Source organism: Methylobacterium sp. NPDC097929 (assembly GCF_049543375.1).
Classification (GTDB): Bacteria; Pseudomonadota; Alphaproteobacteria; order Rhizobiales; family Beijerinckiaceae; genus Methylobacterium.
Map to the genome: position 1 here is coordinate 55,784 of NZ_JBMVEP010000013.1, position 46,871 is coordinate 102,654.

42 protein-coding genes and 3 pseudogenes (1 of these 45 cut by a window edge) are annotated in these 46,871 nt (G+C 69.1%); 37 read left to right on the top strand and 8 right to left on the bottom strand.

All coding sequences use genetic code 11. The annotated features are described in order from the left end of the window. From ACPCJR_RS22285 to ACPCJR_RS22340, 12 genes and pseudogenes are all read left to right on the top strand, one after another. Window positions 1-606 carry the 3' portion of a sensor histidine kinase gene (locus ACPCJR_RS22285; RefSeq protein WP_391515171.1) on the top strand. 777 nt of this gene lie to the left of the window's left edge, so 606 of the gene's 1,383 nt are visible here — the last part of the coding sequence; its start codon lies beyond the left edge, outside the window; the stop codon is at window positions 604-606. 503 nt (window positions 607-1,109) lie between these two features. Continuing rightward, window positions 1,110-1,867: pseudogene (locus ACPCJR_RS22290) on the top strand (peroxidase family protein); the annotation flags it as partial. 203 nt (window positions 1,868-2,070) lie between these two features. Beyond that, entirely contained in the window at window positions 2,071-2,874 is an 804-nt protein-coding gene (locus tag ACPCJR_RS22295; protein WP_182553614.1) for a Dps family protein, read from the top strand. A 64-nt stretch (window positions 2,875-2,938) separates the two neighbouring features. Beyond that, window positions 2,939-3,493, top strand: coding sequence for a cytochrome b (locus tag ACPCJR_RS22300; RefSeq protein WP_182553615.1), 555 nt, complete (start codon window positions 2,939-2,941; stop codon window positions 3,491-3,493). 5 nt (window positions 3,494-3,498) lie between these two features. Next, the gene (locus ACPCJR_RS22305) at window positions 3,499-4,194 is read left to right on the top strand and encodes a VIT1/CCC1 transporter family protein (RefSeq protein ID WP_182553616.1); all 696 of its coding nucleotides are present in this window, start codon (window positions 3,499-3,501) and stop codon (window positions 4,192-4,194) included. Window positions 4,195-4,546: 352 nt separating this feature from the next. Then, window positions 4,547-5,575 carry an IS110-like element ISMmg2 family transposase gene (locus ACPCJR_RS22310; RefSeq protein ID WP_009867220.1) on the top strand — a complete coding sequence of 343 codons (1,029 nt, stop codon included), beginning with the start codon at window positions 4,547-4,549 and terminating at the stop codon, window positions 5,573-5,575. A 409-nt stretch (window positions 5,576-5,984) separates the two neighbouring features. Then, entirely contained in the window at window positions 5,985-6,794 is an 810-nt protein-coding gene (gene phnC, locus ACPCJR_RS22315) for a phosphonate ABC transporter ATP-binding protein (RefSeq protein WP_026105332.1), read from the top strand. Window positions 6,795-6,806: 12 nt separating this feature from the next. Continuing rightward, complete coding sequence (gene phnD, locus ACPCJR_RS22320; RefSeq protein WP_017483140.1) at window positions 6,807-7,679, top strand: phosphate/phosphite/phosphonate ABC transporter substrate-binding protein; 873 nt, start codon at window positions 6,807-6,809, stop codon at window positions 7,677-7,679. Between the two features lie 99 nt (window positions 7,680-7,778). Continuing rightward, window positions 7,779-8,516, top strand: a complete 738-nt coding sequence (gene phnE, locus ACPCJR_RS22325) for a phosphonate ABC transporter, permease protein PhnE (protein WP_345972402.1) — start codon at window positions 7,779-7,781, stop codon at window positions 8,514-8,516. An 8-nt stretch (window positions 8,517-8,524) separates the two neighbouring features. Continuing rightward, on the top strand, window positions 8,525-9,544 hold the full coding sequence (locus tag ACPCJR_RS22330; protein WP_183669216.1) for a phosphonate dehydrogenase: 1,020 nt from the start codon (window positions 8,525-8,527) through the stop codon (window positions 9,542-9,544). A 25-nt stretch (window positions 9,545-9,569) separates the two neighbouring features. Beyond that, window positions 9,570-10,421 carry a LysR family transcriptional regulator gene (locus tag ACPCJR_RS22335; protein ID WP_391515168.1) on the top strand — a complete coding sequence of 284 codons (852 nt, stop codon included), beginning with the start codon at window positions 9,570-9,572 and terminating at the stop codon, window positions 10,419-10,421. Between the two features lie 436 nt (window positions 10,422-10,857). Next, the gene (locus ACPCJR_RS22340) at window positions 10,858-11,331 is read left to right on the top strand and encodes a YidB family protein (RefSeq protein ID WP_238231203.1); all 474 of its coding nucleotides are present in this window, start codon (window positions 10,858-10,860) and stop codon (window positions 11,329-11,331) included. Between the two features lie 575 nt (window positions 11,332-11,906). Here ACPCJR_RS22340 and ACPCJR_RS22345 read toward each other — a convergent pair. Next, a complete protein-coding gene (locus tag ACPCJR_RS22345) occupies window positions 11,907-13,820 on the bottom strand; it encodes a potassium transporter Kup (RefSeq protein ID WP_012452132.1) in 1,914 nt (637 codons plus the stop codon). A 263-nt stretch (window positions 13,821-14,083) separates the two neighbouring features. Here ACPCJR_RS22345 and ACPCJR_RS22350 point away from each other — a divergent pair, with 263 nt between their 5' ends. Further along, entirely contained in the window at window positions 14,084-14,326 is a 243-nt protein-coding gene (locus tag ACPCJR_RS22350) for a DUF6894 family protein (protein ID WP_012452131.1), read from the top strand. Here the strand turns inward: ACPCJR_RS22350 and ACPCJR_RS22355 are convergent. Continuing rightward, complete coding sequence (locus tag ACPCJR_RS22355; RefSeq protein ID WP_012452130.1) at window positions 14,323-14,574, bottom strand: hypothetical protein; 252 nt, start codon at window positions 14,572-14,574, stop codon at window positions 14,323-14,325. The two genes, ACPCJR_RS22350 and ACPCJR_RS22355, sit on opposite strands and share 4 nt — an antisense overlap. Before the next feature lie 18 nt (window positions 14,575-14,592). Then, entirely contained in the window at window positions 14,593-14,838 is a 246-nt protein-coding gene (locus tag ACPCJR_RS22360) for a hypothetical protein (protein WP_012452129.1), read from the bottom strand. Between the two features lie 241 nt (window positions 14,839-15,079). Here ACPCJR_RS22360 and ACPCJR_RS22365 point away from each other — a divergent pair, with 241 nt between their 5' ends. Next, window positions 15,080-16,630 (top strand): sensor domain-containing diguanylate cyclase, encoded by a 1,551-nt coding sequence (locus ACPCJR_RS22365; RefSeq protein WP_012452128.1) that lies wholly within the window; start codon window positions 15,080-15,082, stop codon window positions 16,628-16,630. Window positions 16,631-16,834: 204 nt separating this feature from the next. Here ACPCJR_RS22365 and ACPCJR_RS22370 read toward each other — a convergent pair whose 3' ends face one another. Then, on the bottom strand, window positions 16,835-17,092 hold the full coding sequence (locus ACPCJR_RS22370) for a DUF6894 family protein (RefSeq protein WP_012452127.1): 258 nt from the start codon (window positions 17,090-17,092) through the stop codon (window positions 16,835-16,837). Window positions 17,093-17,308: 216 nt separating this feature from the next. On the opposite strand from ACPCJR_RS22370, the gene ACPCJR_RS22375 reads away from it, so the two are divergent. The 6 genes from ACPCJR_RS22375 to ACPCJR_RS22400 all read left to right on the top strand — a co-directional run bounded on the left by ACPCJR_RS22375 (window position 17,309) and on the right by ACPCJR_RS22400 (window position 25,247). Further along, entirely contained in the window at window positions 17,309-18,100 is a 792-nt protein-coding gene (locus ACPCJR_RS22375) for a Crp/Fnr family transcriptional regulator (protein WP_238231201.1), read from the top strand. 51 nt (window positions 18,101-18,151) lie between these two features. After that, complete coding sequence (locus ACPCJR_RS22380) at window positions 18,152-20,809, top strand: PAS domain-containing protein (protein WP_238231199.1); 2,658 nt, start codon at window positions 18,152-18,154, stop codon at window positions 20,807-20,809. Window positions 20,810-20,945: 136 nt separating this feature from the next. Next, window positions 20,946-23,168 (top strand): CHASE3 domain-containing protein, encoded by a 2,223-nt coding sequence (locus tag ACPCJR_RS22385; RefSeq protein WP_012452124.1) that lies wholly within the window; start codon window positions 20,946-20,948, stop codon window positions 23,166-23,168. Between the two features lie 567 nt (window positions 23,169-23,735). Next, the gene (locus ACPCJR_RS22390) at window positions 23,736-24,230 is read left to right on the top strand and encodes a ferritin-like domain-containing protein (RefSeq protein WP_012452123.1); all 495 of its coding nucleotides are present in this window, start codon (window positions 23,736-23,738) and stop codon (window positions 24,228-24,230) included. A gap of 158 nt (window positions 24,231-24,388) precedes the next feature. Next, window positions 24,389-24,859 (top strand): DUF3597 domain-containing protein, encoded by a 471-nt coding sequence (locus ACPCJR_RS22395; protein ID WP_041370935.1) that lies wholly within the window; start codon window positions 24,389-24,391, stop codon window positions 24,857-24,859. A gap of 142 nt (window positions 24,860-25,001) precedes the next feature. Beyond that, complete coding sequence (locus ACPCJR_RS22400; RefSeq protein ID WP_391515165.1) at window positions 25,002-25,247, top strand: hypothetical protein; 246 nt, start codon at window positions 25,002-25,004, stop codon at window positions 25,245-25,247. Window positions 25,248-25,272: 25 nt separating this feature from the next. Here ACPCJR_RS22400 and ACPCJR_RS22405 read toward each other — a convergent pair whose 3' ends face one another. Continuing rightward, window positions 25,273-26,283: an HWE histidine kinase domain-containing protein gene (locus ACPCJR_RS22405; protein WP_238231198.1), complete on the bottom strand. Its 1,011-nt coding sequence runs from the start codon at window positions 26,281-26,283 to the stop codon at window positions 25,273-25,275. A 362-nt stretch (window positions 26,284-26,645) separates the two neighbouring features. Here ACPCJR_RS22405 and ACPCJR_RS22410 point away from each other — a divergent pair, with 362 nt between their 5' ends. The 9 genes from ACPCJR_RS22410 to ACPCJR_RS22450 all read left to right on the top strand — a co-directional run bounded on the left by ACPCJR_RS22410 (window position 26,646) and on the right by ACPCJR_RS22450 (window position 33,965). Continuing rightward, a complete protein-coding gene (locus ACPCJR_RS22410) occupies window positions 26,646-26,873 on the top strand; it encodes a hypothetical protein (protein WP_163190483.1) in 228 nt (75 codons plus the stop codon). Window positions 26,874-26,886: 13 nt separating this feature from the next. After that, window positions 26,887-27,336, top strand: coding sequence for a glutamine amidotransferase-related protein (locus ACPCJR_RS22415; RefSeq protein ID WP_238231196.1), 450 nt, complete (start codon window positions 26,887-26,889; stop codon window positions 27,334-27,336). A gap of 76 nt (window positions 27,337-27,412) precedes the next feature. Next, a complete protein-coding gene (locus ACPCJR_RS22420; protein WP_238231194.1) occupies window positions 27,413-27,763 on the top strand; it encodes a hypothetical protein in 351 nt (116 codons plus the stop codon). Between the two features lie 133 nt (window positions 27,764-27,896). After that, the gene (gntA, locus tag ACPCJR_RS22425) at window positions 27,897-28,601 is read left to right on the top strand and encodes a guanitoxin biosynthesis heme-dependent pre-guanitoxin N-hydroxylase GntA (protein ID WP_238231192.1); all 705 of its coding nucleotides are present in this window, start codon (window positions 27,897-27,899) and stop codon (window positions 28,599-28,601) included. Window positions 28,602-28,678: 77 nt separating this feature from the next. Beyond that, window positions 28,679-29,782 carry a cation:proton antiporter gene (locus ACPCJR_RS22430; protein WP_158022264.1) on the top strand — a complete coding sequence of 368 codons (1,104 nt, stop codon included), beginning with the start codon at window positions 28,679-28,681 and terminating at the stop codon, window positions 29,780-29,782. Window positions 29,783-29,793: 11 nt separating this feature from the next. Further along, window positions 29,794-30,501 (top strand): hypothetical protein, encoded by a 708-nt coding sequence (locus tag ACPCJR_RS22435; protein WP_238231190.1) that lies wholly within the window; start codon window positions 29,794-29,796, stop codon window positions 30,499-30,501. 97 nt (window positions 30,502-30,598) lie between these two features. Further along, window positions 30,599-31,600 carry an SDR family oxidoreductase gene (locus ACPCJR_RS22440; RefSeq protein ID WP_012452116.1) on the top strand — a complete coding sequence of 334 codons (1,002 nt, stop codon included), beginning with the start codon at window positions 30,599-30,601 and terminating at the stop codon, window positions 31,598-31,600. A 61-nt stretch (window positions 31,601-31,661) separates the two neighbouring features. Continuing rightward, the gene (locus ACPCJR_RS22445; RefSeq protein WP_012452115.1) at window positions 31,662-32,840 is read left to right on the top strand and encodes a zinc-dependent alcohol dehydrogenase; all 1,179 of its coding nucleotides are present in this window, start codon (window positions 31,662-31,664) and stop codon (window positions 32,838-32,840) included. Between the two features lie 48 nt (window positions 32,841-32,888). Further along, window positions 32,889-33,965, top strand: coding sequence for a patatin-like phospholipase family protein (locus ACPCJR_RS22450; protein WP_012452114.1), 1,077 nt, complete (start codon window positions 32,889-32,891; stop codon window positions 33,963-33,965). Here the strand turns inward: ACPCJR_RS22450 and ACPCJR_RS22455 are convergent. The 3 genes from ACPCJR_RS22455 to ACPCJR_RS22465 form a co-directional block, all read right to left on the bottom strand. After that, on the bottom strand, window positions 33,941-34,528 hold the full coding sequence (locus ACPCJR_RS22455; RefSeq protein WP_338101733.1) for a DUF2252 family protein: 588 nt from the start codon (window positions 34,526-34,528) through the stop codon (window positions 33,941-33,943). The two genes, ACPCJR_RS22450 and ACPCJR_RS22455, sit on opposite strands and share 25 nt — an antisense overlap. Before the next feature lie 70 nt (window positions 34,529-34,598). Beyond that, window positions 34,599-35,021, bottom strand: a complete 423-nt coding sequence (locus ACPCJR_RS22460) for a DUF2252 family protein (protein ID WP_338101734.1) — start codon at window positions 35,019-35,021, stop codon at window positions 34,599-34,601. Next, the gene (locus tag ACPCJR_RS22465) at window positions 34,910-35,143 is read right to left on the bottom strand and encodes a DUF2252 family protein (protein WP_338101732.1); all 234 of its coding nucleotides are present in this window, start codon (window positions 35,141-35,143) and stop codon (window positions 34,910-34,912) included. The genes ACPCJR_RS22460 and ACPCJR_RS22465 overlap by 112 nt, the downstream gene beginning before the upstream one ends. Before the next feature lie 196 nt (window positions 35,144-35,339). Between ACPCJR_RS22465 and ACPCJR_RS22470 the strand changes: the two genes are divergently transcribed. From ACPCJR_RS22470 to ACPCJR_RS22505, 8 genes and pseudogenes are all read left to right on the top strand, one after another. Further along, window positions 35,340-36,716 (top strand): deoxyribodipyrimidine photo-lyase, encoded by a 1,377-nt coding sequence (locus ACPCJR_RS22470; protein WP_041371810.1) that lies wholly within the window; start codon window positions 35,340-35,342, stop codon window positions 36,714-36,716. A 122-nt stretch (window positions 36,717-36,838) separates the two neighbouring features. Next, window positions 36,839-37,777 (top strand): alpha/beta hydrolase, encoded by a 939-nt coding sequence (locus ACPCJR_RS22475; RefSeq protein WP_012452111.1) that lies wholly within the window; start codon window positions 36,839-36,841, stop codon window positions 37,775-37,777. A 221-nt stretch (window positions 37,778-37,998) separates the two neighbouring features. Beyond that, window positions 37,999-38,235 (top strand): hypothetical protein, encoded by a 237-nt coding sequence (locus ACPCJR_RS22480; protein ID WP_012452110.1) that lies wholly within the window; start codon window positions 37,999-38,001, stop codon window positions 38,233-38,235. Window positions 38,236-38,288: 53 nt separating this feature from the next. Next, window positions 38,289-38,648 (top strand): hypothetical protein, encoded by a 360-nt coding sequence (locus tag ACPCJR_RS22485; protein ID WP_012452109.1) that lies wholly within the window; start codon window positions 38,289-38,291, stop codon window positions 38,646-38,648. A 313-nt stretch (window positions 38,649-38,961) separates the two neighbouring features. Beyond that, window positions 38,962-39,222: pseudogene (locus tag ACPCJR_RS22490) on the top strand (histidine kinase); the annotation flags it as partial. A gap of 124 nt (window positions 39,223-39,346) precedes the next feature. Further along, a complete protein-coding gene (locus ACPCJR_RS22495; protein WP_423452050.1) occupies window positions 39,347-41,212 on the top strand; it encodes a PAS domain-containing protein in 1,866 nt (621 codons plus the stop codon). 143 nt (window positions 41,213-41,355) lie between these two features. After that, window positions 41,356-44,151 (top strand): annotated as a pseudogene (locus ACPCJR_RS22500) (PAS domain-containing protein). A gap of 103 nt (window positions 44,152-44,254) precedes the next feature. Beyond that, window positions 44,255-46,789, top strand: a complete 2,535-nt coding sequence (locus ACPCJR_RS22505; protein WP_238231185.1) for an ATP-binding protein — start codon at window positions 44,255-44,257, stop codon at window positions 46,787-46,789. The last annotated feature ends 82 nt before the right edge of the window (window positions 46,790-46,871 follow it).

The following is a 46,871-nucleotide window of genomic DNA, read 5'->3' on the forward strand; positions in this document are numbered from 1 at the left end:
CGAGCCCGCGACATCGAGGAATTGCGCCAAGCGGTGGACCAAGGCCTCGTCTGGATCGACCAGACGCTGGAGATGGTGACCGCGGTCCTGCGCATCGGCGAGATCGAGCACGGACGGCGCTGCGCCGCCTTCGGCCCAGTCGACCTACGGCTCGTTGTGAGCGAGGCCGCGGAGTTGTTCGAACCCTTGGCCGACGAGAAGGGAATTGCCCTCGGCATCCGCATCGAGGGGGAAGCGTCTGCCGTTCGGGGCGACCGCAGCCTCATCTTCGAGGCGATCTCGAACCTCCTCGACAACGCGATCAAGTTCACCCCGACCGGAGGCCGCGTCGTGATCGGCCTGGCTCGGCGCGACGGCGTTCCCGTGGTGTCCGTGGAAGACACGGGGCCGGGCATTCCCGCCGACGAACGCAACCATGTCTTCAAGCGGTTCTATCGTGCGGAACGTGCCAGGCAGACGCAAGGCAACGGGCTCGGTCTCGGCCTCGTTGCGGCCATCGCCAAGCTGCACGGATTTCCGCTTAGCGTCGGTGATGGTCCTCACGGGGGATGCCGCTTCGAGATGGCATGCCCGGCGGTGGAACGTCATGCCTCGGTGACGGGCTGAACGTCAGGTCTGTCGTCGATTGGCGGGCATGGCGTCGGGGGAGGCGTATCACTGGGCGCCGCCCGTCAAGACGCGCGACGAAAAATGAATATAATTTTATGAATTGTTCTAATCTGCATTTATGTGCGAGATCGCCGGATGATGTCGAAGCATTCTTATGCGGCCCGGAAGTGGGCCTGCGCGATCCTTGCCTTCGCGGCGATGCAAACGTCAGTGACAGCGGGTTCCAGCCAAGTCCGAAACGACCCTCCATTGTCCTTCTCAGAGCCAGTCGGTGTTCCCCACAAGCACTGTGGGGGTTCCTGCATCAGTCGGGGGTCACTGCAATGGTATTGCAGGGCGGACCAGACTTGCAAGTTGAACTGCTCGACAGTCCCGCCGGCAATGGAATGCCATGGCGGCAAGGACTGAAGGCCTCCGGACGGGAATGGCCAAGGCTTGGGCGCCATGGGTGCTCCCGGGGCCAACGGCATGACCCGCTTCGCGTCGGGACCTCGATGACCAATAGCGGTCGGCTGGCGCTCGCGCCCCACAGGGACTGGGCGATCAACCGGCGCACCGTGCCGGTGGTGGCCGCGCTCCGGCAAATCGCCGACACGTTCAACCGACGGGGGGCGCCAGGAAGGTGTTCCTCGCCGATCTCATCGTGCTCGACGGCTGCGCCGCCATCGAGAAGGCGCTCGCCGACGGTGGCCATCCCGCGACGGTGCCCTTCACCCCGGGTCGCGTCGACACCCGGCAGGAGCTGATCAACATCGAGATGTTCACGTGGCTCAAGCCCGTCGTGGACGGCTTCCGGAACTACGTGGCCGACGGTTATGCGCCCATCACGTCGGGACGCGTCTCGCCGGAAGAGCTCTTCCTTGACAAGGCATATCTCCTGTCTCTCACCGCCCCCGAGTGAGTTGCCTTGGTCGGCGGCCAGCGGGCCCGCGGGGCCAACCACGACGGCTCGAAGCACGGCCTCTTCACCGACCGGGTCGGCGTGCTGTCGAACAACTTCTTCGTGAACCCGACCAGCGTTGACCTCGAATGACGCAAGACCGACGAGACGGGTATGGCCTTCGAGCTCGTCGACCGGGCCAGCGGCGCGGCGAAGTTCACCGCGACGCGCTGCGTTCTGGTGTTCGGGTCGAATGCCCAGCTCCGCTCTGTGGCCGAGGTCTATGCCGGCAGCGACGGTGTAACCCGGTTCGCAGAGAATTTCGCCAAGGTCTGGGACAAGGTCATGATGCCTGACCGCTACGACGTCCGATCCTGATCGATTTAGGCTAAAAAAGGCATCCCTTGAGGAGTGAATGGCGGGGCATTCAGGGTAGGATGCTCCGCCATTCTCATGTCCGCGGGGCATGCGGCGAAATCCTAAATTCGATGTCATTTTCGAACGCTTCCAAACTGCGTTCGTTTTCCAGGTCCTCATCGCCCACCAAGGCGGTGCACGCACCAGGATCAGATCGACACCCCATGAAGAATGCCCGTTTCCTCTCAGCCATGCTCCTTGTCGGGACGGCCCTGCCGCTTCCCGTCCTCGCCAACGGAACGCCAACCCTCGCGCCGCCGCCCCCGAGCGCGGTGAAGGTCCTGTCGCGGATCGACTTTGCCCAGGCGGATCAGCAGACCGCCAAAAGCACCGACGATGTCCGCGGCGCCTCGCAGACCAAGATGACCAGCCCGCAGCCGGTCGGCGCCTTCCCGACCAACGAGATGACGACGCTTCCGATTATCAGCCTCGACGGCGACGCCGATGCGATCAAGAAGGATGTCGCAGCCCTCCAGCAGACCCTGACCGAGCTGCAGCAGCTCCAACTCCAGACTAAGCAGGCGCACTGGAACGCCTCCGGCACGCTGTATTACCCGCTGCACCTGCTTCTGCAGGAGCACTACGAGGGCCTGTCCAAATACGCCGACACCATCGCCGAGCGCCTGCTCGCCGTCGGATCGTCGGCCGACGGCCGCGCCAACACCATCGTGAAGACCTCCGGCGTTCCAGAGATTCCCGGCGGCTTCCTCGATGACGCCCAGATCCTGTCGTGGTTCATGAACGCCTACAAAAGGGTCGGCGAGGAGGTGAACGCGGCCATCAAGGCCACGGAGAAGGTCGACCCGACGACGTCCAACCTGCTTCAGGAGGTCGAGCACGGCATCGCCAAGTACCAGTGGCAGATGCGCGCCCAGGTCCAGCGCACCAAGTCCGATCCGAACACGGGCTGGGACCTCAATGACAACAAGCCCATCGACCTTGCACCGCAGGCGCCTTCGAAGCCCTGATGCACCGGGCACACGTCCGTACCCTCCGAGGTAGGGGCGTGCGCCCTTCGAGATCGGATACGACATGACCTCACGAGAGACGTCCTACGACGGAACCACTATCGCCCTGCACTGGCTCACGGGCGGCCTGGTGCTGGTCCTATGGCTCATCGGCACCTTCCTGGAAGACCTCGTGCCCAAGGGCGCTCTCCGGTCCGGGATCTGGTCCGCCCACTTCGTCCTAGGATTTGCGTTCACCGGTGTCATCGCCATGTTGCTGATCTGGCGGCAAACGAAAGGGCGTAAGCTTCCGGTCGATAATTCAGGCCCCCTGCATGTTCTCGCCAAGGCGACCCATCTTGCGCTCTACCTGTTGCTCCTGGTCATCGCGGGCCTTGGGATCGCAAATGCCTTCGTGCGCGGTGTCACGTTAATCGGCCCGCTCGCTCTGCCGGCCCTCGGCGACCCGGAATGGCGCCGGCTGCTAACCCATTGGCACGGTCTCGCTGCCAACGTCCTGATGGTGGTCGCCGCCTTCCACACCGCGGCCGCCCTGATCCATCATTACCTCTGGCACGACACCGTTTTGCGCCGCATCCTCCCGGGACGCGCTTCTTCCGCCCCATACGAGAGATTCTAGGAACGATGCTTGCGTCCCATAAGGAAAACCACCTCATCGACCGTGTGGGCTGGCTGCGTGCCGCTGTCCTCGGCGCCAACGACGGCCTCGTCTCGACGGCGAGCCTCATCGTCGGCGTCGCCGCGTCCGCCGCAGCCTCCGGGGAGATCCTCATCGCCGGGACGGCCGGTCTAGTCGCCGGGGCGATGTCGATGGCGGCCGGCGAGTACGTCTCGGTGAGTTCGCAATCCGATACCGAACAAGCCGATCTCGCAAGGGAACGACGCGAGCTCGCTGAGGACCCTTCGGCAGAGCGTGAGGAACTTGCAGGAATCTACGTCGCCCGCGGTCTCGACCACGACCTTGCCCTCAGGGTTGCGGACCAACTCATGGCGAAGGACGCGCTCGGCGCCCATGCCCGGGACGAGCTCGGCATCTCCGAATTTACCACGGCGCGCCCGATCCAAGCGGCTCTGACGTCGGCGGCGACGTTCTCGGCCGGGGCGGCTCTGCCGCTGCTCGTGGCCGCGGTCTCACCGGCTAACATCGTCGTCTACTCGGTATCCGCCGCTTCGCTAGTGTTCCTGGCGGTGCTCGGCGCGCTTGGGGCCAAGGCTGGGGGCGCCGCCATCCCGCGGGCGACCGCACGGGTGGCCTTCTGGGGCGCCGCCGCGATGGCTGTCACGGCCGGCATCGGCCACCTCGTCGGCAAAGCCGTATAGGGAAGCGACGTTCCTATGCTGGGATGGCGCGATGCGCGCCGCCTCATTACGCTTCGGCTAGCATCTTCCGCAGTAGCGTCGGCGGGCCGGCGTACCCTGATGTGACGGCCGCCGCTTTTGATTTCAAAGCGGACATCCGCACACGCAAGGAGAAAGGTCTGCAACGGGTCACGAGTTCGCCCCCGCCTTGTTCGGCTGTGCGCCATAAACAGCCCCTTCACGAGCGCGATTCGAAGGCGCGGCGTAGCCCTGTAAGCAGATGGGGTGGATGGCTCCCGCTCCGACTGACGGCATCTGAGTGCCAGGATGTGGTTGCTGTCGAAGCAGCCACGCAGATGCAGGAGCCATCCCCATGGAGATCATCACCGTCGGCATCGATCTAGCCAAGAGCATCTTCCAGGTTCACGCCGTCGACGCAGCTGGGCACGTCGTCGTTCGCAAGGCTCTGAGGCGGGCGCAGGTCGTGCCGTTCTTCGCCAAGCTGCCGCGCTGCCTGGTCGGCATGGAGGCGTGCGGCACAGCGCACCATTGGGCCCGGGAACTCATGAGGCTCGGCCATGACGTGCGGCTGATGCCGCCAGCTTACGTGAAGCCGTACGTCAAGCGCGGCAAAACCGATGCGAATGATGCCGCTGCCATCTGCGAGGCGGTGACACGCCCGAGCATGCGCTTCGTGCCGGTGAAGTCGACCGAGCAGCAGGCGGCGCTGGCCCTGCACCGGACGCGCGACCTGCTGGTCAAGCAACGCACGCAGCTGGTGAACATGATCCGCGGCCTGCTCGCCGAGTTCGGGATCGAGATGGCGCGGGGCCTGCGCCATGCGCTCGAACTGGCAGCTCGGCTCTCAGCCGGAGACGCGGCCGAGGTGCCGCCCCTGGCCCAGCGCGTAGTGAATGGGCTGGCCGATCAGATCGGCGCCGTGCAGATCCAGCTCACCCGGCTGGAGAAGGAGTTGCTGGCCTGGCATCGGGACTGTGACCTGTCACAGCGCCTGGCGACGATCCCGGGTGTCGGCATCGTCTCGGCGACCGCGCTGGCCGCCTCGGTGAGCGAGCCCGAGCGCTTCCGCTCCGGTCGGCAGTTCGCGGCCTCGTTGGGTCTGACACCGCTGCAGAACTGCAGCGGCGGCAAGGAGCGCCTGGGTCGGATCTCGCGCATGGGCGACCGTTACCTGCGCCGCCTGCTCGTGGTCGGCATGACCTCTCTGATCCGGCGCGCGAAGGCGACGCCGACTTCGGTCGACCCGCGGCTGCCGGCGCTGCTGCAGCGCAAGCCGGTGCGCGTGGTGACTGTTGCGGCGGCCAATCGCACGGCGCGGGTCGCCTGGGCGATCATGACCCGCGGTGGCACCTACCGCGCACCAGCGGCCATGGCCGCCTGACAGCACGGCGAGGAGACTTTGCCAGGTTGCGAGGACGATGAGAGTTGATGGCGAACCGGTCAGACCGGGAGCCGGGACACCCCGCCGAATGTCCAGGGCGTCATAGCCCGCTAAGCAGAGTGGGACCCAGCTCGCGGATACCATCAGGGCCAGCAGTCAACATGCACGACTGCATCAACAGGCCGGACACAGGACTGCACCCGACCAACGCGCCAGAAGCTCGATTCGCCACTTGCAATGCGGGAGCCATCCACACAGGACACTCGGTGGCCGAGCAGCGCACAGAGTTTCGTTCGAGGCAGCACCGTAGCGTTGGGGGGCGCACAATGTCATCCGTTCTTCATGTCGCCCCGCTACTCACATTCGCAATCAATCGGGGGTTTCGATTGGATTTTCGAATGGGTGCGGAATGCTGGCCCTTGAAAGCTTGGAAGTCGCGTATCCTGGTGGCATCAAGGCGTTGCGACCGACAACTCTGACTTTTCGCGAAGGCGAGTTCGCGGTCCTGCTGGGACCGTCTGGTGCCGGCAAGTCGACGCTCCTGCGTTGCCTAAACGGCCTCGTCCGCCCAACGAACGGCCGAGTTTCCGCCCCTGGAGTAGGAGACATCGCCGCGAGCCGCGCCACGCTGCGCCGCCACCGGGCGGTGACCGGGATGGTCTTCCAGCACCACCATCTGATCGGCCGCCTGACCGCGCTCGCGAACGTCCTGATGGGCCGGCTCGGCCATCAGAGCACCCTGCGCTCGCTCTGGCCTCCGTCGCGGAGCGATCAACGTTTCGGATTGGAGGCGCTAGAGCGCGTAGATCTTCTCGATCGCGCCCTCACCCGCGTGGACCTGCTCTCCGGCGGGCAGCAGCAGCGGGTGGGCATCGCGCGCGCGGTTGCACAGCGGCCCCGGCTCATCCTCGCCGATGAACCGGTAGCCAGCCTCGACCCGGCGACGGCGACGCGGGTGCTCGATCTCCTCCGCAGCATCTGTCGGACGGACGGCATCTCAGCCGTGGTGAGCCTGCACCAAGTCGATCTGGCCCGGCACTTCGCTGACCGGGTCGTCGGGGTCCGTGGAGGCGAGGTGGTCTTCGACGGCCCGCCAGCCCGTCTCTGCGACGGCGTCCTGTCGCGAATCTACGGCGCACGGCCCGCCGAGGTCTCGGTCGACATCGTCGAAGCTCCTCGTGCGCGGCGGGCCGCGATCTACGCCTCCCGAACAGTCTGAAGGAAAGCCATCATGATTTCGAGACGTACCTTCGGCGCCGGCTTGGCGCTGAGCGCCGTCCTGCGTGCCGGACCGTCGCTGGCTCAGGGCGCGAATCCCGACACGCTCAAGGTCGCGCTGCTGCCCGACGAGAGCGCATCGACGATCATCCAGAACAACCAGGGCCTGAAGAGCTACCTTGAACAGGGGCTCAATAAGCGCATCGAACTCGTGGTCACGACCGACTATTCTTCCATGATCGAGGCCATGCGCTTCAAGCGTATCGACCTCGCCTATTTCGGGCCGCTCTCCTACGTCCTCGCGAAGAGCCGTTCGCCGGAAATCGAACCGTTCGCGGCACTCGTGTCGGGCGGGCAGCCGACCTACACCAGCTACCTGATCGCCAACGTGGCCGCAGGCATCGCGCGAGCGGACGACGTGAAGGGCAAGACGGTCGGCTTCGGTGACACGGCGTCCACATCAAGCCACCTCATCCCTCGGGCCCTGCTCAAGAACGCTGGCCTCGAAGCCGGTCAGGACTACGGCTTTCAGCATCTCGGCACCCATGATGCCGTCGCGCGGGCCGTACAGGCAGGCCATGTGCAGGCCGGCGGTCTCAGCCGGCCCATCTTCACCGCCCTCGTCGAGAAGAAGAGCATCGATCCGGCCAAGATCAAGGTCGTGGCGGAGAGCCGACCGATCCCGAACTATCCCTGGACGGTGCGTGGCGACCTCGCGCCGGACCTCAAGGAGAAGATCAAGGCCGCTTTCCTAGAGATCAGGGATCCAGTGATCCTCAAGCCGTTCAAGGCCGAGTCCTTCGCCCCCATCACGGACGCGGACTACGACGTGCTTCGGGAGACGGCCAAGCTCCTCAACATCGACTTGACGAAGGTGAAGGGCTGAGCGATGGCTCGAGCGCCCTCACTTGCGTCGGCGGTCGGTGCCGCCGACGGCTATGACGCCATTCTCGGACGGGCCCGTGGCGCGTCGGTCCGCCGGCTCATGGTTGCCCTGCCGGCTGCCGCCGCGATCCTCGCCTGCCTCTGGAAGGTGGGACTTCTCGATCCGGGGCGCCTCGCCGAAGGCGCGCCCGCGATGGCGCAGCTTCTCGGTGAGATGACCCCGCCCGACTTCACGCGATGGCGCTCGTGGGTGGGACCCATCGTCGACACGCTCGCGATGAGCGTGGCCGGCACGGTGCTCGCCGTGACCTTGTCCCTGCCGCTCGGGCTGCTGGCTGCCCCCAACACGAGTCCGCACCCGTTCGTCTACGGCGCGTTCCGGCTGCTGCTCAACGCGCTTCGGTCGGTCCCCGAACTGATCATGGGTATCTTCTTCGTCGCGGCCGTCGGATTCGGCGCGCTGCCGGGCGTTCTGGCGCTGGGCCTGCATTCCACCGGAATGGTCGGCAAGTTCTTCGCCGAAGCGATCGAGCACGTGGACCACAAGCCGATCGAGGCGGCACGAGCGGCCGGCGCTTCGCCCCTTCAGGTCGTCACGCATGCCGTGCTGCCCCAGGTCCTGCCGCAGCTCACCGACACGACACTCTATCGCTGGGAATACAACTTCCGGGCCTCCACGGTGCTCGGCGTCGTCGGCGCGGGCGGCATCGGCTTCGAACTCATCGCCTCCCTACGCCTGCTCCAATACGATCAGGTCGCAGCCATCATGCTTTGCATCCTGGCTGCCGTGACGCTCGTCGACGCCCTGGGCGGGGCTCTGCGCCGCCGGCTCAAGTGAGAAGCACCATGCGTTTCAAGGTCGTCGTCACGAACCCCGTTTTCCCTGAGACCCGCGAGATCCTGGAGGAACTCTGCGACGTCGACATCAACCCAGGCCCCGAGCCCTGGCCCGTGGCAGAGGTCCGCGCTCGCTGCTCGGACGCGGACGCCCTGCTGGCCTTCATGACCGACTGCGTGGATGCCGGCTTCCTGGAGGCCTGCCCGCGCCTGAAGGTGGTTGCGTGCGCGCTGAAGGGTTGGGACAACTTCGATGTAGAGGCCTGCACACGGTCCGGCATCTGGCTCACCGCCGTTCCCGACCTCCTGACCGAGCCGACGGCCGAGTTGGCGGTCGGCCTGGCCATCGGCCTGTGCCGCAACGTGGTGGCCGGCGACCGGGCGGTGCGGGCCAGCTTCGACGGCTGGCGACCGAGGCTGTACGGCAGCGGCCTGTACGGCAGTGTCGTCGGCGTTGCCGGAATGGGGAAGGTGGGCCGGGCGATCACGCGCAGGCTGAAGGGCTTCGGCGCACGCGAACTCCTCTACTTTGATGAGCAGGCGCTTCCGGCTTCCGCTGAGGCGGAACTCGGCGCTTGCCGCGTATCCTGGGACACGCTGGTGGGTCGAAGCGACTTGTTAATCCTGGCGCTTCCCCTGACACCGGACACGCGCCACATGCTCGATGCCGCCGCACTCGCCGCAGCCAGCCCCGGACTGCGGATCGTCAACGCCGGTCGTGGCTCGGTCGTGGACGAAGCAGCCGTGGCCGAGGCCCTCGCGGAAGGCCGCCTCGGGGGCTACGCGGCCGACGTCTTCGAGATGGAGGATTGGGCACTGGACGACCGTCCGCGGCGCATCGCACCCGGACTGCTCACGGACGAGGACCGAACGCTGTTCACGCCGCACCTCGGCTCGGGTGTCGTCGACACGCGCCGCCGGATCGAGGCGGCGGCGGCCCATAACCTTCTCGACGCCCTAAAGGGCTTGGTGCCCGCGGACGCGATCAACCACCCCGATAGCCTGCGCGGGTTCGATGGCGCGAACTGAGCGCGGAGGGGGTGGCAAGACGCCGGTGCTGAACCTCCAATACGTGGAGACGCTCCTAGCGGTCCTGGCGACGGGCAGCTTCCACGCGGCTGGCCGGTATCTCAACCTGTCCCAGCCGACGGTCTCTCAGCATGTGCGCAAGCTGGAGACGGCGCTGCGGGCGACACTCGTCGAGCGCGATCCAGCGGGGTGTCGCCCGACACCCCAGGGACGAGCCCTGCTCCCTCATGCAGAGGCGTTGGTCCGCGCCAGCCGACGCGCGGAGGAGGCGGTTGCGGGAAGCCGGCTCGCGATCGGCGCTTCAGGCAATATCGGCACCTTCCTCATGCCGGAGATCCTGCGACGCTACGAGGAAACGCACGCCGCGACCGCGGACGCGGAAATTGCCACCAACCCTCACCTCATCGCCCGGCTCGAAGCTGGCGAGATCGATGTTGCACTGCTGGAATGGTGGGAGCCGCGAACCGGTCTGGATGCCCACGTATGGCGTCGCGAACCGCTCGTTGTCATCGTGGATCCCGACCATCGGTGGGCTGGACGGGCGCATCTGACGCCACAGGATCTGACCGGCGCATCGCTGCTCGGAGGCGAGCCGGGAAGCGGGACGGGACGTGTTCTTCGCGAGGCCCTCGGTGCGGTCGGTGCAGGCTTCCGCCTCGACCGGCAGCTCGGCAGCACGGAAGCGGTGAAGCGCGCAGTGCGGGCCAGACTGGGGATCTCGATTGTCATGGCTTGCTCGGTTCAAGATGAAGTGCGGAGCGGAGTGCTGGCCGCATTGCCTGTGGCAGGCATCGAACTCAGCAAAAAAATGTCTTTGCGGCTTATCGCGATCCGCTGCCTGAAACCGCGCGAGCCAGCAGCTTCCTCACAGTCCTGACCGCTCATTAAGGCTGTTGTACCGGTCGGAGACGGTTTAGGTGCGAAACGCAGACTGGCAGCTACAACCCTGGTCAGTCATTCCGCTTTGCAGCCAATCGGCATTTTCGTGAACGGCGGCGCCGTCTGGTCTAGGTCAGGACATCGCACGCCGTCTGGACTGCAACGCGCCATAAGCGGCCCTTCCAACAGAGTCGCTGGAATGGCTGCTTAGCCTTCGAAACCTGCCATTGGCATGGAATAGCAGGTCGCGGCGACCACAACGTCCTCATTTGGGAGAACGGACGGTTCGGTCCGCGCGAACGCTCCCGGTTTCGGTGCGGCATCCGTCCAGCAAACAGATGGCGGACTGCATCGGCTTGGTGGCCTTGCGCGTTGCAGGTGCCTATCCCACGGCGACCGGCCCCGATCAGGCCGCCGTTAGCCGGAGACGAAACATGAGCGATGGCTACCCCTCGATGACGGCCCTCCTGGGCCTGCTTGCTGTCGCCGGCTATCAGAACCGGGACAAGCTCGCGGAAATGCTGGGCGGAGCCGGCCAGGCTACGCCGGCACCGGCTGGCACCGGCGTGGCACCTGGCGGCCCGGGCGCGGGGCTTGGCGGCATCCTCGGCGGTCTGCTCGGCAACCAGCGGGGCCAAGCCCCCGGCGGCTTCCTGCACAGCGGCCTCGGCGAGATGCTTGAGCGCTTCCACCAGGCTGGCCACGGGCCGACCGCGCAATCCTGGGTCGCCCAGGGGCCGAACCAGGAGCTTCCGCCGCAGCACCTTGAGCAGGCCATCGGGCCGGACGTCCTCGCGACCCTGACCCAGCGCACCGGCCTGTCCCGCGAGGAGCTCCTGTCACGGCTGTCCCGGGAGCTTCCCCAGGCCGTCGACCGCTACACGCCGGACGGCCGGATGCCGGCCTAGCCGAGCGCCTGTCGGTCAGGCACGCCCGATCCAGCCGCGCCACGTGAGGGCGGCGAAGAAGAGTTCGACGTCCCGGAAGACGCCTGCAGCACGACGGCGTCCGCCTCGGGAGCGAGTAGGTGCAGGTGAGTCTCCACGGCGACCCGCGCCTTCGCCGCCTGGTCGCGGTCGGCGCCAGAGGCGACCGCGAATGCCTCGTACCGCGCGAGCCACGGCGAACGGCTGCCCTCCTGCGGGAAGCTCGCATGAGCCGCCACGAACCGTTCGCCCGGCTTCAAGCGCCGGCGGATGGGGCGGACGGTGTCCTCGCAGTCCGCTGAGTCGAGGAAGTACAGGGTGAGGGGACGGGCGCCACATCAAAGGGGCCGACGGGCGCATCGTCGATGTAACCCTGGAAGAGGGTGACATCCTGTACTGGCGCTTCCGCAGGAATGGCTGGCTCTAACACGGCCCGTGGGCGCGCTGAACCGCTCACAAGTGACCTGCCGCAAAGCCGCTCGGGCATGCGGCTCAACGTGAGGCCCAGCGGTCGTGCACGAGCCGTGCGACCAAGCCGCGAAGAGCCGCGCACGCCGTCAGATGTCGATCCGCGCTCCGATCTCGACGGCCCGGTCCACCGGGATGCGGAAGTAGCGTGAGGCATCGGTCGCCGCGCGCGCCATGGCGATGTAGAGGCGGTCCTGCCAGACCGGCATGCCCGTCTCCGGCGAGGGCACCAGGACCCGCCGCGTCAGGAAGTAGGAGAGGTTGCCTGCGTCGAAGCCGGCGCCGGCCAGGGCGCGGGGCAGGTCGGGCAGTTCCATGAAGCCGAAGCGCACGGTCACGCAGGTGAAGACATCCGAGAGCGGCTTCACCGCGACGCGCTCACCCTCAGGCACCCGTGGCATGTCGTCGGTGACCACGTGCAGGATGACGTTGCGGGCATGCAGCACGTGGTTGTGCTTCACGTTGTGCATCAGGGCCCCGGGCGTGTCCCCCGGCGAGCCGGTCAGGAACAGGGCCGTGCCCGGCGCCCGCAGCAGCGAACCGGCCTCGGCCATCCGCTCGAAGTCGGACAAGGGCACTCGCCGCCGGTGGATCTCCGCGGCGACGAGGGCCGAGCCGCGCCGCCACGTCCACATCGCCGTGACAAGGGCCGCCCCGATGGTCAGGGGCACCCAGCCGCCGTGGAGCAGCTTCAGCGCGTTGGCGGACAGGAACACCAGCTCGATCAGCAGGAACGGAGCGATGACCGCGACCGCCAGCACGGGCGACCAGCGCCAAGCCTTCCAGGCCACGACGAAGAGCAGAACCGCCGTGATGACCATGTCGCCGGTCACGGCGATTCCGTAGGCCGCCGCCAGTGCGCTTGACGACTTGAACAGCACCACCAGAAACACGACCGCCACGAGCAACCACCAGTTCACTCGCGGGATGTAGATCTGTCCCTTCTCCGTCTCGGAGGTGCGCTGGACCCGCATGCGCGGCAGCAGGCCGAGCTGCATGGCCTGCTGCGTGATCGAGAAGGTGCCGGTGATGACGGCCTGGCTCGCGATGACGGTCGCCACGGTGGCTAGCAGCACCATCGGTAGCAGGGCCCAGGACGGGTAGAGTAGGAAGAAAGGGTTCTCGATGCGCTCGGGGTGGGCGAGCAGCATAGCGCCCTGGCCGAGATAGTTCAGGGCGAGCGCCGGCAGGATGAGGCCGAACCAGGCCGCCCGGATCGGCGAGCGGCCGAAATGGCCCATGTCGGCGTAGAGCGCCTCGGCCCCGGTCACGGCGAGGAACACGGCGCCGAGCGCCAGCAGGCCGGCCGTGCCATGGTTGAGCAGGAAGCTCATTCCGTATGCCGGGTTGAAGGCCGCCAGGATACTTAGGTCGTCGGCGAGATGGCCCAGGCCGCCGAGTGCCATGACGACGAACCAGAACGCCGTGATCGGCCCGAAGAACGTCGCCACCCGCGCCGTGCCATGGCTCTGGACCGCGAACAGGCCGATGAGGATGGCAAGGCTGAGCGGCAGCACGTACGGCTCGAAGGCCGGGGTGACGAGCTTGAGACCCTCGACGGCGGACAGCACCGAGATGGCCGGGGTGATGATGGCATCACCGTAGAACAGGGCGACGCCGACCATGCCGAGCACGATGACTGGCCCGCCGGCATGGCCCAGCGCCCGCTGGGCGAGCGCCACCAGGGACGGGGTGCCGCCCTCGCCCTTGTTGTCTGCCCGCATGACCAGGAGAACGTACTTCAGCGTCACGATGAGGATGAGCGCCCATAGGATCAGCGAGACGACGCCGAAGATCATGTCGCGCGTCGGGGCGTGCCCTCCGCCCGCGGCGGCGTGCAGGGATTCCTTTAGCGCGTAGAGCGGGCTGGTCCCGATGTCGCCGTAGACCATACCCACGGAGCCGAGGGTCAGCGCCCAGAAGCCGGTCTTCGCGCCATGGCCCGCATCGGCCGGCAGGGGCGTCCGCTCCGTCGGGAACCCGGCCGTGGCAGGTGCTGGCATCTACGGCTTCCTCCGCCCGCGAATTGAGGCCCCTAGGCCTCAGGGCCTAGAACGGGCGAGACGTGGGGAACGTTCGCGCCAGCCGGGACGAACAAGGCGCCCCCGGACGCGTCGAGGTACGGTTCGGGGACCCCGCGCCGGCAGGCAAGGCCTGCCGGCGCCCAGGTGGCCTCCCCATCCGCGAGCGTCTGGTCCCGCTGCGGTGGGACCCGACGCTCGCGGATGGGGTTTGCCTTCCGGGGAGCCGCAAAGGCGAGTGCCCCATGCCGGTCTTCTTCTTCGACGTGTGCGCCCGCGGGCGCCTGGAAGCCGACGAGGCCGGGCTCGAACTCGCGAACGCCGAGGCTGCCTACCTTGAGGCGTGCGCCGCCATCCCGGGGCTGACGGCCGAGCTCCTGCGCGCCGGGGACGAGCCGCGCGGGTGCGCTTTCGTCGTGGCCAACGAGGCGGGACGGATCCTGTTCGGGGTCCCGTTCCACGAGAGCCAAGGCGGACCCAGCCCTTAGGTCCCACCACTCCCGACGGCTTGGTCCACCCTCACCCCGACTTGTGTGCCGAGCCGGTTGGAGACCTCCACGACGACGGGCGCGCCGCAGGCGGCCATGAGGTCGCGCAGCATGCCGACGCTCTCCTCGGCCTCGGCCAACGACGTCAAGCCCGCGTGGCGGAAGACCTTGCCGGAGGCGAGCACCGCGATGACCGCGAACCGGCCGTCAGGCATGCCGACGATGCGGCATTCGACCGGCTTGGCCATGACGCGCGGCTCCTCGGCTCAGGTCGTCAGGCGGCGGGTGTTGGCGGCGACCAACTCCCGGTAACGGGCGACGACCTCGTCGTGCGATCCGCCCGCCAGCAACGTGTTGGCGGCCTCCATCGCGGCCACGACCTTCTCGCCGACCATCGAGACCATCTCGGCCTGGGCCTCCGCCCCGCCCCAGGCGATCCGGACCAGCCGCAGCTCGATGACCCGCTGCGCCTCGACGGCGAGCAGGAACGCGGCACAGAAGGGGTTCAACATAAGGGCTCCGGTATGGTCGGCGGATCCTGTAACGCACCAAGCGCGGGTGCGGTGCCGTCGGACGGCTACGCAGGGCCCTCGGGAATGCCGCGGTCCGCTCGGAAGGATCCTCCGCATCGCAGGTACCCTTCGTTAGCCACGACGGAGTTAAAGGGCCAGGAACGGATTCGACGGAAAGCACCCGTCAGCGTCTCGCGTCTTATCAACCAAGCAACGACGACGAAGCTCGGGAGAGCCGCTGATGGTCCTGCCTTCACGCCTCGCGCGCCTGCTCCGCTCCACCCATACCTGGATCGGGTTGGGCGTGCTCGCGCCGCTCGGCATGCTAATGGTGTCGGGACTGATGCTGCTCGACCTGCGCCAGGACGCCTGGGACAAGGCCGAGCAGACATCGAGGAACTTGCTCCAGGTCATCGAGCGCGACATCGCCCGGAACGTCGAGGTCATCGACCTCACTCTCCGGGCCATGCAGGACAACATGCGGATGCCGGGTCTCGCCAAGCTCGACCCGGACATGCGCCAGCTCGTGCTGTTCGACCGGGCCACGGGCGCGCGCGACCTGGGGGTCATGTTCGTCCTTGACGAGAACGGCGACGTCGTCGAGGACGCGGCGGCCTCGCCACCGCGCAAGGGCAACTACGCCGACCGCGACTACTTCCAGGCGCACAAGGCCAACGGGCATCTCGGCCTGTACGTCGGCCGCCCCATCGTCTCGCGCCTGACCGGCGAGCGCATGGTCAACTTCAGCCGGCGCATCGACAAGCCCGACGGCTCATTCGGCGGGTTGGTCCTGGGCAGCCTAAAACTCACCTACTTCGCCCGCCTCTTCGACCAGATCGGCCTTGGGCAAGAGGGCGCGATCAACCTCTACCTGCGCGACGGCACGCGCATCACCCGCCACCCCTACCTTGAGGCCGACGTCGGCGTGAACATCGCCGGGTCCCGGACCTTCGACCGATTCGCACGGGAGGGCGCCGGGAAGTTCGTCGAGACCTCCGTCCGCGACGGCGTCCGGCGCCTCTACACGTTCAGCCAGGTTGGCGACCTCCCCCTGATCCTGAACGTGGCGCTCGCCGTCGACGAGGTCGAGGCCGGGTGGCGGGCGAAGGCCGTCTCGATCGGGACCGTTGTGCTCCTGCTGTGCGGCCTCACCGTCGTGCTGTCCCTCCTGTTCGGACGCGAGCTCCGCCACCGTGCCGCCATGCAGGCCGAACTTGCCCGGTTGTCGCTCACCGACGCGCTGACGGGACTGCCGAACCGGCGCCGCTTCGAGGAGGCGTTCGAGGCGGCCTGGGACCGCGCGCGACGCACCGGCAAGCCGCTCTCGCTGCTCGTCGTCGATGCGGACCACTTCAAGCGCTACAACGACCGCTACGGCCACGCGGTGGGCGACGAGGTACTGAAGGGGCTCGCCCAATGCCTTTCCGCCGGCGTGCACCGGCCGGACGACCTCGTTGCGCGCGTCGGCGGGGAGGAGTTCGCGATCCTGTTGCCCGACACCGACCAGGACGGCGCCATGCGCATCGCCAGCAAGGTGCACGAGGCGGTCGCGACGGTCTCGGTGCCCTCGGCAGGCATCGCGGCGGGCGCTGTGACGGTGAGCATCGGCCTCACGACAGGCCATGGCTCAGCGAGCGAGCGGGCGGAGGCGCTGTACCGGGCGGCCGACGCGGCGTTGTACGAGGCGAAGGCGGCGGGCCGCAACCAAACCCGCTGTGCCCCCGGCAGCGAGAAAGGCAACCTGAGGGCTCCAGTGCTTCGTCTCGTCGGGGCCCATCGCGGGCAGGCCTGAGGCAAACGCCGACGATGTCCTCGAAAGCGCGTGGCAGTTCCCCGAGTGGAGGTCCCGAACGGTCCAGATGGTCCCGCAGGCAAAGGGCGGCCAGCGTGATGGGCTTACTGCCCTAGGTCTTGTGGTCTGCGTACCCGTCGCTCGGCCTTAGGGGTGACCTACAGCGTGTCCGCGAAGCGGGACCGGCCGTGCGTGGCTCCCGCCTTATCGGTCCCGGGTCTGGCCCTTGGGATCGCACTCGGCGGCAAGGTTTAGCCGAATGGTGCAGAGCTGCGCGCCCGCCTCGTCACGGACGTAGGCCACGAACGCGCGCTTGCCGTCCGGGGGCGGCGCCTCCCGGCCGATGTCCGGCAACGCCGCAATCGCTGCGTCGCGCGCGGCCTGCAGGCTCTCGTAGTCCTGGCCTTCATCGTCCCGCAGCCACAGTTCACCGTCCTGGAAATCGAGGAAGTAGCGGGGCATCGCGTCGCGGGGCTTGAGAGACCGGTCAATACGAACCTAGAAACCCTTCAGCCGCCGATGGTTGCATGTGTTAACGCGCGCATCCGACGGCCCGCGCCAAGCCGATGAGAAATGCCGGTCTTCCGCCCTTTTGTGCACTTGTGAACTGACAGCGAATCGAGCGTCGCTGTAAGAATAGGTCCAGGCCAACCCGGTACGACGCTCCGCCGCTGATCCATGCCCTCAGACGTCGACGACCTGCTCAGCGGCAACCTCCTCCTCGGCGCCTTGCGCTTGCCCGACCAGGCGCTGCTTCGGCCGCACCTGGAACTGAGGGAGTACCGACGCGGCGAGGCGCTGTTCGACGCAGGCGATGACGTCGGCCACATCACCTTCCCGCTCGGTCAGTGCGTGGCCGCCCTCCTCATCGGGCTCAGCGACGGACGCGCCGTCGAGACGGCCACGGTCGGGCGCGAGGGGGCGGTCGGCGGCGTCGTCAGCCAGGGCTCCCTGCCGGCCTTTAGCCGGGCCGTCGTCCAGATTCCCGGCTCGGTGCTGCGCATCGAGGCGCCGGTGCTGCAGCAGATCAAGCAGACGTCCCCGGGCCTGCGTAACCTGATCACCCGCTACTCCGACTGCCTGCTTGCCCAGGTGCTCCAGTCGGTGGCCTGCAACGCCAGCCACACCATCGAGGCGCGCTGCGCCCGGTGGTTGCTGGGTTTGCAGGACCGTCTCGGCAGCGACGTCCTGCCGGTCACCCACGAGGTGCTGGCCGAACTCCTGGGCGTGCAACGCTCCTACCTGACGCGGACGCTGCGGACCCTGCAGCAGCAAGGGCTGATCCAGGCCCGGCGCGGGCGCATCATCATCCTGAGCCGCCCAGCGGTCGAGGAGACCGCCTGCGAGTGCCACGGCGCGGTCAAGCGCCACTTCGAGACCGTGCTGGGTGCCGTCTACAACGCCTCCGGTACGCTGGTGTCCCTGAGACCCGCGCCAGTGGGTGAGAAGCCGATGTGCCAGGCCGTCTGAGAGGGCGCCGCGCGGATGGAACAGAATACGGTCCCCGGACGTGACCACGCCATGGGGCAGCCCAGCCAAACGACGAACGAGTTCGCGCGCCTGCAGGCGCTCGCCGGCTACGACATCCTCGACACGCCTCGCGAACGGGAGTTCGACGACGTCGCCGACCTGGCGGCCGAGATCTGCGGCACGGCCATCGCGGTGGTGAACTTCATCGGCGACGGGCGGCAGTTCTTCAAGGCCGAGGTGGGACTCGGGGTGCGCGAGACACCGCTTGAGACCTCGTTCTGCCGGCAAGCCATCCTGCAGAGCGATTTCCTCTACGTGCCGGACGCGGCCCGGGACCCGCGCTTCGCCTGCAACCCCCTGGTGACAGGCGAGCCCGGCCTGCGCTTCTACGCCGGCGCCCTGCTCAAGACTGAAGACGGGCATCCGGTCGGTACGGTCTGCGTGCTCGACACCCGGCCGCGCGAACTTACGGAGCGGCAGCAGGCCGGCCTGCGGCGCCTTGCCCGCCAGACCATGGCACTGTTGGAGGCGCGCCGGAACGCCCGCGCCCAGCAGATCCAGAAGGAGCTGCAGGAGCGTATCCTCGACAGCGCGACGGACTACGCCATCATCGCCATGAACCGGAGCGGGCGGGTCACCCGCTGGAGCGCCGGCGCCGAGCGCGTCCTCGGCTGGCGCGAGGAGGAGATGCTGGGCGACCCGGCTCACGTGTTCTTCACCCCCGAGGACCGCGAGGCGGGTCAACCCGAGATCGAGATGGAGCTGGCGCTGAAGGAGGGCTTCGCGCCCGACGAGCGTTGGCACCTGCGCAAGGGCGGCGAGCGGTTCTGGGCCAACGGAGAGCTCATGCCGCTGAAGGGCGCGGACGGCACGGTCCAAGGTTTCGTCAAGATCCTGCGTGACCGCACAAGGCAGCGCGCGGAAGCGGCGGAGCGCAGCGCGAGCGAGCTGCGCTTCCGCTCGCTCGTCGAGGTCAGCCCACAGGTGGTCTGGTTCGGCAACGCCGCCGGCGACATCACCTACTGCAACCCGACCTGGTACGCGTACACCGGCCTCACCCCGGGCGACACCGGCGGCGACGGCTGGGCTGGCGTGATCCATCCGGAGCACCGTGAGCAGGTGCTCGGCGTGTGGAAGCAGGCGGTCGCCACGCAGGGACCCTACGAGGTCGAGATCCCGTTTCGCCGAGCCTCCGACGGTGCGTACCGCTGGTTCCTCGCGCGCGGCAAACCCGTTCGCGGCGAGGGCGGTCGGGTCGAGAGCTGGATCGGCATCGCCATCGACATCCATGACCGCCGGCAGGCCGAGGACGACCTGCGGCAGGCACGCGAGCAGCTGCGGCTCGCCGTCGATGCGACCGGCACCGGCGTGTTCGACTACGACTTGGTCGCGGACGAGTTGAAGTGGGACGCCCGCATCCTCTCCTTCTATGGCTTGCCGCCGGACGCCCCGGTCGACCTGAACGTGCACTTGGCCCGCGTGCACCCGGACGACTTGGCAAGGGCGGACGAGGCGGTGCGCGCCGCAGTCGACCCGGACGGCGACGGCGTCTACGACGTCACGTACCGCACGGTAGCCCCGGAGGACGGGACCGAGCGCTGGGTGTCCGCGAAGGGCCAGACCCTGTTCGACGACGGTCGGCCGGTGCGCCTCATCGGCTTCGCGCGCGACGTTACCGAGGGCCGGCGGGCCGAGCAGGTCCTGCGCGAGACCGAGGAGCGCTACCGGCTTGTCTCGCGCGCGACCAACGATGCGATCTGGGACTGGAACCTCGCCGCCAACCACTTGCTCTGGAACGAGGCGCTCCAGACCGCCCACGGCCACCGGCCCGAGGACGTGGAACCCACCGGCGACTGGTGGATCGGCCATATCCATCCCGAGGACCGCGCCCGCATCCACGCCACCATCCATGCCGTCATCGACGGCACCGGCACGGTCTGGACCGACGAGTACCGCTTCCTGCGTGCCGACGGCTCCTACGCCGACATCCTGGACCGCGGCTACGTCATCCGGGGCGAAGGCGGTCGGGCGGTGCGCATGATCGGCGCCATGTTCGACATCACCGAGCGGAAGCGGGCCGAGGAGCGCCAGCGCCTTCTCGCCGGCGAGCTGCAGCACCGGGTCAAGAACACGCTCGCTCTGGTGCAGGCCATCGCAAGCCAGACCCTGCGAGGAGCCAACGACGTCAACGAGATGCGGGAAGCGTTCGCCGCGCGCCTGATATCCCTCGGGCGCGCTCACGACATCCTGACACAGGCGAACTGGACCGAGGCGCCCATCGGCGAGGTGGCCGAGGGCGCGCTCTCGGTGCACCGCCAGGCCGAAGCCTCGCGCATCCGCATCAGCGGGCCCAACGTGCTCCTCTCCGCCAAGACCGCGCTCTCGCTGGCGCTGGCGCTGCACGAGCTCGCGACCAACGCCGCCAAGTACGGAGCCCTCTCGAACGAGGGCGGCATGGTCGACCTGCGCTGGCTCGTGGTGCACGCGGGCGACGGGCCCCGCTTCTGCCTGACGTGGTCCGAGCAGGGCGGCCCACCCATCCTGAGCCCGCCGGTTCGCCGCGGCTTCGGTTCGCGCCTGATCGAGCGCAGCTTTGCGGCCGAGGTCGGCGGCGAGGTCCGTTTGACCTACGCGCCGACCGGTATCGTCTGCCGCCTTGAGGCGCCGCTCGCCTCCATGCAGGAGCGGCGGGACGAGGCCGTGGCATGATGGTCCGGAGCTGGGGGCAGCCTCAACGATCCCGCAATCGCATGCCATGCCGCGTCCGGCGGGACGCGAGCGCGCAAGGGACCTTCGTTCCCGGCGACCGAGCCACGAGACACCTTCACTTGCTGCGCTGGATACGATGACACGCTACCTCGTCGCGCGCGCCAACCTGCTGGTCTTCGGTGTGCTCGTTGTCATCCTCGCCCTGGTCGGCGTGCTGACCTGGGAGCGCCTGAACGAGTCGCGCGTCGCCCGCGAGTGGTCCCAGCACAGTTACCGCGTGCTCGGAACCACCAAGGACCTCGCCATCGCCCTGCGCGACGCCGAGCGCGGCCAGCGCGGCTACCTTCTCACCGGCCGGGACGAGTACCTCGGACCCTACAACGCCGCGCGCGACCGCATCAGCCTGCTCCAGGGCGAGCTCCAGAAGCTGACCGCCGACAACGGCGCCCAGCAGGAGCGCCTGCGTGCGCTGGCGCCGCTCCTGCAGCACAAGTTGGAGGAGCTCGCCCAGACCGTGCAGGCCCGTCGGGATTCCGGGCTGGAGACGGCCCTGCGCATCGTCAACACCGACACCGGCCGCAACGACATGCGCGAGGCGGAGAACGTGCTCGCCGCCATGCTCGGCGACGAGCAGCGGCTGCTCGACGTGCGCCTCGCCCAGAACGACGCCCGCGCCCGGTGGGTGCGCTGGCTCGTCATCGGCGGTTCGGCGCTCGCGGTCCTGACCCTGCTCTGGGCTGCGCGGCTCCTGAACCAGGCATGGTCGCGCTCCTTCAGGACCGAGGCCGAGCAACGCGACCTGGCGCTCCGCCTGCGCACCACGCTGGACAGCCTCAGCCAGGGCGTCGCCGTGTTCGGCCCGGACCGCAAGCTCGCGAGCTGGAACGCGTGCTTCCAGGTGCTGCTCGACCTGCCGAAGGCGATGCTCCGGCCAAGCACGACCTACGCCGCCTTCGTCGAGCACTCGGCTGAGCCGGGCCGCCCAGCGCTTGAGACCGAGGACCAGATCCGGCACGGCATCCGGAACCCGCGTGAGGCCGTCACCTACGAGCGCGAACGCGCGGACGGCCACCACCTTGAGATCCGCCGTACGCCGATGCCGGACGGCGGATTCGTGCTGACCATCTCAGACATGACCAAGCGCGCCCAGGCCGAGGGCGTGCTGCGCGAGGCCCAAAAGATGCAGGCCATCGGGCAGCTCACCGGAGGCATCGCGCACGACTTCAACAACCTGCTGCAGGTCATCCTCGGGAACCTGGAGTTCGTACGAGCCAAGCTCGAAGGCGACGCCAAGCTGCAGCAGCGGATCGAGCGAGCGGCCTGGGCGGCCCAGCGCGGGGCGACGCTGACCGCGCAGCTTCTTGCCTTCGCCCGCAAGCAACCGCTGGCACCCGCCGCCATCGACCTGGCCGCGACCATGCCGGACCTGGTGCCGCTCCTGCGCCGCACCCTGGGCGAGCACATCGAGGTGCGCTACGTCGAGACCGCCGGCCTATGGCCGGCCATGGCCGACCCCGCGCAGCTGGAGAGCGCCGTCCTGAACCTGGCGCTCAACGCGCGCGACGCGATGCCGGGCGGCGGCCGTCTCACCATCGAGCTCGGTAACAAGGTGCTCGACGAGGAGTACGCGCGGCACCATGCGGAGGTTGTGCCCGGCGACTACGCCATGGTGGCGGTGTCCGACACCGGCCACGGCATGACGACGGATGTGGTCGCGCGCGTGTTCGAGCCGTTCTTCACGACCAAGCCCGACGGCAAGGGCACGGGGCTCGGCCTCGCGATGGTGTTCGGCTTCGTCAAGCAGTCGGGCGGCCACGTGAAGATCTACTCGGAGCCCGGCGAGGGCACCACGGTGAAGCTCTACCTGCCGCGCGCGGTCGGGGCGGCCACACCGTCGCAACGGACGGGCGCGCCCATCGACCTGCCGCGCGGCACGGGTACGGTGCTGGTGGTGGAGGACGAGGCGGCGGTGCGCGAGATCGCCTGTGCCATCCTCGCCGACCTCGGCTACCGGGTACTGGAGGCGGCCGACGGCGAGGAGGCGCTGCAGGTGTTCGGCCAGAACACGACCGCCATCGACCTGCTGCTCACCGACGTGGTGCTGCCGGGCAAGGTGCGTGGCCGAGAGCTCTCGGAGCGCGTGAGGGCGGTCCGGCCGGAGGTACGGGTGCTCTTCATGTCCGGGTACACCGAGAACTCCATCGTGCACCACGGCCGGCTCGACGACGGGGTGCAGCTCATCGGCAAGCCCTTCAAGCGCGAGCAGCTCGCCCGCAAGGTCGCCGAGGTGCTCGGCGCTCCCGCCGAGACGAGGGGGCCCGGCAAGGTTGTGGAGCTCAGGCCGAGGCGCGACGCCTAACGGCGGTGTCGACGAGGGGCGTTGGCGCCCGGGCCGCAACCACCTAGCCCGGCTGACCCGCCTTCCCCTCGGCCTTGGTGAGATGTGCCTCGTGCTGCTGCTGAAGAACCTCGAAGGTGTCGCGGATTAGATGCCGAATGGCGCTGGGTACGTCGCGCGAGCGTTGGCCATGACCTGGTCGAGAAGGTCTGCCGCCTCCTGGCTAACGGGCTCGGGCAACGACCGCTTTCGGGCTTCCTCCGGCGGGACTGACGCGTCCGCTTCATCGGACGTTGCGGCGCGATCCCCGGACATCCTTGGCCGGGTAGGCCGTGCATCTTGTTCGGGCATCGTCGACGCACCTCCTCTATTGCCGACAGCATGGCGTCCCTGAACCGTCAGGCCATTTCGAGTTCGGTTTCCTCTGTCTCCAGCCAGCCTACACGCATCCGGGTCGGAAAGCGCGGCCAAGCGCATCCGACGGAAGTCGGCCGGAAAGGCACATCTGCACGGCCCGACGCGGCAAACCGACCAGGAACATCGCGAGCAAGGTCGTGTTGCAAGGGAAGCAGCCAACGGGAGCCACCGATGTCAGCACCGAGCAGCCTCAAGGAAGTCTATCTCGACGAGATGAAGGACCTTTGGTCCGCCAACGACCAGATGATCAGGACAGTCAAGGAGTTGGGTGGCCACGTCTCCGACCCCAAGCTCAAGCAGATGCTTGAGCACTCGGTTGGCGGCATCCAGAAGCACACCGACATCCTCAAGGACCTGATCCGGCAGAACGGCGGCGAGGCCGAGCCGGAGCACTGCAAGGGTATGGAGGGTCTCGTGACCGAGGCGAAGAAGCACGGCATCCAGGAGGCGCCGACCGACGGCAAGCTGCGCGACGTGGAGATCATCGCCCAGTACCAGCGCATGTCGCACTACGGCTTGGCGGGCTTCGGCTCGGCGGCGGCCTACGCCAAGGCCCTCGGCCGCTCCGAGGACGAGCAGAAGCTGAAGCAGGCGGTCGCGGAGATCTACGAGGGCGACGAGATCGCAAGCCAGCTCGCCGAGAGCCTGGAGCAGGTCGCGGCCTGAGCCGTCACGACCGAGGCGAGGCGGACGGCACCATGAGCGTATATGCCACCGCCCGTCGACCATGCTCCGATGCGGGCGACGAGTTGCGGAACGTCGGTCACTGGCGTTCCGTTGTCGTCCGCTCGGCCCTAGTCGGGGCCAGGATCTTGGAGGACTGGATGAGCATCTTTGGGTCGATCATGTCGAAGATCTTCGGCGGCAGCGCGAGCGCCCAGGCGGCGGCCCCGCACGCCTCGGAGGCGCCGAGCGTGTCGGCCGCGGCGCAGGGTTCGGGCGGTCCGACCGGCTCGGCCAGCAGCGCGGCCGCGCCCTCGATGAGCGGGGCGCCGTCCCCGGTCGCCGACGCTCCATCGGGAGCCGGGCAGGCGAACGTCGATGTCGGGCAGGTGCTCGCCGGCCTTGCCTCGAAGAAGGGCCAGGAGCTCGATTACAAGCGCTCCATCGTCGACCTCATGAAGCTGCTCGACCTCGACAGCAGCCTGCAGGCCCGCAAGCAGCTTGCGGACGAGCTGCACTACACGGGCGACAAGGAGGATTCGGCCTCCATGAACGTCTGGCTGCACAAGCAGGTGATCCAGAAGCTCGCCGAGAACGGCGGCAAGGTTCCCGACGACCTCAGGCACGCCTGACGGCAGGGGGGCGCCGGATACCCCTTTCGGCGCCCCCAAAAACCGTATGTTGCCCGGACAGCCTGACGAGGCGGCCGGGCACCCAGGCACCTGAGCTGTCGGGGGAGCCCAGCATGACACGCATCAGCAGGACCGCGAGCCCATGCCCTACAGGACCTTCGTAACCCTCGTGCTCGCGACCTCCAGCCTCGTCGTGGCGCAGTCCGCAGTCACCATGGACCGGGAGGCCTTGAAGGCGCGCTGCAGCGGCGACTACGCCACGTACTGCGGCGACCTCCCGCCGGACGGCGACGAGGTCCAAGCCTGCTTCCGGAAGAACATGGCGAACCTCTCGCCGGCCTGCCGCACGGAGATCGACCGGAGCGGGAAGGATGGCAGGAAGGGTTGAGCCTCCCGGTTTAGGCCGACGCTCCCTAAGGGTGTGACGGCGGCAGGGGCATGCGCACGGACACCCGCAGGCCATCCGGAGCGAAGTCCACATCCACCTCGGCACCCGTCTGGGTGGCCAGGACCTTGTTGAGGAGCCGGTGGCCGAAGCCTTCGCGCGTGGGGTGCGGGTCGGGCGGGCCGTCGTGCTCGCTCCAGTCCCAGCGCAGGGCACGCCCGGCATGCCCATCCTCGACCCACCAGTTCACTTGGAGGCGGCCGTTCGGGTCGGCCAGCGAGCCGTGCCGCAGCGCGTTCGTGGTCAGCTCATGCAACGCCATGCCGACCGGCACGGCGAGCTCGGACGGCAGCACGACCTTGGGGCCCTCCAGGGTGAGGCGCCGCCTTTCGTCGTAGGGGTCGAGCTCCGCCCTCAGCAGTCCCTCGAACGAGGCGGCCTGGGCAAGGTCCTCGGTGATCAGCGCGTGGGTCCGGGCCAACGAGCCGATCCGCCCCGAGAACGCGCGGGTGAACTCGGCGACGGAGAGCGAGGAGCGGGCGGTCGCGTCCACCACCGCCTGGACCGTGGCGAGGGTGTTCTTCACTCGGTGGTGCAGCTCGCGCACCATCAGCGCCTGACGGTCCTCGCCGCCGCGCCGCTCGGTTATGTCGCGTTGGGCCGAGACCCAGTGCGAGATGCCCCCGTCGCCCTCGCGCACGGGCGTGATCAGCCACTCGACGACGTAGGTCGAGCCGTCCTTGCGGTAGTTCACCGCTTCGCCCTGGAACGGCTCGCCAGCGGCAAGGGCGGCGCGCATGCGGTCGAGGACGGCCCGATCCGTTCCGGGCCCCTGCAGAAGACGCGGCGTGAGACCCACGACCTCCTCGGCCCCGTAACCGGTCATGCGCGTGAAGGCGGGGTTCACGTACTCGATGCGCGGTCCCGGTTCGTCGAGGTCGGCCGAGGTGATCACGATGGCCTCGCCGGAGGCTTCGACGGCGGCCTGCAGGAGCCTTGGGTCCGGCTTGCCCGCCGTCGCGATGTCCCGAACCTCCAACGCCCCCTCCCGAACGGCCCCGTCCCAAGAGGCTGTCGGTAGAACCGTATTCATCGCCTCAGGTTGCCAACCTGCGTCGCCGGTGCACCGCACGCCTGGCCGCGCTAGCCGGACCGCCGCAGGCCCGGCAGATGGCACCGACGCCGACCACCCCAGCTCGCCGCATGGGCTTCCCCCCGCGTAAGGGCGAGACGCCGGCATGGATGGGTGGCTCGATGTCCCTTCGGCGGCGGAGGGCAAGCCGGCCTGGGCCCCTAGGAGATACAGCGTGACGCACGCGCCTCCGCAAACCCTTCGCCGCCACGGGTGTTGTCCGACATGACCTCGCGCGACGAGGGCGGACTTGGTTCCAAGGAGGTGCCATGACGGTCGGTCACGAGGAGGGTTGCCGTTACCTGCGGGAGCTGAAGGTGATGACCTCCTTCCGTCCGATCCCCGTCATTCCCAACCTGGAGGTCGCGCTGTTCCAGCGGTTGCAGGCTTTCGAGGTGGAAGCCAAGGCGGCCGGCGCCCCCAGGGAGGTCCTGAGCGCCATCGCGGCCGCACGCCTAGACCTGCGGCCGTGGCTCGGCTTGCCACGCGGCCACTGAGAACTGGGCTGCCGTGAATTCAACCCAATCGTCGTCGCGCTTCCTGGTGGCCGAGAGCGAGACGCCCGAGGCGCGTAAGAAGCGTCGCGAGAGCGTCGGCCGCTCCTCTGGCGAGACCTACCTCGACATCCTGCGCAGGCTCGCTCCCGGGGCCACCTGCGACCGCATCCAGCCGGCCGACGCCGATGCGGCTCTCCCACCCGGGGACAGCTTGGCCGAATACGACGCGGTGTTCCTCACGGGCTCGCCACTGCATCTCTACGAGGAGACGCCGGAGACCCGGCGAACGGTCGCCTTCATGCGGAGCGTGTTCGCTTCGGGCACGCCGGCCTTCGGCTCCTGCGCCGGGCTGCAGGTCGCGAAGGTCGCCGCCGGCGACAGCGTGCGCCCGAACGCGAGAAGGTTGGAGGCAGGGTTCGCGCGGCGGATCACGCCGACGGCGGATCACGCCGACGGCGGATGAGCGGTCACATCCACTGCTGGCGGGTCGGCCGGCGGCCTTCGACGCGCCGGCTATCCACACCGACGAGGTCGACGCGTTGCCACCGGGGGCCACTCTGCTCGCCGGCAATCGCCTCACTGCCGTGCAGGCCGCCGAGATCCGCTTCGACGGCGGCGTGTTCTGGGGTGTGCAGTACCATCCCGAGACCGGCCTGGACGAAGTGGCCGGTGCCCTGCGCCGACAGGCGGATAGCTTGGTCGAGGCCGGGCTCGCACGGGGCGAGGACGACGTGGAAGCCTACGCGCTGCAGGTCGATGCCTTGCACCGCGAGCCAAACCGGCGCGACCTCGCCTGGCGCCTCGGCCTGGACGAGCAGGTCACCGACGAGCGGCTCAGGCTGGCCGAGATGCGCAACTTCATCGGGGCGCTCGTCCGGCCCGGGCGGTGAGGGCTGACATCTGTGGATAGGCAGGACACCTCCCAGCCCGCGCGGAACGCGGCCTGCGGGGGACCGTTGCCTGTTGCCGCGGCGCCTCGTGCCGGTTCCGCGGGCATCTTTGCGACCTGCGTGCCGAGTTCCGATGCAACTGCCCCGAGACGATACCAACCATCCGCAGGCGGAAGCCTTCCGGGCCTTCATCCGCGACGCCGGCTTCCCCTGCGTCGGCGCCAAGTCGGCCCTGACCAAGGGCCAGATGCGGGTGCTGGTCGCCCGCGACATCACCTCGGCCTGGGACGACATGCGCATCTACCCGGCCTTGATGGCCTTCGCGGCGCGCTACCGCCGACAACCGGACCTGTTCCAGAGCTTCGCCGTCGTCTTCGAGGGGCCGAGCGACCTGGACGAGGAAGGATTCGAGCGGCACCTTTGGAACCGTGTGCAGTCCCTCGCCGACAAGGACGCCTGGCTCGGCCACCCCTGGGACGGGCGCGTCGCCCCCGAGCCGGACAGCCCACACTTCTCCCTGAGCTTCGCCGGCGAGGCGTTCTTCGTGGTCGGCCTGCACCCGAACGCCAGCCGGCCCGCCCGGCGGTTCTCGTCGCCGGCCCTGGTTTTTAACCTGCACGCCCAGTTCGAGCAGCTGCGCGAGGCCGGGCGCTACGAGAAGCTGCGCTCCTCCATCCTGCAGCGGGACGAGGCGCTGGCCGGATCGGTGAACCCGATGTTGGCCCGGCACGGCGAGGTGTCCGAGGCGCGCCAGTACAGCGGCCGGGTCGTGGACGAGGAGTGGCGATGCCCGTTCCGCCCGCGTGCGACGGACACCACCGCCTCCGGTACGGCCTGAGGCGACGTTGGCAGGGACCTCCGGCGCCGGGAGACGTTTCCCGAGCCGGCAGGGGCGCGCTCAAGGGAGCTTCGCGAATGGAACAGGGTGTGGCGACGGCGGTGCTTTGCATCGTCGCGGGCGGCATCGCAGCCCAGGTCATCGCTTCCCGTTTCCGCATTCCGGCCATCGTCCTCCTCCTCGGGCTCGGCTTCCTCGTCGGGCCGGTGCTCGGCCTCCTCCATCCGTCCCAGGCGTTCGGGCCAAACCTCCGTCCCCTGATCGGCCTGGCCGTGGCCATCGTGGTGTTCGAGGGCGGCCTCGCGCTCGACTTCCGCGAGTTGCGTGCCGCCGGCGAGGGCGTGCTCCGGCTCACCGCCATCGCCCTGCCCATCAACTTCGTGTTGGGCACGGTCGCCGCCCACCTCGTCGGCGGCATGCTCTGGGGGCCGTCGGCTGTGTTCGGGGCCATCCTTGTGGTGACCGGCCCGACCGTCATCCTGCCGCTGCTGCGCCACGCCCGCCTGGAGCGGCGCTCCGCCGCATTCCTGAGGTGGGAAGCCATCGTCAACGACCCGGTCGGCGCCATCCTGACCGCCATCGTCATCGAGATCCTGGTCGGCCTACCGCATCGGTCGGGCGAGGAGGCCGTGACGGACCTCGCGCTGCACCTCGCGGAAGGCGCCGGGGCCGCCGCGGTCCTCGGGGTCGGCTCGGCCTTCCTCGTGGCCTGGGCGTTCCGGCGCGACCTTGTCCCGGAGACCCTGAAGACGCCGCTCCTGCTGGCGCTGGCGCTCGTCGCCTACGCGGTGCCGAACCTCCTGATGCACGAGGCCGGGCTGATCGGCGCGACCGTGTTCGGCATCGCGCTCGCAAACCTGCACGTCCCGGGCATCGCAGAATTGCGCCGCTTCAAGGAGGCGCTGGTCGTCCTCCTGGTCTCCTGCCTCTTCGTCGTCCTCACCGCCGACCTCGACCTCACGGTGCTGGGCAAGCTCTCCCTGCCGGTCATCGCGTTGACGGCCACGACGCTGTTCGTGGTGCGGCCGGCGGCGCTTTGGCTGGCCACGTGGCGCAGCGACCTGACCTGGCGCGAGCGCCTGTTCGTCGGGTGGATCGGCCCGCGCGGCATCGTGGCGGCCGCGGTCGCCGGCCTCGCCGGCCCCAGGCTCAGCGAGGCGGGCTATGCGGGAGGCACCTGATCCAGCCGACGGTGTTCGCCGTCATCGTCGCGACCGTGCTCGCCCATGGGTTCTCGCTCGCGCCGCTGGCACGCCGGTTCGGGCTCTCGGTCGCCGCGGATGCGGAGCGGCTTGCCGTCGTCGGCGCCTCGCCCTGGTCAAGCGACCTCGCCCTGGCGCTGCACCGCGCCGGCGTGCCGGTGCTGCTGGTCGACACCTATCCCGGGGCCTTACGCGCGGCCCGGGCTGGCGGGGTGCCGACGCTGCAGGCTGAGCTCCTGTCGCGCGAGGCCGAGGAAGGGCTTGCCGACCAACCGCCGGACCGGCTGCTCGCGGCGACCCGGGACGAGCTCTACAACGCGCTCGTCTGCACGCGCCTCGCGCCGGAACTCGGCCGCGAGCGGGTCTACCAACTCGCGCCGTCCGCGGACCACCTCCTGCACGCGGAGACCGGCGTGAGCCGGGACTCGCGCGGGAAGGTGCTGGCGAACGGGTTCGACTTCGAGGCCCTGGCAGGGAGACACGCCGCCGGCTGGCGGTTCGTGATCGAGCTAGCCGGCTCAGAGGTCCGCGACGCGCGGTGCCTGCTCGTCATCCGGTCGGACGGGAGCCTCGACTTCCCCTCGCCGGACCACGAGATGGCCCGGACGGCGGACGGCGACCGTCTGCTCCTGCCAGCTCCCTCAGACGGGGCGCGTCATGGCGACGTCCGCGAGCCGGTCATGGCCGGCACGGCCTAGACCCGAAGGCACGGAACGCGCTGGGGCTGCAACGCTTCGGCGTCTGGCGCGTAGACATGCCGGGCACCGTTCAGGGTCGACAAGGAGCGAACCGGACATGGCGCATAAGGCGCTGCGCGAGCAGGTCATCGTCGTCACAGGCGCGTCGAGCGGCATCGGCTTGGCCACCGCCCACATGGCCGCCAAGCGCGGCGCCCGGGTGGTGCTCGCCGCGCGCAGCCAGGACGTGCTCGCCCGGGTCGCCGACGAGCTCGGCCCGAACGCAACCTATGTCGTCGCCGACGTAGGCCGGCGCGAGGACGTCCAGGCCATCGCCGACAAAGCAATCGCGACGTTCGGCGGCTTCGACACCTGGGTCAACGTCGCCGGCCTGACCGTCTACGGGCCGTTGCGCGAGATCGCCTACAAGGATCACGAGCGCCTGATCCAGACCAACCTCTGGGGTACGGTGAATGGCTCTCTGATGGCCGTCGAGCACCTGCGGAAACGCGGTGGCGCGCTGATCAATGTCGGCAGTATCGCATCCGACCTCGCCTTCCCGTTTCAGGGCCTTTACGCGACCTCGAAGCACGCGGTGAAGGGTTTCACCGACACCTTGCGCATGGAGCTCATCGCGGACCGGGCGCCGGTCTCGGTCACCCTCGTGAAGCCGGCGTCCATCGACACGCCGCTGCCGCAGCGTGCCCGCAACTACATGGACCGCGAGCCGACGCTGCCGCCGCCGATCTACCCGCCCGAGGAGGTGGCCAACGCCATCCTGCACGCCGCCGTGCACCCGCAGCGGGACATCTTCGTGGGCGGCGGCGGCAAGATGTTCGTGATGGGCAAGGAGTTCGCGCCGGGCGCCTACGACGAGCTGGCGCCGGCCATCATCGCCTTGCAAAAGCGTGCCGAGGAGCCGCGGGACCCGCAGGGCGCCCTCCATGCGCCGCGGCATGCCGGCGAGGTTCGCGGCGACCCGCCCGTCTACGTCGTGCGCACCAGCGCCTACACTCGGGCGACCTTGCACCCGCTGGCGACCGCCAGCGTGGTCGCCGCCGGCCTGGCCGCGACGGCCGCCGTGATCTTCGGCACGCGACCCAGGCAGCGCCGTCGCTGACCGGGTACGCGCCCGGATTACTGACCGAAACCGAACCCCCAACGAACGGAAGCGACCGACCATGAAAGCACTCACGTGGCAGAGCCGGGGCAAGATCACCTGCGAGACCGTGCCCGACCCCAAGATCGAGCACGGGCGCGACGTCATCATCAAGGTGACCGCCTGCGCAATCTGCGGTTCGGACCTGCACCTCATGGGCGGGTTCATGCCCACCATGGAATGCGGCGACGTCCTCGGCCACGAAACCATGGGCGAGGTCATCGAGGTCGGAAAGGACAACGCGAAGCTCAAGGTCGGCGACCGCATCGTGGTGCCCTTCACCATCTGCTGCGGCGAGTGCCGGCAGTGCAAGTGGGGCAACTGGAGCTGCTGCGAGCGCACCAACCCGAACGGCAAGCTCCAGGCCGAGACCTACGGCTACCCGCTCGCCGGCCTGTTCGGGTTCTCCCACATCACCGGCGGCTACGCGGGCGGCCAGGCCGAGTACCTGCGGGTGCCCTACGCCGACGTCGGGCCCATCGTGGTGCCCGAGGGCCTCACCGACGAGCAGGTGCTGTTCCTGTCCGACATCTTCCCAACCGCCTACCAGGCCGCCGAGCACTGCGACATCGGTCCTGAGGACACCGTCGCCATCTGGGGCTGCGGCCCGGTTGGCGTGCTGGCGGTGAAGTGCTGCTACCTGCTCGGTGCCAAGCGCGTCATCGCCATCGACAGCGTGCCCGAGCGCCTGGCGCTCGCCCGCGAGGCCGGCGCGGAGACCATCGACCTGTCCAAGGAGAACGTGCAGGACACGCTGATGGAGATGACCAAGGGCCTCGGCCCGGACTCGGTCATCGAGGCGGTCGGCATGGAATCCCACGGGGCGGACACCACGCTGCAGAAGGTCACCTCGGCCATCATGGAGCACACGGTCAGCCTTGAGCGGCCTTATGCGCTCAACCAGGCCATCCTCGCCTGCAGGCCCGGCGGAAACGTCTCGATGCCGGGCGTGTTCGCGGGTCCCGTCGGTCCCGTCGCCCTCGGCATCCTGATGAACAAGGGCCTGACCCTGAAGACCGGCCAGACCCACATGGTGAGGTACATGAAGCCGCTGCTGGAGCGCATACAGAACGGCGACATCGACCCCTCCTTCATCATCAGCCACCGCTCGACGAACCTTGAGGAGGGCCCGGCGCTGTACGACCTGTTCCGGGACAAGAAGGACAACTGCACCAAGGTCGTGTTCAAGCCGCACGGCTGACGCCACCCGGGTCATGGCCGGCGACGGCCTCAACGCACGAAGGCACGGATGTTGGACGACACACGCGACCTGGCCCTGGTCTTCGCCGGCGGCAACGCCGTCGGCGCCTACCATGCCGGGACCTACGAGGCGCTGCACGGCCACGGGCTCCGGCCCGATTGGGTCGTGGGCGCCTCCATCGGCGCGGTGACTGCCGCCATCGTCGCGGGCAACGCCCCCGAGGACAGGGTCGCCAAGCTCCGGGCGTTCTGGGACGAGGCGACCCTGGCCACGGGCCCGAGCCCGACCGGGCTGCTCAAGCCGCGCCAGGTCTACAACGGCCTGCACGCCCTCCTGGCGCTCGCCTGGGGGCGACCGAGCATATTCGGCCACCGGTTACCCGGCCTATGGTCGGCCCTCCCATGGGTGCCGAATGACGTGGCCCTGTTCGACAACAAGCCCCTGCTGCGGACCCTGGAGCGCCTCATCGACTTCGAGCGGCTGAACCGAGGCGGCACGCGCCTAACGGTGGGCTGCGTCGATATCGAGACCGGCGAGGAGGTCTACTTCGATACCGCACGCCAGGAGGTCCGGCCCGAGCACATCCTCGCCAGCACGGCCATCCTGCCCGCCTTTCCGCCCGTCGAGGTGGATGGCCGGGTCCTATGCGACGCGGGCTACACCAACAACCTGCCCCTCGACCCGCTCTTCGAGAACGAGCCGGAGCGGGACCTTCTCTGCATCGCCTCCGACCTGTTCTCCCTGCGAGCGCCGCGACCCGCCTCCCTCGACGCGGTTCTGGAGCGCGCCAACGACCTCATCTTCGCCAGCCCCCCGCGTCGGGCGATTGCGGGGCTGAGGCGAGAGTACGCGCTGCGGGAGCGGCTCGATCCCGCGGGACCGGCGGTGACGCTGCTTCACCTCGTCTACCAGACCGGCGCGGACGAGCTCGCGGCCAAGAGCTTCGACTTCTCGCCGTCTTCCATCCGCGACCGCTGGGCCGCAGGCCGCCGCGACGCGGAGCACGGCCTGGGGCTGCTGGGGCCCGGGAAGCGCGCGGGCGGCCGGTTCGGCTACCTGACCCTCCCGGACGGCCTCGTAGCGCCGAAGGCCACTACGCCTCAAGCGGCCTCCGCGGTCGCGTAGCGGAGACAGTGCTGGAGGTAGCCGACCTCGTGCCGGCCCGCGAGCTCGACTACGCTCGACCAGAGCCAACTCGGCGCCTGCGACCCGCCGTCCGTGCCTCGCAGGACCTCGTCACGCCAGCCCGAACGGGTGGCCTCGTCCATCTGCCAGCCGTGCGCATTGCCGACGACGTGGGCGAGGTAGTGCGCCGCCCGCACGGCCTCCTCGCGGCTGAACTGGTCGATGTCGAGTTTGAGGTCCTGGGGCGCGAGCTCGCGCATCACCACCGGCTTGCCGAGGAGGCTCACCGGCAGCATGCGCTCGCCCAGGTTCGGCGAGAGCGCCCGCGCCCCGGCCACGACGCGCTCGGCCGGGTCGGCGGGCATCTCCGCGCCCGGGGTTGCCGGTGCGGCGGGCTCGACGGCCTCCTTGAGGTCGACGAGCGCGAGCCTCCGCTTGCCCTGGTCCTCGATGCGCACGAGCGCGGCGTAGCGCAGGAACCCGAGTGAGGAGCAGCCCTTCATCCAGTACGCCGCGTCGATCAGGCGGACCATCGACTGGCCGCCGCGTCGGTTCAGCGCCAGGTACGAGGCTGCGCACCCGCTCCTCCTCGAACAGGCCTTGCAAGGCGCCCCGCTCTACATCGTCGAGCGCTCAGAACTTGCGACCGAGCGGGATGGAGGGCTCGACGTCCTTCAGACGCTCGCGGGCGAGGTGCTTCCACTCGCGTCCGAGGGCGCGCCGGCGCACGGTGCGCACCACGTCCGGCTCGGGCGGCGCCCCGTCCGCCTTGAAGCCAGCGAGGCCCTGCGCGTAGCCGCGGACCATCTCCTCCAGCATCCGGGCGGTGACCACGCCGGGCAGGTCGGAGCCGCGCGCGGCGCTCGCCAGCGACAAGCCGAGGCGAACGAGGTCGTGGGTCGGGTTGCCGACGACGGTCTGGTCGATGTCGCGGATCTGGATGTCTACACGCCCCTCCGCGTCGGCCAGCGGGCCCAGGTTGCCGAGATGGCAGTCGCCGCAGATCCAGACCGGAGGCCCTCCGGCAGGGTGCCGCGCGGGAGCCCATCGAGCCAGTCGTAGAACTGCAGGGTGTTGCCGCGGACGTAGGCGTGGGCCGACTTCGCCATCTTCAGCGTACGCTGCCGCTCCAGCACGGCGGCGCGTTCCTCAGGTCCGTAGCTTCCGGTCTCAGGCATCCCACCACCTACGCACACAAGGACCACCCCTGGCCGTGCCCATCAACGCACGAGAACATGTGGGCAACATGCGCTGTTTCGTCTTCGCTGTGGATTACCGAGGCGTGCCGCGCGTGCGGCGCGTTCTCGGTCGAGCCGCCCTATGTGGGAGGAGGCCGCCGGCCATTCGCCCACGCCGACACGGAATCCGTCGCGCATGATCCAGCCAACCCGCATCAAGCCGCTCAACGACCTGCCCGCGCGGGATGGCGCTTCCTACGTCCTGTACTGGATGGGGCTGTCCCAGCGCGCCCGCTTCAACCCGGCCCTGGAATACGCCGTCGAGGAGGCCAACGGGCGCGGGCTGCCGGTGCTGGTCTGCTACGGGCTCGCCGAGGGCATTCCCGAGGCGAACGCCCGCCACTGGGCCTTCCTGCTGGAGGGCATGGCCGAGGTCGGGCCTGAGCTCGCCAAGCGCGGCATCGCCTACGTCGCGCGCCGGCAGCCGCCGGTCGAGACCGCGCTCCTTTACGCGGCGGACGCGGCGCTCGTGATCTGCGACCGCAACTACCTGAAGCCGGTGCGTCGCTTCTACGCCGACTTCGCCGCCCGGGCGCCCTGCCGCGTGGTGCAGGTCGAGGGCGAGGTTGTGGTGCCCGTCGAGACCGCCTCGCCCAAGCACGAGGTCGCTGCCCGCACCCTGCGGCCCAAGATTCGCCGGCTCCTGCCCGAATACCTCGTGCCGCTGGAGGAACGGTCGGTCGCCCATCGGGCCGACCATCTCAGCTTCGAGAGCACGCTCGACCTCTCGGACGTGCCGAGGCTCGTTGCCAGCCTGAAGGCCGACCAGAGCGTGCGGCCGGTGCGACGCTTCAAGGGCGGCACCACGCAGGCCGAGGCGACGCTGAGCCACTACCTGGACGCCCGCTTCAACCACTATGCCCAGATCAGGGGGCGGCCGGAGGCAGGCGCGGCCTCGCACATGAGCCCGTACCTGCACTACGGCCAGATCTCGCCGGTCGCTATCGCGCTCAAGGTCCAGGCTGCCGCGACGGGCGGCGAGGACGACAAGGCGGCGTACCTGGAGGAGCTCATCGTCCGGCGCGAGCTCGCGATGAACCACATCTACTACGAGCCGAACTACGATTCCTACGAGGCCGCGCCGGCCTGGGCGCGCAAGACGCTGGATGCGCATCGCGGCGATCCGCGGCCTTACCTCTACACGCCCGAGCAGTTCGAGCGCGGGGAGACGCACGACCGCTACTGGAACGCGGCCATGATGGAGATGCGCGAGACCGGCTACATGCACAACCACATGCGCATGTATTGGGGCAAGAAGATCCTGGAGTGGTCGGCGTCGCCCGAGGAGGCGTTCGAGACGGCGCTGCGGCTGAACAACAAGTATTTCATCGACGGTCGCGACGCGAACTCGTTCACGAACGTGACCTGGCTCTTCGGCCTGCACGACCGCCCCTGGGGCCCGCGGCCAGTGTACGGGAACGTGCGCTCGCTGGGAGCGGCGACGCTCAAGAAGTTCGACGCAGACGGCTACGTGCGCGAGGTCGAGCGCCTCGCCGCCGAGGAGCGTTCCTGACCCGATCATCCAGGAAACGAGCCTCGTGCATCGGATTCCTGGGCATCCGCGTTACTGCACGGCTCCGGGACGCGTCGCAACACTCCGGGCCGCGTCGACACAACGAGGAGGCACCAGCCGTCATGGAGCCGGGTCGCGTCGTCATCGGCATCCACGGCCTCGCGAACAAACCGCCGGCCGACGAGAAGACGCGGTGGTGGAAGGCAGCCATCGCGGAAGGCTTGGCCCGCAACGAAGGGCTGGTCGATCCCGACTTCCTCTTCGAGTTCGTCTACTGGGCCGACTTGCGCTACGACGCGCCGCTTCCGGAGGACGACAATCGCGAGCCGTATCGTCCCTACGCCGGAGCCGGTCCGCTTCCCGGAGGCGAGGACGCACCGTCGGTCACGGCGAAGGATGTACTGGCACCCGTCTACGCCGGCATCGACCTCATCGAGGAGGCGACCGGCGTCACGCTCGTGGACGACGTCATCCTGGAACACCGCTTCGACGACCTCTGGCACTACCACTCGGAAGCGGGTTTCGCCCGCGACGTGCGGGCCCGGCTCATCGAGAGGCTGCGGGCGTACCGCGACCGTCGCATCCTGCTCGTGGCGCACTCGATGGGATCGGTGATCGCCTACGATGCGCTGCGGCTGCTGGAGCGCGAGGATCCCTCCCTGAAGGTCGAGCACCTCGTCACGGCCGGCTCTCCATTGGGCCTCGCCAAGGTGAAGCTCAAGTTCGAGGCCGAGCATGGGGCGATCAGGGTGCCGAACAACGTCTCGGCCTGGACCAACCTTGCCGACGGCGAGGACGTGGTCGCCATCATGGGGGCGCTCGACGCGGATTACGGGTCGAGCGACACCGGCGTGAGCATCGTCGACCGGCGGGTCGTGAACGGCTACCTGCGGCCCAACGGCGAGGCGAACCACCACAAGTCCTACGGTTACCTCCGCACGCCGGAGTTCTCGCGCGTGGCCCGTGCCTTTGCCGCGGTCCGAGACGAGGAGCGCTCCGAATGCGTTCAACCGCGCTTGCTAGCGTTTGCACCTCCTGAGGGCCTTGCCGCCACGGCATGAACGTGCACGCACGGCGGACGAGCCGGCGACACAGGTATACGCAGATGCCTGCGGCAGCGCTGGCCGAGCCGCTGCGGATCACGTGGCCGGTCTGCGCGCGGGCGATGACTTGGACGGCGGAGCCGGCGCGCTCCGTCGCCCGCGAGCCTTGCCTTTGAGGCTACTTGGGCGATCACTGTTCGGCAGGGCCCCGCTGGGGCGGCATGCCCGGAGCCGCATCGATGAAGGCCGGGAACGACAACCGCGTGGTACTTCTGGGCCTCGACCAGGCGCCCTGGGGCGTGGCGCTCGGGCATGACGCTGCGGCCGAGCATGTCGGCGATTGCGTTGGGCTGCGCGACTGGCTTGGGGTGCCCGACGACGCGGCGACGGTCGAGGACGGCCTCTGCCGCCCGAAAGGGCCAAGCCCCGATGGGTCCTCGTCCAGCACGACGACCCCAAGCTCGCGACCCTGCTGATCCTCAACGACCCCTTCGCCACCGATTGGCGGGCGAAGCAGAGGGGCATCCGGTTGCGCGACCTTCGGGACGGCGAGGCCTTCCACGGCGCGATCCAGGCGGACGACGCCCTCGTCACGGCGTACGACCAGGATGCCCTGGCGCTGGCGGCCTTCAGGCCCGCCGACCGCCAGCTTCTCGCGGACATGGCCGGTGCCCTGGTGGCCGGACGCCTTGCGTTCGCCGACGGCGGCGAGGTCGGGGTCGGCCCCGTGCTCGTGCTGGCCGACCGGGTCCCCGCGGACGCCTTGCTCCGGGCCATCGCGTCGACCGCGGCGTCCGGCACGCCGTACGGGGACGACGACGGCATCGTGTACGAGGTTCGGTCCCCTTGGAGCCTGGAGCCCCGCACATCGCCGGGACCCATCCGATAAGCCCGTCCGGCGGCAGACCGATGCGGGTAGCTGGGGATCCGTTGGTGCCGGGCGCGCAAGGGACGCGTACGATTCGAGAACGGGCTTGTGCCGTGTGCGGCATCTCTCCCACAAGAGGGGCCTGACTGCATGGGACGACAACCCCGGGATGGACGGCGAGCCGGCGAAAACAACGAACCTGTTTCCGGGCGGCGGCGGGATGGCCGCCCGGATGCGGGCGCACGACTGGTCCGCCACCGTCCTCGGGCCCGCCGAGGCGTGGCCGGCGGCGCTCGCCACCCTGGTGGGCGTCGCGCTCCAGGCCGCGGCCCCGATGGCGCTCTACTGGGGGCCCGACCTCGCCATCCTCTACAACGACGCCTGGGGCGCGCTCGTCGGAGGCAAGCATCCCGGCGCGCTGGGCCGCCCGGCGCGGGAGGTGTTCCCGGAGGCATGGCAGGAGCTCGAACCCATGTTCGCCCGGGTGCTCGCCGGCGAGGGCGCCGTGGAGGTGCAGGACCAGCGGCTGGTGCTCGACCGGGACGGCACGCCCGACGAGGTCTTCTTCACATACAGCCTCAACCCGGTCCTGGGTGCGGACGGGCGCGCCGCGGGCATCCTCAACGTGGCGCAGGAGACGACCGCGCGGGTGCGCGCCGCGGCCGGGTTGATCGAGAGCGAGGAGTGCTTCCGCTCCTTCGCGGAGAACTCGGCCGACGGTGCTCTGGATCGCCGACCCCGCGGGCGGCCGGCTGGAGTGGCTGAGCCCGGCCTACGAGCGGGTCTGGGGCGACCGGCGCGAGCTGGTGATGGGCGACCTCGGACGCTGGGCCTCGCTGGTGCACCCTGACGACCGTGCGCGCGCCTTCGCGGCCATGCCGCGCCTGCTTTCCGGCGAGACACACACGGTCGAGTACCGCATCGTGCGGCCCGAGGACGGGGCCGTGCGCCACATCCGCGACACCGGCTTCCCGATCCGCGACGCGGAGGGCTGCCTCCGGCATCTGGGCGGCATCGCGCAGGACGTCACCGAGGAGCACGCCCGCGAGGAGGCGCTGGAGCGGCGCATCGCCGAGCGCACGGCCGAGCGCGACCGGGTCTGGCGCAACTCGCGCGACCTGCTCGTCGTGGTCGGCGTCGACGGCGTCTTCCGCGCGGTCAACCCGGCCTGGAGGACGATCCTGGGCCACGACCCAGCGGAGGTGGTGGGCCGCAGCTTCCAAGAATTCGTCTGGCCCGAAGACGACGTCGTGACGCGCACGGCGCTGTCCTACGCCGCCACGGACGACGACCTCACCGCCTTCGAGAACCGCTACCGGCACGAGGACGGGACGCCGCGCTGGATCTCGTGGCACACCGCCACCGAGGGCGACATCGTCTACGCCTACGGACGCGCTGTCACCGCCGAGAAGGAGCGCGCGGTCGCCCTGCACGAGGCGGAGGAGGCGCTGCGCCAGTCGCAGAAGCTGGAGGCCATCGGGCAATTGACCGGTGGCGTGGCGCACGACTTCAACAACCTGCTGACCATCATCCGCTCGTCGGTCGACTTCCTGCGCCGGCCCGACTTGGCCGAGGCCCGCAAGGCCCGCTACCTCGACGCGGTCTCGGACACCGTCGACCGGGCCGCCAAGCTGACCGGGCAGCTGCTCTCCTTCGCGCGACGGCAGGCGTTGAAGGCGGAGGCGTTCGACCTCGTTGCCGTTCTGCGCGGCGTGGCCGAGATGCTCGACACGGTCACGGGCGCGCGCATCCGGGTCGTCACCGAATTGCCGGATGCGCCCTGCTTCGTGCGCGCCGACCGCAGCCAGTTCGAGACCGCGCTGGTGAACATGTCCGTCAACGCCCGCGACGCGATGGACGGAGAGGGCACTTTGACGCTGCGCCTGGCCTGCGGGGTCGGCAAGCCCGCCATCCGCGGACATGCCCCAGCGCCCGAGCCCTTCGCCGCCGTGTCCATGACGGACACCGGCTCCGGCATCCCGGCCGACGTGGTCGGGCGCATCTTCGAGCCGTTCTTCACCACGAAGGAGGTCGGCAAGGGGACCGGGTTGGGCTTGAGCCAGGTGTTCGGCTTCGCCAAGCAGTCCGGCGGTGACGTCGACGTCGCGAGCGCACCCGGACGCGGCTCGACCTTTACCCTGTACCTGCCGCAGGTCGACGCCGCCCGGGGCGAGGAGCTGCGGACCGTGGAGCCCGACGCCGCGGACGGCGGCACGGGCCAGCGCGTGCTTGTCGTCGAGGACAACGTGGAGGTGGGGCGTTTCGCAACCCAGATCCTGGAGGACCTCGGCTACGAGACGACCTGGGCGGCGAACGCCGGAGAGGCCCTGGCGCATCTCGGCCCGGACGGCGCGGGGTTCGACGCGGTGTTCTCGGACGTGGTGATGCCGGGCATGAACGGGGTTGAGCTTGCGCGCGAGATCCGGCGCCGCTTCCCGAGCCTTCCGGTGGTCCTGGCGTCCGGCTACAGCCACGTGCTGGCGCAGGAGGGCGGCCACGGCTTCGAGCTCCTGCACAAGCCCTACTCGGCCAGGCAGCTCTCGCACATCCTGCAGCGCGTGACCGGGGGGCGCGGCGGCCCGTGACGGCAGGACCCGAGCTCAACGACCCTGCCACACGGAGCGCCGCAAACTCGCCACCACCACGTATCATGGCCCCCACCGAATCCTTGGCCGGGGGGAAGACAACCCTGCCCGCCGCTTTCCCGATCCAGGCCCCACCGCAGAGCATGTCCGAGACCTCCCCATCCACGACCGCCGCCTTTCTGTCGGGAGGCGGGCAGATGGGGGAGCGCATGCGGGCCAACGACTGGTCGTCCTCGCCGCTCGGTTGGCCGGAAACCTGGCCGCAGGCGCTGCGCTCGGTCGCGAGCCTGATGCTCGGCTCCAGGTTCCCGATGTTCGCCGCCTGGGGGCCGGACCTCGCCTTCGTCTACAACGACGCCTACGCGGAGATCCTGGGCGACAAGCACCCGGCTGCCCTCGGTCGCCGCTTCCGCGAGATCTGGCCCGAGATCTGGGAGGCCATCACGCCCTTCGTCGACAGCGCGATGGCCGGCGAGGCGACCTGGGCCGAGAACCTGCCGTTCACGATGAACCGCCACGGCTACGACGAGCAGACCACCTTCACCTTCTCCTATTCGCCGATCCGGAACGAGGACGGCACGGTGGGCGGCATGTTCTGCTCCTGCACCGAGACCACAGCCAGGGTCAGGGCCGAGGAGGCCCTGCGCGCCAGCGAGGCACGGGCCTCGGGCTTGCTGGAGGGCATGGGCGAGGGCTTCATGCTCCTCGACCAAGACTTCCGCATCCTCCAGATGAACGCCGAGGGCCTCCGGCTGGAGGAGAGGCCGCCGGATCAGGTCGTCGGCCGCTCGCACTGGGAGGTCTACCCGGGCTCCGAGGCCATGCCCATCGGGCAGATGTACCTGCGCGTGATGCGGGAGCGCGTCTCACGGACGCTGGAGCACCGCTATGTCTGGCCGGATGGGCACGCCGTCTGGCTGGAGGTGCGCGCCTACCCGCACCCGGAGGGGCTAGCGCTGTTCTACCGCGACGTGACCGAGCGCCGGGAGCGCGAGGACGCGCTGCGCGAGGCCGAGGCGCGGTTCCAGACCATCGCCAACTCCATCGACCAGATGGTTTGGTCGACGAGGGCGGACGGCTACCACGACTACTACAACCAGCGTTGGTACGACTTCACCGGCGTGCCGGCTGGCACCACGGACGGCGCGGCGTGGGAGGGCATCGTCCATCCCGACGACCGGGAACGGACCTGGGAGGTGTGGAGCGCGTCCCTCGCGAGCGGCGAGCCCTACCGGATCGAGTACCGCCTACGCCACCATACCGGGCAGCATCGATGGACGCTCGGCCGCGCCCTGCCGATGCGCGACGCCACAGGGCAGGTCACCCGCTGGTTCGGGACCTGCACCGACATCCAGGACATCGTCGAGGCGCGGGACGTGCTCGCACGCTCGCGTGAGGAGCTCGAAGGCCTCGTCACCGAGCGCACCGCCGACCGCGACCGCATGTGGCGGCTCTCCACCGACATCATGCTCGTCGCGCGCTACGACGCCACCATCGAGGCGGTGAATCCGGCCTGGACGACGCTGCTCGGCTGGGACGAGCGCGACCTCGTCGGCGGCGCGTTCATGGATCTCGTTCACCCGGACGACGTCGCGCCCACGCTAGCCGAGGTCGGCGAGTTGTCCGAGGGCCGGACCACCCTGCGCTTCGAGAACCGCTACCGGCACAAGGACGGCAGCTACCGCTGGCTCTCGTGGACAGCCGTACCAGCCGAGGACCGCATCCACGCGGTCGGGCGGGACGTCACGGCCGAGAAGGAGGCGGCGCAGGCGCTCGCCGAGACCGAGGAGGCGCTGCGGCAATCGCAGAAGATGGAGGCGGTGGGCCAGCTCACCGGCGGCATCGCCCACGACTTCAACAACCTGCTCACCGGCATATCCGGCAGCCTGGAACTGCTGCAGACGCGCATGAGCCAGGGCCGCCTGACCGAGATCGACCGGTACATGACGGCCGCGCAAGGGGCGGCCAAGCGGGCCGCCGCGCTGACGCATCGCCTGCTCGCCTTCTCGCGGCGGCAGACCCTCGAACCGAGACCGACCGACGTGAATGGCCTCATCCATGGCATGGAGGAACTCATCCGCCGGACCGTGGGCCCGGCCGTCCACATCGAGGTGGTCGGCGCAGGCGGCCTCTGGCCGGCGCTGGTGGACCCGGGCCAGCTTGAGAACGCGCTGCTGAACCTGTGCATCAACGCCCGCGATGCCATGCCCGAGGGCGGACGCATCACGGTCGAGACTGCAAACCGGTGGCTCGACCACCATGCCGCCCGCGAACGCGACCTGCCACCGTGACAATACCTATCGCTCTGCGTCACCGACACCGGCACGGGGATGAGCGCGGATGTGGTCGCCAAGGCGTTCGACCCGTTCTTCACCACCAAGCCCATCGGCCAGGGTACCGGACTTGGTCTCAGCATGATCTACGGCTTCGCCAAGCAGTCCGGCGGGCAGGTGCGCATCTACTCGGAAATCGGGCAGGGCACGACCGTGTGCCTGTACCTGCCGCGCCACCACGGCGACGTCTCCGCCGCCGGGGACCTTCCGGACCTCGCCGACGCGCCCAGGGCCGAGCCAGGGGAGACGGTGCTCGTCGTCGACGACGAGCCGTCCGTGCGCATGCTGGTGGCCGAGGTGCTGGAGGACCTGGGCTACGCGGCCATCGAGGCGGCGGACGGCCCGTCCGGCTTGCGGGTGCTGCAGTCGGACGCGCGCGTCGACCTGCTGATCACCGACGTGGGCCTGCCCGGCGGCATGAACGGTCGGCAGGTGGCGGACGCGGCCCGGGTGACACGGCCCGGCCTGAAGGTGCTCTTCATCACCGGCTACGCCGAGAACGCGGCGGTGGGTAACGGCTACTTGGAGCCCGGCATGCAGGTGCTCACGAAGCCGTTCGTGATGGAGGCCTTGGCGTCGCGTATCCGGGACATGATCGAGGCGTGACCCATATCTGTCGGCTGCGACGAGGTTTGAGGGAGCGGGGACGCGTGGCGGCCATGGCCGAGGCATGGAGGGATAGGTGCGACGCGGAGAAGGGTAGCGGACAATGACCCTTGCTGAAGCCGCGGCCACGCTGTTCCGGGGTACTGGGGAGGTCCGGGCGCTCGCGCGCGGCCTCGACTGGTCGGCGACGCCTCTTGGTCCCGTGGCCGCCTGGCCGCAGAGCCTGCGCTCGACCGTTCGCACGCTCCTGTCCTCGCAGTACCCGATGATCCTGACGTGGGGCCCCGAGTTCACCCAGGTCTACAACGACGCCTACGCCAAGCTCATCGGCGCCGGGCACCCCAACGCGCTCGGCGGCGACATCCGTGTCACGCTGGCGGCGTCCTGGGACACGCTTGGCCCGATGATCGCCCGCGTGATGCAGACCGGCGAGGCCAACTGGACGGCGGCCCTGCCGCTCTTGATGGAGCGGGCCGGCTACCGGGAGGAAGCCTACTTCAGCGTCTCTCATGCGCCGGCCGAGGACGACGACGGCCGCATCGTCGGCATGCTGGCGGTGTGCAGCGAGGTCACCGCCCAGGTCGTGGGCGAGCGTCGGCTCGGCCTGCTGCGCGACCTGGCGGCCAACGCGGGCGAGACCCGTAACGTCGACGCGACCTGCGCGGACGTAGCCCGCGCGCTGTCCGGCGAGAGGCTCGACGTGCCCTTCGCGCTCGTCTTCCTGCGCGAGCCCGACGGCAGCCTGCGTCAGGGCGCGGCTGTCGGAATCGATGCCGCCCATCCCCTGGCCTCGGCGGAGGCAGGGGCGACCTGGCCCTTTGAGCGGGCGCTCGCGGGCGAGACCGTAGGGGTGGGCGGCCTCGGCACGACCCTCGGCATGGCGGGAGGGTTGTGGGGCGACCCCGTGGAGGACGCGCTGGTCGTGCCGCTCGCGGGCGAGGCCGGCTCGGAGCCGCTGGGCGTGCTGATCCTCGGCGTGAGCCCGAGCCGCGCGCTCGACGAAGGCTACAGGGGCTTCCTCGATCTCGTGGCGGGGCAGGTCTCGACGGCGCTCCGCAATGCGCGCGCCTACGAGGAGGAGCGGCGACGCGCCGAGGCCCTGGCCGAACTTGACCGCGCCAAGACGCGGTTCTTCTCCAACGTCAGCCACGAGTTCCGCACCCCGTTGACCTTGATGCTCGGCCCCCTTGAGGAGGCCTTGCGGGACCCCGGCATCGCGCCCGGGAGCCGCAAGGAGCTTGAGGTGGCCCACCGGAACGCCCTCCGGCTACTCAGGCTCGTCAACACCTTGCTCGACTTCTCGCGCGTCGAGGCCGGACGCGTCGAGGCGACCTTCGCGCCGGCCGACCTCGCGGCCCTGACGGCGGACTTGGCGAGCACCTTCCGCTCGGCGGTCGAACGGGGCGGCCTTGCCCTACGCGTCGACTGCCTTCCGCTTCCAGAGACCGTCTTCGTCGACCGGGACATGTGGGAGAAGGTCGTCCTCAACCTGTTGTCCAACGCCTTCAAATTCACCTTCCACGGCAGCATCGACGTCCGGCTCGGGCCGGGTCCGGCAGACGTATGCCTGACGGTGGCCGACACCGGTGTCGGAATTCCCGCCGAGGCGTTGCCGCACGTCTTTGACCGCTTCCACCGCATCGAGGGCACCCGCAGCCGCTCGCACAAGGGCTCGGGGATCGGCCTCGCGCTCGTGCGCGACCTCGTCTCCCTCCACGGCGGGGACGTCGAGGTTCGCAGCACGCTTGGTCAGGGCACGACCTTCACGGTGACCCTTCCCTTCGGGCGCTCCCACCTGCCCGCTGACAGGGTCGTCGAGGCAGGGGCGGCACCCGACGAAGGCCAGGCCCGCGGTTACGTCGAGGAAGCCTTGCGATGGCTGCCCCAAGTGCCGTCCAACGTCGTATCCCTTCGGGGCTCGCTCGAAGAGGCACCCTCCGGGGATGGTCGGCCCCGCATCGTCCTGGCCGATGACAACGCCGACATGCGTGCCTACGCCGAGCGCCTGCTCGGGCGGGACCACCAAGTGGTCGCGGTCGGTGACGGCGCCGCCGCCCTGGAAGCGTTGCGCAAGGCGCCGGCGGACCTGCTGCTCACCGATGTGATGATGCCGGTGCTCGACGGCATCGCGCTGACCCGGGCAGTCCGGGCCGATCCCGCCCTACGCACGGTGCCGGTGATCATGCTCTCCGCCCGCGCGGGCGCCGAGGCCGGCGTCGAGGGATTGGAGGCCGGCGCGGACGACTACCTCGTGAAGCCGTTCTCGGCGCGGGAGCTCCAGGCGCGCGTCCGGGCCAACCTGGAGCTGTCGCGCCTCCGTGCCGAGGCACAGGAACAGGCTGTGCAAACGCGCAAGATGGACGCCATCGAGCAACTGACGGGAGGCGTCGCGCACGACTTCAACAACCTGCTCGCCGCGGTGATGGGCTCCTTGGAGCTTGCCGAGCGCAAGGTCACGGACGAGCGCGCGTTGCGTCTCCTGCACAATGCCATGCAGGCCGCGCAGCGCGGTGCCAGGCTCACTGAGCAACTGCTCGCCTTCTCTCTCAAGCAGCGCCTGGAAGCACACCCCGTCGACCTCAACGGCGTGCTCTCCGCCATGGCCGAGCAGCTACACCGGACCTTAGAGCCTGTTTGAGGACGAAACCTCAGGCTGGATTGTTGAGGGCGTTGGCGGCCATGAGGCAGGCGACGCAGGCAAGACGGCCGGTCGCGACATC

Excerpts from the sequence above, each read along its gene's own strand:
- ACPCJR_RS22355 (WP_012452130.1), bottom strand. The coding sequence starts at position 14,574 with ATGGCCAAGCCGGTCGAATGCCGCATCGTCGGCATGCCTGACGGCCGG.
- ACPCJR_RS22345 (WP_012452132.1), bottom strand. The coding sequence starts at position 13,820 with ATGCCAGCACCTGCCACGGCCGGGTTCCCGACGGAGCGGACGCCCCTG.
- ACPCJR_RS22385 (WP_012452124.1), top strand. The coding sequence starts at position 20,946 with ATGACACGCTACCTCGTCGCGCGCGCCAACCTGCTGGTCTTCGGTGTG.
- ACPCJR_RS22390 (WP_012452123.1), top strand. The coding sequence starts at position 23,736 with ATGTCAGCACCGAGCAGCCTCAAGGAAGTCTATCTCGACGAGATGAAG.
- gntA (WP_238231192.1), top strand. The coding sequence starts at position 27,897 with ATGCAACTGCCCCGAGACGATACCAACCATCCGCAGGCGGAAGCCTTC.
- ACPCJR_RS22340 (WP_238231203.1), top strand. The coding sequence starts at position 10,858 with ATGAGCGATGGCTACCCCTCGATGACGGCCCTCCTGGGCCTGCTTGCT.
- ACPCJR_RS22300 (WP_182553615.1), top strand. The coding sequence starts at position 2,939 with ATGACCTCACGAGAGACGTCCTACGACGGAACCACTATCGCCCTGCAC.
- ACPCJR_RS22305 (WP_182553616.1), top strand. The coding sequence starts at position 3,499 with ATGCTTGCGTCCCATAAGGAAAACCACCTCATCGACCGTGTGGGCTGG.
- ACPCJR_RS22480 (WP_012452110.1), top strand. The coding sequence starts at position 37,999 with ATGAAGGCCGGGAACGACAACCGCGTGGTACTTCTGGGCCTCGACCAG.
- ACPCJR_RS22465 (WP_338101732.1), bottom strand. The coding sequence starts at position 35,143 with ATGCCTGAGACCGGAAGCTACGGACCTGAGGAACGCGCCGCCGTGCTG.
- ACPCJR_RS22430 (WP_158022264.1), top strand. The coding sequence starts at position 28,679 with ATGGAACAGGGTGTGGCGACGGCGGTGCTTTGCATCGTCGCGGGCGGC.
- ACPCJR_RS22395 (WP_041370935.1), top strand. The coding sequence starts at position 24,389 with ATGAGCATCTTTGGGTCGATCATGTCGAAGATCTTCGGCGGCAGCGCG.
- phnD (WP_017483140.1), top strand. The coding sequence starts at position 6,807 with ATGATTTCGAGACGTACCTTCGGCGCCGGCTTGGCGCTGAGCGCCGTC.
- ACPCJR_RS22450 (WP_012452114.1), top strand. The coding sequence starts at position 32,889 with ATGTTGGACGACACACGCGACCTGGCCCTGGTCTTCGCCGGCGGCAAC.
- ACPCJR_RS22330 (WP_183669216.1), top strand. The coding sequence starts at position 8,525 with ATGCGTTTCAAGGTCGTCGTCACGAACCCCGTTTTCCCTGAGACCCGC.
- ACPCJR_RS22445 (WP_012452115.1), top strand. The coding sequence starts at position 31,662 with ATGAAAGCACTCACGTGGCAGAGCCGGGGCAAGATCACCTGCGAGACC.
- phnC (WP_026105332.1), top strand. The coding sequence starts at position 5,985 with ATGCTGGCCCTTGAAAGCTTGGAAGTCGCGTATCCTGGTGGCATCAAG.
- ACPCJR_RS22380 (WP_238231199.1), top strand. The coding sequence starts at position 18,152 with ATGGGGCAGCCCAGCCAAACGACGAACGAGTTCGCGCGCCTGCAGGCG.
- ACPCJR_RS22350 (WP_012452131.1), top strand. The coding sequence starts at position 14,084 with ATGCCGGTCTTCTTCTTCGACGTGTGCGCCCGCGGGCGCCTGGAAGCC.
- ACPCJR_RS22375 (WP_238231201.1), top strand. The coding sequence starts at position 17,309 with ATGCCCTCAGACGTCGACGACCTGCTCAGCGGCAACCTCCTCCTCGGC.
- ACPCJR_RS22360 (WP_012452129.1), bottom strand. The coding sequence starts at position 14,838 with ATGTTGAACCCCTTCTGTGCCGCGTTCCTGCTCGCCGTCGAGGCGCAG.
- ACPCJR_RS22400 (WP_391515165.1), top strand. The coding sequence starts at position 25,002 with ATGCCCTACAGGACCTTCGTAACCCTCGTGCTCGCGACCTCCAGCCTC.
- ACPCJR_RS22310 (WP_009867220.1), top strand. The coding sequence starts at position 4,547 with ATGGAGATCATCACCGTCGGCATCGATCTAGCCAAGAGCATCTTCCAG.
- ACPCJR_RS22440 (WP_012452116.1), top strand. The coding sequence starts at position 30,599 with ATGGCGCATAAGGCGCTGCGCGAGCAGGTCATCGTCGTCACAGGCGCG.
- ACPCJR_RS22505 (WP_238231185.1), top strand. The coding sequence starts at position 44,255 with ATGACCCTTGCTGAAGCCGCGGCCACGCTGTTCCGGGGTACTGGGGAG.
- ACPCJR_RS22365 (WP_012452128.1), top strand. The coding sequence starts at position 15,080 with ATGGTCCTGCCTTCACGCCTCGCGCGCCTGCTCCGCTCCACCCATACC.
- ACPCJR_RS22370 (WP_012452127.1), bottom strand. The coding sequence starts at position 17,092 with ATGCCCCGCTACTTCCTCGATTTCCAGGACGGTGAACTGTGGCTGCGG.
- phnE (WP_345972402.1), top strand. The coding sequence starts at position 7,779 with ATGGTTGCCCTGCCGGCTGCCGCCGCGATCCTCGCCTGCCTCTGGAAG.
- ACPCJR_RS22295 (WP_182553614.1), top strand. The coding sequence starts at position 2,071 with ATGAAGAATGCCCGTTTCCTCTCAGCCATGCTCCTTGTCGGGACGGCC.
- ACPCJR_RS22410 (WP_163190483.1), top strand. The coding sequence starts at position 26,646 with ATGACGGTCGGTCACGAGGAGGGTTGCCGTTACCTGCGGGAGCTGAAG.
- ACPCJR_RS22475 (WP_012452111.1), top strand. The coding sequence starts at position 36,839 with ATGGAGCCGGGTCGCGTCGTCATCGGCATCCACGGCCTCGCGAACAAA.
- ACPCJR_RS22470 (WP_041371810.1), top strand. The coding sequence starts at position 35,340 with ATGATCCAGCCAACCCGCATCAAGCCGCTCAACGACCTGCCCGCGCGG.